The sequence below is a fragment of the Sporosarcina sp. SAFN-015 genome (assembly GCF_051966875.1).
Taxonomy (GTDB): domain Bacteria; phylum Bacillota; class Bacilli; order Bacillales_A; family Planococcaceae; genus Sporosarcina.
Genome location: NZ_JBQCKP010000001.1, coordinates 173,014 through 230,684, shown reverse-complemented (window position 1 = coordinate 230,684; position 57,671 = coordinate 173,014). Strand labels below are relative to the sequence as shown.

Annotated in this window: 39 protein-coding genes and 1 pseudogene; 33 read left to right on the top strand and 7 right to left on the bottom strand. The window is 37.5% G+C overall.

The features are described from left to right. Positions 1–281: 281 nt before the first annotated feature. From ACTHPA_RS00975 to ACTHPA_RS00945, 7 genes are all read left to right on the top strand, one after another. Positions 282–1,457 carry a S41 family peptidase gene (locus tag ACTHPA_RS00975; protein WP_440498187.1) on the top strand — a complete coding sequence of 392 codons (1,176 nt, stop codon included), beginning with the start codon at positions 282–284 and terminating at the stop codon, positions 1,455–1,457. A gap of 168 nt (positions 1,458–1,625) precedes the next feature. Next, positions 1,626–2,915: a nucleotide sugar dehydrogenase gene (locus tag ACTHPA_RS00970; RefSeq protein WP_440498186.1), complete on the top strand. Its 1,290-nt coding sequence runs from the start codon at positions 1,626–1,628 to the stop codon at positions 2,913–2,915. Beyond that, positions 2,916–3,626: a WecB/TagA/CpsF family glycosyltransferase gene (locus ACTHPA_RS00965; RefSeq protein WP_440498185.1), complete on the top strand. Its 711-nt coding sequence runs from the start codon at positions 2,916–2,918 to the stop codon at positions 3,624–3,626. 731 nt (positions 3,627–4,357) lie between these two features. Then, entirely contained in the window at positions 4,358–7,885 is a 3,528-nt protein-coding gene (locus ACTHPA_RS00960) for an S-layer homology domain-containing protein (RefSeq protein WP_440498184.1), read from the top strand. Between the two features lie 79 nt (positions 7,886–7,964). Further along, positions 7,965–8,975, top strand: a complete 1,011-nt coding sequence (locus ACTHPA_RS00955) for a hypothetical protein (RefSeq protein WP_440498183.1) — start codon at positions 7,965–7,967, stop codon at positions 8,973–8,975. Positions 8,976–9,148: 173 nt separating this feature from the next. Next, positions 9,149–10,450 (top strand): S-layer homology domain-containing protein, encoded by a 1,302-nt coding sequence (locus tag ACTHPA_RS00950; protein WP_440498182.1) that lies wholly within the window; start codon positions 9,149–9,151, stop codon positions 10,448–10,450. 126 nt (positions 10,451–10,576) lie between these two features. After that, positions 10,577–13,417 (top strand): S8 family peptidase, encoded by a 2,841-nt coding sequence (locus tag ACTHPA_RS00945; protein WP_440498181.1) that lies wholly within the window; start codon positions 10,577–10,579, stop codon positions 13,415–13,417. A gap of 123 nt (positions 13,418–13,540) precedes the next feature. Here the strand turns inward: ACTHPA_RS00945 and ACTHPA_RS00940 are convergent, their stop codons facing one another. Then, positions 13,541–14,806 (bottom strand): transglycosylase SLT domain-containing protein, encoded by a 1,266-nt coding sequence (locus ACTHPA_RS00940; protein WP_440498180.1) that lies wholly within the window; start codon positions 14,804–14,806, stop codon positions 13,541–13,543. A gap of 130 nt (positions 14,807–14,936) precedes the next feature. After that, complete coding sequence (locus tag ACTHPA_RS00935) at positions 14,937–16,442, bottom strand: S8 family serine peptidase (protein ID WP_440498179.1); 1,506 nt, start codon at positions 16,440–16,442, stop codon at positions 14,937–14,939. 781 nt (positions 16,443–17,223) lie between these two features. Between ACTHPA_RS00935 and ACTHPA_RS00930 the strand changes: the two genes are divergently transcribed. From ACTHPA_RS00930 to ACTHPA_RS00920, 3 genes are all read left to right on the top strand, one after another. Beyond that, entirely contained in the window at positions 17,224–20,148 is a 2,925-nt protein-coding gene (locus ACTHPA_RS00930; protein WP_440498178.1) for a carboxypeptidase regulatory-like domain-containing protein, read from the top strand. A gap of 227 nt (positions 20,149–20,375) precedes the next feature. Then, entirely contained in the window at positions 20,376–22,412 is a 2,037-nt protein-coding gene (locus tag ACTHPA_RS00925) for a hypothetical protein (RefSeq protein WP_440498177.1), read from the top strand. A gap of 17 nt (positions 22,413–22,429) precedes the next feature. Next, positions 22,430–24,838 (top strand): RCC1 domain-containing protein, encoded by a 2,409-nt coding sequence (locus tag ACTHPA_RS00920; protein ID WP_440498176.1) that lies wholly within the window; start codon positions 22,430–22,432, stop codon positions 24,836–24,838. A 48-nt stretch (positions 24,839–24,886) separates the two neighbouring features. On the opposite strand, the gene ACTHPA_RS00915 is transcribed toward ACTHPA_RS00920, so the two are convergent. Beyond that, positions 24,887–28,723 carry an immunoglobulin-like domain-containing protein gene (locus ACTHPA_RS00915; protein ID WP_440498175.1) on the bottom strand — a complete coding sequence of 1,279 codons (3,837 nt, stop codon included), beginning with the start codon at positions 28,721–28,723 and terminating at the stop codon, positions 24,887–24,889. A gap of 13 nt (positions 28,724–28,736) precedes the next feature. After that, positions 28,737–29,348: an Ig-like domain-containing protein gene (locus ACTHPA_RS00910; protein ID WP_440498174.1), complete on the bottom strand. Its 612-nt coding sequence runs from the start codon at positions 29,346–29,348 to the stop codon at positions 28,737–28,739. A 62-nt stretch (positions 29,349–29,410) separates the two neighbouring features. Between ACTHPA_RS00910 and ACTHPA_RS00905 the strand changes: the two genes are divergently transcribed. From ACTHPA_RS00905 to ACTHPA_RS00890, 4 genes are all read left to right on the top strand, one after another. Further along, complete coding sequence (locus tag ACTHPA_RS00905) at positions 29,411–32,272, top strand: VWA domain-containing protein (RefSeq protein WP_440498173.1); 2,862 nt, start codon at positions 29,411–29,413, stop codon at positions 32,270–32,272. Between the two features lie 56 nt (positions 32,273–32,328). Further along, complete coding sequence (locus ACTHPA_RS00900) at positions 32,329–33,090, top strand: cohesin domain-containing protein (protein WP_440498172.1); 762 nt, start codon at positions 32,329–32,331, stop codon at positions 33,088–33,090. Between the two features lie 16 nt (positions 33,091–33,106). Beyond that, positions 33,107–34,513 carry a putative Ig domain-containing protein gene (locus ACTHPA_RS00895; protein ID WP_440498171.1) on the top strand — a complete coding sequence of 469 codons (1,407 nt, stop codon included), beginning with the start codon at positions 33,107–33,109 and terminating at the stop codon, positions 34,511–34,513. 127 nt (positions 34,514–34,640) lie between these two features. Continuing rightward, a complete protein-coding gene (locus ACTHPA_RS00890; RefSeq protein ID WP_440498170.1) occupies positions 34,641–35,405 on the top strand; it encodes a hypothetical protein in 765 nt (254 codons plus the stop codon). A 16-nt stretch (positions 35,406–35,421) separates the two neighbouring features. Here ACTHPA_RS00890 and ACTHPA_RS00885 read toward each other — a convergent pair whose 3' ends face one another. Further along, positions 35,422–35,910, bottom strand: a complete 489-nt coding sequence (locus ACTHPA_RS00885; protein WP_440498169.1) for a VanZ family protein — start codon at positions 35,908–35,910, stop codon at positions 35,422–35,424. A 157-nt stretch (positions 35,911–36,067) separates the two neighbouring features. Here ACTHPA_RS00885 and ACTHPA_RS00880 point away from each other — a divergent pair, with 157 nt between their 5' ends. The 3 genes from ACTHPA_RS00880 to ACTHPA_RS00870 are packed head-to-tail and all read left to right on the top strand — an operon-like array spanning position 36,068 to position 38,325. Continuing rightward, positions 36,068–36,799, top strand: coding sequence for a YveK family protein (locus ACTHPA_RS00880; protein WP_440498168.1), 732 nt, complete (start codon positions 36,068–36,070; stop codon positions 36,797–36,799). A 5-nt stretch (positions 36,800–36,804) separates the two neighbouring features. Then, positions 36,805–37,512 carry a CpsD/CapB family tyrosine-protein kinase gene (locus ACTHPA_RS00875; protein WP_440498167.1) on the top strand — a complete coding sequence of 236 codons (708 nt, stop codon included), beginning with the start codon at positions 36,805–36,807 and terminating at the stop codon, positions 37,510–37,512. A 45-nt stretch (positions 37,513–37,557) separates the two neighbouring features. Continuing rightward, complete coding sequence (locus ACTHPA_RS00870; protein ID WP_440498166.1) at positions 37,558–38,325, top strand: tyrosine-protein phosphatase; 768 nt, start codon at positions 37,558–37,560, stop codon at positions 38,323–38,325. Between the two features lie 73 nt (positions 38,326–38,398). Here the strand turns inward: ACTHPA_RS00870 and ACTHPA_RS00865 are convergent, their stop codons facing one another. Continuing rightward, positions 38,399–39,463, bottom strand: coding sequence for an S-layer homology domain-containing protein (locus tag ACTHPA_RS00865; RefSeq protein WP_440498165.1), 1,065 nt, complete (start codon positions 39,461–39,463; stop codon positions 38,399–38,401). Positions 39,464–39,892: 429 nt separating this feature from the next. On the opposite strand from ACTHPA_RS00865, the gene ACTHPA_RS00860 reads away from it, so the two are divergent. From ACTHPA_RS00860 to ACTHPA_RS00785, 16 genes and pseudogenes are all read left to right on the top strand, one after another. Continuing rightward, a complete protein-coding gene (locus ACTHPA_RS00860; RefSeq protein WP_440498579.1) occupies positions 39,893–40,807 on the top strand; it encodes a polysaccharide biosynthesis protein in 915 nt (304 codons plus the stop codon). Between the two features lie 245 nt (positions 40,808–41,052). Continuing rightward, positions 41,053–41,742, top strand: a complete 690-nt coding sequence (locus ACTHPA_RS00855; RefSeq protein ID WP_440498164.1) for a sugar transferase — start codon at positions 41,053–41,055, stop codon at positions 41,740–41,742. Between the two features lie 26 nt (positions 41,743–41,768). Beyond that, positions 41,769–42,779, top strand: coding sequence for a UDP-glucose 4-epimerase GalE (gene galE / locus ACTHPA_RS00850; RefSeq protein WP_440498163.1), 1,011 nt, complete (start codon positions 41,769–41,771; stop codon positions 42,777–42,779). Between the two features lie 23 nt (positions 42,780–42,802). Continuing rightward, positions 42,803–43,975: a glycosyltransferase family 4 protein gene (locus ACTHPA_RS00845; RefSeq protein ID WP_440498162.1), complete on the top strand. Its 1,173-nt coding sequence runs from the start codon at positions 42,803–42,805 to the stop codon at positions 43,973–43,975. Positions 43,976–44,197: 222 nt separating this feature from the next. Further along, positions 44,198–45,142, top strand: coding sequence for a glycosyltransferase family 2 protein (locus ACTHPA_RS00840; protein ID WP_440498161.1), 945 nt, complete (start codon positions 44,198–44,200; stop codon positions 45,140–45,142). Between the two features lie 8 nt (positions 45,143–45,150). After that, positions 45,151–46,290 carry a glycosyltransferase gene (locus tag ACTHPA_RS00835; RefSeq protein WP_440498160.1) on the top strand — a complete coding sequence of 380 codons (1,140 nt, stop codon included), beginning with the start codon at positions 45,151–45,153 and terminating at the stop codon, positions 46,288–46,290. Between the two features lie 13 nt (positions 46,291–46,303). Continuing rightward, a complete protein-coding gene (locus ACTHPA_RS00830; RefSeq protein WP_440498159.1) occupies positions 46,304–47,365 on the top strand; it encodes an EpsG family protein in 1,062 nt (353 codons plus the stop codon). 85 nt (positions 47,366–47,450) lie between these two features. Then, complete coding sequence (locus ACTHPA_RS00825; protein ID WP_440498158.1) at positions 47,451–48,494, top strand: glycosyltransferase; 1,044 nt, start codon at positions 47,451–47,453, stop codon at positions 48,492–48,494. 70 nt (positions 48,495–48,564) lie between these two features. Continuing rightward, complete coding sequence (locus ACTHPA_RS00820; protein WP_440498157.1) at positions 48,565–49,536, top strand: glycosyltransferase family 2 protein; 972 nt, start codon at positions 48,565–48,567, stop codon at positions 49,534–49,536. A gap of 76 nt (positions 49,537–49,612) precedes the next feature. Then, positions 49,613–51,130 carry an oligosaccharide flippase family protein gene (locus ACTHPA_RS00815; RefSeq protein WP_440498156.1) on the top strand — a complete coding sequence of 506 codons (1,518 nt, stop codon included), beginning with the start codon at positions 49,613–49,615 and terminating at the stop codon, positions 51,128–51,130. 164 nt (positions 51,131–51,294) lie between these two features. Continuing rightward, the gene (locus ACTHPA_RS00810) at positions 51,295–52,299 is read left to right on the top strand and encodes a polysialyltransferase family glycosyltransferase (RefSeq protein ID WP_440498155.1); all 1,005 of its coding nucleotides are present in this window, start codon (positions 51,295–51,297) and stop codon (positions 52,297–52,299) included. Between the two features lie 846 nt (positions 52,300–53,145). After that, on the top strand, positions 53,146–53,799 hold the full coding sequence (locus tag ACTHPA_RS00805) for an acylneuraminate cytidylyltransferase family protein (protein ID WP_440498154.1): 654 nt from the start codon (positions 53,146–53,148) through the stop codon (positions 53,797–53,799). A gap of 19 nt (positions 53,800–53,818) precedes the next feature. Further along, positions 53,819–55,414 (top strand): aldolase catalytic domain-containing protein, encoded by a 1,596-nt coding sequence (locus ACTHPA_RS00800; RefSeq protein ID WP_440498153.1) that lies wholly within the window; start codon positions 53,819–53,821, stop codon positions 55,412–55,414. Positions 55,415–55,450: 36 nt separating this feature from the next. Next, a complete protein-coding gene (locus ACTHPA_RS00795) occupies positions 55,451–56,143 on the top strand; it encodes an inositol monophosphatase family protein (protein WP_440498152.1) in 693 nt (230 codons plus the stop codon). A gap of 51 nt (positions 56,144–56,194) precedes the next feature. Next, positions 56,195–56,316: pseudogene (locus tag ACTHPA_RS00790) on the top strand (NAD-dependent epimerase/dehydratase family protein); the annotation flags it as partial. Positions 56,317–56,404: 88 nt separating this feature from the next. After that, positions 56,405–56,686 (top strand): ATP-binding protein, encoded by a 282-nt coding sequence (locus ACTHPA_RS00785; RefSeq protein ID WP_440498578.1) that lies wholly within the window; start codon positions 56,405–56,407, stop codon positions 56,684–56,686. A gap of 574 nt (positions 56,687–57,260) precedes the next feature. Here ACTHPA_RS00785 and ACTHPA_RS00780 read toward each other — a convergent pair. Next, positions 57,261–57,389 (bottom strand): hypothetical protein, encoded by a 129-nt coding sequence (locus ACTHPA_RS00780; RefSeq protein ID WP_440498151.1) that lies wholly within the window; start codon positions 57,387–57,389, stop codon positions 57,261–57,263. Positions 57,390–57,671: the final 282 nt, after the last annotated feature.

Sequence of the window (57,671 nt, the reverse complement as noted above, 5' to 3'; positions counted from 1 at the left end):
CCGCAACGAAACAAATCATCAATGCAAAGCAACCATCCTCGCTCGCAACACAACCAAATCGTCGCAACACAATCAACTAGCATCACAACACAATCAAAGCCAAACGCAACGCAACCAATTCAGCCGGCAACGCAACCAACGCCCTACGCAACACAACCAACAAACCTTCGGCTCCGAAAAGAGCACTACTCTACAAAACTATTCTCCCGTACCATGTCTTTAATCTAACAAAGTGGGTATAATAACCATAACTACCCGATAACTAGAAAGGAGTCAGCGGCATGAAAAAAATCCATTCCATCTTACTCGCATTCATAACAATCATTTTGCTCGCGCCTCACGCCTCGGCCCAAACAGCATTTACCGCAGAAGCCGAAGCCGCACGCGTCGACGATATCAAGTTCTTCGTCGAAAACTTCTACTATGGAGACATTCCGGAAAACCTTCATGCCATGACGACCATTGACGAAATCATGGGCGCGCTCGACGAATACTCGCGCTACATGTCAGCAGACGAATATATGGATTATGTTGCAGCAGTCGGTGCCGACGACGTAGCCCTACATAACCTAACAGAGCCCGCTGTCACATCCGCCATGCTCTACGGCGACATCGGCTATATAAAGATCAATACCTTCTCGAACAACATGGACAAAGCCGTCACAAAACACTACTCGAACCTAAAAAAACAAGGCGCTGACAAACTCATCATCGACCTTCGCTACAACGGCGGCGGCTACGTCGAAAGCGCCGAAGAACTCCTCGGTCACTTCGAAGGCGTCAAAACAGCGTACGAAATGAAAACGAGAGAAGGCACGACAACCGTTAAACCCGTACAATCGAAAATAAAATTCCCGAAACAAACTTATGTACTCGTCAACCGCTACTCGGCATCCGCATCTGAAATCGTGGCGGCATCCCTCCAAGACCAAAATGCCGGAATCATCGTCGGCGAAAGGACAAAAGGGAAGGGCACCATCCAATCGTTCTTCGAATTCGAAGACGGATCAGCACTCAAACTGACAATCGGCGAATTCACTGGACCAAAGAAATCCAAAATCCATAAAAAAGGTATCGCGCCTACGATCGACTGCGAACACGATCAAGAGCTTTCGATCATCCATGCGCGGTTGCTAAAAGACTCGCTCGCACAGAAAAAGTATAAACAAGTCGACGATCTACAAGGCGTTGCAGCAGACAAAACATTCCACATCCATTTCACACAAAAAATGAACCTTAATGAAGCAAACACGTCCAATAAAGTAGAACTCATTAAAGTGGGAGGTGTCGCAGTCCCGATTTCACTTAAACCAAATGGTACGGATATGCTCGACATCAAGCCGCTGAAACAAATGCAAAAAGGCGGTTCCTATTTCCTCGTCATCCATCCCGGCTTCGCAAACGACACCGGCCGGACGACAAAGCACGGCATCTTCACACCGATAACGGTGAAATGAATCCAGCAAAAGAGGAAATATGTACAACCGATTCAACTATGCTATAATCAACGAATGTAAATTCAATAAAGCAGGGGTCTGGCACCATCGGACCCCTGCGTAAGCATTTCAATTTAATCTCAAGCACTACCTAATAAAAGCACTCCCATTCAGAAAGGAACATTACCTATGAATAACAAAATGTGCGTCGTCGGTCTTGGCTACATCGGCCTCCCGACAGCAGTCATGTTCGCCAACAGTGGCCTCGAAGTCCACGGCGTCGACGTCAACGAAAAAGCAGTCAATATGATCGCCAACAAGCAACTACATATAGAAGAAAATGGACTCCAAGAACGTCTTGACCAAGCGATCGACAGCGGTAACCTTACTGTTTCCACAACTCCAGTCGAAGCAGACGTCTACATCGTCGCCGTTCCGTCGCCGATCAATCCCGACAACACGGCAAACTTGGAATACATCCGCCAAGCGACAGCATCGATCGTGCCATATTTAAAACCAGGCGCACTCGTCATTCTTGAATCGACGGTTCCACCGAAAACAGTCGAAAACGTTATGTTACCTGAGCTTCGCAAATCTGATCTAATTCTCGGCGAAAACCTCTTCGTCTCTCACTCGCCTGAACGCGTCATCCCAGGCAAAATCTTCGAAGAGCTCGTCAACAACGACCGCATCGTCGGCGGTATCACACCGGAATCCGCCGAAAAAACGAAAGCGCTCTACAAAACATTCGTTCAAGGTGAAATCCACTTGACGGACGCAACAACAGCTGAACTCGTTAAAGTAATGGAAAACACATACCGTGACGTCAACATCGCGTTCGCGAACGAACTTGCGAAAATTGCAGAAACAATCGGCGTCGACATTTGGGAAGCGATCCGCTTTGCAAACTTCCACCCGCGCGTCAACATCCATATGCCGGGACCTGGAGTGGGCGGACACTGTATCGCTGTAGATCCATGGTTCCTAGTCGAACTCAACCCGGCTAACGCTGAAATCATACACAAAGCCCGTCTCACAAACGACGGCATGCCGCAATTCGTCGCTCAAAAAGCGCAATTCCTTCTTGACGCGAAAGGCATTACAGACGGTAAAGTCGCAGTACTCGGACTCGCATTCAAAGGCGACGTCGACGACATGCGCGAAAGCCCGTCCCTTAAAGTGATTGAAGCATTGCAAGAGAAGGGGCTGGAAGTGAAATCATTCGACCCACACATTAAAGAATTGCAGCACACGACTCAACAAGCGACACTCGAAGAAGCAACACAAGACGCTGACCTGATCATCTTGACGACGGATCATACCGACTTCAAACAGCTCAGCCCGAACACACTCACAACAAAACAACCGAAACCATTCATCCTCGACACGAAAAACGCACTCTCTCGAGATAAATGGGAACAAGCCGGATTCCACTACTTCAAACTTGGAGACGGCTCACCAGTAGGAGTCATGAGCTAAATGAAAGAAACCATACTCGGCGTCGACGTCAACACAGAGAACTACGATGAACTCATCCCAAAGCTCTTTCAAAACATCGACGCCAAAAAGAAATCACTCATCGTCGCCATCAACCCTGAAAAGTTGATGAAGGCAAAAGACGACCCAGCATTGAAAGCCTTGCTGAACCGTGCGGAATTCCAAATTCCGGACGGCATTGGCGTCATTATCGCGTCCAAGATCCAAAAAGGCAACATAACATCCCGCGTAACCGGTGTAGATATGATGGACCGAATTGTGAGGGAAGCAGCCCGAACAGGAAAGTCCATTTTCCTCTACGGCGCGAAGCCGGGAGTGGCGGATCGAGCAGCTGCTAAACTGATCGACACATACCCAGATCTCAAAGTCGCCGGCACACAGGACGGCTATGAAAAGGATACGTCAAAAGTGATTGCGAAAATCAACGCCGCACAACCTGATATACTATTCGTCGCAATGGGATCCCCGAAACAGGAACTATGGATTGAAGAGCATCGCGATAACCTGCATCCGATCCTCTACCAAGGAGTCGGCGGCTCATTTGACGTTCTTGCAGGCAATATTAAACGCGCACCTGCCGCATTTCAAAAAGTTGGCGCTGAATGGCTATATCGGTTATTATTGGAACCGAGCCGCATTAAACGGCAAATGAACTTGCCAAAATTCCTTTTTGAAATAATTCGCCGAAAATAAACAATCATACTTGTAATCTAGTAAAACTGGTGATAGAATACGTAAGTGTAAGGATAATTTCCTCTGTAGCATATATTATTAAACGCCACGCAGGACGAAAACGGTTGGTTGACCGCACAAAAGGCCTTGAACAGCTCCCATCTGTTCAAGGCCTTTTGCCTTTCTAAGACTGTTGATCGCTATTCAATATGAACCTTGCTAGAAGAACAGTATTTCTTCTAGTAAGGTTCTATTTTATTCATAGGTATAATAGATTCAGTAAGCTTCACTTATATTTGCAGAATAATAGATTCAAGGGGAGTCAAAGAGGGACAATCAACCATATTTAAAACAATTTTTTCCTATTACGGTTCTATTTCTTTTATTGCGGTAGTAGATTCTAAAGCATGGCCAAGCTATAAAAAAATTACTAATATATCCAAGGAGAGAACTTCCAAGAGGTCCGTACCTCTTGGTGTACGGGACAAACAGAAACAGTAAGATAATTAGGATGATTTAAGACTTTTGTTGAAATATGATAGAAATACTTGATATATTTTTAAGATAAGGTAGAATAGTAGAAGCAGCGGAAAATTACATAGGGTTTGGGACTTGCAATCTAGCAAAATACCAATAAGTAATTGACATCCCTGCTGCTAGTATCTATACTTTATTGTGTAATGGCTTCTACTTCCATTTTGCCGTGGGGTAGATGACAAATTTTATTTCTTATTAGAGGAGGAAATTATTCAATGGCTAACCAACCAACGAAGTATCGCAAGTTTGTAGTTGGCGCTGCATCAGCTGCATTAGTAGCATCTGCAGTAGCACCAGTAGCAAGCGCGAAAGATTTCTCAGACACAAAAGGCAACACACACGAACCAGCAATCGATGCACTATCTGATGCTGGCATCATCACGGGTTACCAAGATGGAACATTCAAGCCTAACAAAACGTTGACTCGTTCTGACGTAGTTAAATTGATGGGTAAATGGCTTGTATCTGAAGGCTACGAAGTACCTTCTGACTACAAAACTAACCCACGTTTCACAGATTTGACATCTGCTTCAAACGATGAGCTTCTAAAATATGCTGCAGTTGTTAAAGACAACGGCGTATTCAACGGAAGCAACGGTCGTCTTCTAGCAGGCGACAACATCACTCGTGAAAACATGGCAGTTGTACTTGTTCGCGCGTTTGATACAGTAAACGACTTCAACCTAGTTGAATATGTTCAAGGTCAAGACTTCAAACAAGAAGTAACAGACCGTAACGCTGCTAAAGCTGAAGCTCGCACAGCGATCGATGTCCTAGACTTCTTCGACATCACAACTGTTGCAACTTTCAACCCGAAAGATACAACAACTCGCGGTCATTTCGCATCATTCCTACACCGCGCACTTAACACTGACTTCTCAAAAGTTACTGGAGTGGTAACTGGTGTTGAGTCAATTAAGGCTGTTAATGCAACAACTGTTGAAGTGAAATTTGTCGAAGGCGTAAAAGACATTAACTCACTTAAATTTGCAATTGAAGGTTTGACAGTTTCAAACGCAGTAGTGAAACAATCAGATGCTAAAACAGTTATTCTTACAACTTCTGCTCAAGAAGGCGGAAAGAAATACGATGTTACTTTGAACGGTGACAAGCTTGGATCATTTGAAGGAATCTCTGCACTAATTCCGACATCAATTAAAATGAACACTACTTCTGTCCAATCAAAAGTTGGTAACGAAGTAATTCTTAAAGCTGATATCGGTGTGAAAGAAGCTAATGTTCCTGTAACATTCAACGTAACTCCAAATGCTGCTTTGAATAAAGCTCAAGTTGAAGAAGTTTACACGGATGCAAATGGTATCGCAACATTCTCATACACTCAATATACTAACGGTGAAGATTTCGTAACTGCTTACCCAACAGGCGCACCAACGAAGCGTGATTTCGCAACAGTATACTGGGGTGTTGATACTATCCTGACTATCGAAGAAGATAAAGCAGGAGCTTCAGTTGCTAACGGAACGAAAAAAGTATACACAGTTACTTACCTTGATCCACAAACAGGACGCCCAGTGGTGAATCAAGATCTAAATGTTTCTTTCTTGGAGAACATTGATGTTGATTATTCAGCGGTCGCTAAAGCAACTGTTACTAACCCGAAAACAGGAGTGACTAAAACTCCATACCAAGCAAAGTCAGGTGCTAAAGAAGAGCTTGTAATCACAACTGACTCAACTGGTAAAGCTACATTTGTAGTTTCAGGAACTAACGTTGCTGTAACTCCATTCGTATTTGTTGATAAGAAAACATCAACTGTAAACAATAACAGAGGCAATGGCATCTTCGATAAAGAAGAGTTGATGCAAGCAGCTTCAAAAGTAACGTTTGCAGGTGCACAAGTGAACTATGCATTGACAGTTACACCAGTAGGTGACGCTGAAGCAGCTGCTGGTTCTGATAACGGTCGTGTATATAAAGTAGCAGTTACTAACCCGAACGATAGCAACAAACCATATGCTGGTGGTGTAATCAACGTATCACTTGATGAGTTGATGGAGCGCAATATGAGTACAAATTCAAAAGCGCAATTTGAAAATGTTGGTAACAGCAAAGCTGTAACTCGTACTGTTTCTAAGTACGGTGGTGACTTTGGACAACAGGCTACTATCAAGTTGGATGCTAAAGGTGAAGCTTCTTTCTTACTTTATGGCAACAACAATGATCAAGGAACTCCAGTAGTTTGGATCGACCAAAACAACTCTCTAAACACACAAAGTGGTGTGCTTGAAGATGGAGAGCCATCTACAAAAGCAGCTACAACTTACTTCCAACTTTCCCGTGTTATTGGAGCAGACTTGTATGCTCTAAACAATGCAGGTAAAGCAGTAAAAGATTTCCCACGTGGAGACAGTGCAACATTCACTTTTGATTTGACTAACCAAAGTGACAGCGCGTTTGGAAATTACACTGGTAAAGTAACATTTGAAATCCGAAATACTGGTGCAAACGCTCTTACACTACAAGAAACTGATGATGTTCTTTATGACCAAAACGGTCAAAGAATTGCAAACCCAACTACAATTGAAGTGGGCGGAGCAATCACAGTTACTACAAACGTTGTAAACGGTAAAGCTAACCTTAAGCTTTACTCAACTGATGCTACTTCAGCAACAATCTATGCTTCAGCTGTAACTGGTACAAACTGGTCTGGCGATGTTCGCAACGATAATAAATATGTTGCAGCGGAAGTCTTCACTGCTACATTCAGCGGCGAATACGTACCAGCTAACTTCACTGGAACTGTAGTAGGTGTTGACAAAACTAAGCAAGAAGTTACATTGCGTTATGGTTCAACTAACTATACATTATCCTACAAAGGTGCAGAGTACTACTACAATACTTCATCTGTACAAAGTACACTTGCATTCTTTGAAAGCCGTTTAAGCAATGGTGACCTTGTAACATTTACAAAAGGCGATGGCGATAAAATCAAGAATAAATTCGACATCATTAAAGATGAAACTCAAGTTGTCCCAGTAACTGACTTGGCATTCACTGATACAAACCCAGTAGCTGGAACAGTTGCAGGAGAAATCAAATTCACAGCAACAGAAGGTCAAATTTACACAGTTGAGTTAGGAGATACTGTGATTGCAAAAGATGCATCAGGTAAATATACTGTTGCAAACACTCCATATGTAGAAGATATGGTGATTACTGTAACTGCAGATAGCGGAGATTACTCCGAAACAACTACCCTAAAAGTTGTTGATAATAAATCAGCTTCTGAAGCTGAAGCTGCAGCTTTTACAGCAGTTACTAATGCTATCAAAACTAACACTTGGGCTGGCGTAACTCCAGATACTTTTACAGCTGCAGGTATCACGGGTGTTACTCTTGGAAACATCGCTAAAGTTAAAAGTGATTTAGTAGGAGCATATGAGTCACTTGGAAGAGATTTGACTAAAGCTGAGATTCAAGAAATTATTACTCCAGGTGAAAATTCAAATCCTGGAACACCTGAAGAGAGTGTAGTGACTGTGCAAGATTTGAATGCTGACTTGCAAGAACTAGCACCAGGAATTTTCAATGTGGTAGTAACTGAGGCTAATGCAACATCAAAACTTCAAGCCACAAATGAATCTGTATTAGTATTAGAGGTACCTAACAAAGAAACAATTGAATTAACTTATGACGCTGAAAAAGGTAACTTTGTTGAATTTGCTGTACAAGGTTATACTAAAGCGGAATTGTTAGCTGCAAAGGTAACATTGAAAAAATAATAAGCAATAAAACAAGCCGGCCATTGCCGGCTTGTTTTATAACGATTTTTATGAGCAAAACATATAGGAGGCTTGTTTAATGAAACTATCATATAAAGTACTTTCAACTGCGTTTGTCGCTGCGCTGGCTACGGCGTCAATTGTCGCACCAGCACCTTCTTCAGCGGCTGAAGCTTCAGTTGATCAGATTGTTGTTAAAATGGGTGAGAAAAACTACTCTATCTCACTAATTGATTATGCAATTGCACAATACAAAGGTCCTGGTGATCAATTGTATGATTTTATAGCTGATGGTTCGGTATCAGCAATCGCATCAGAAAGTAAATACATCTCTCTTATAGACTATGCAATTGCTGTCTATCAAAATGATGGTAATACCTCTGCAGCGATTGAAGATGCTGCAGCTATTTCTAATGAAACGTTATCGACCTTCGAACTTTTTAAAGGATTTGACGAAGAAGGTAAACCAATAACTGAAGAGATAGTGGGTGACAAAGCTTTTGAAGTTCTATCAATTTCTGCAGTAACCAAATCAAGTATTACAGTAAAGTCTGATGCCCCCCCCTCTTCTACACCAACAGCAAAACAATTTAATGTAACTGTTGGTGGGGAAAAGGTTGAAGTTGCTAAAGTTTCTGAGCAGACTGACGGTTCATTGCTTCTAGAAGTTGATTTAACTGGAAAAAGAGGTACATTAGTTGTTAATGAAGTTACATTTGAAGACTATATTGTTGATTACCTTACAAAACTATCTGTATATGTCGGAAACAATCATGTTTTAACGGTTTCCAATGGATTAAGTACCTCTTTATCTGAAGTGAAGGGCATTTATGCGGAAATACTTAAACCAGCTTTAGAATTTTTCGTCTTACAAGGACTTTCTGTAGATGCTTCATTCATTACTGACGTTGAGACAGCTGTCAAGAAAGAAATTACTGAACTTACTGGAGAGACAGTTATGTCTAACGTAAGACTAGCTGATCTAGATGGTAAAACGATTTCTATTACATTAACAGGTTATGAAGCTGAAAATCCTGAAAATGTAAAAACATATGATTTTGAAATATCCTTTCAAAGTCAATTAGATTGAAATTCTATAGTAAAATTAAGTCAATTTTTTTTGGTCGATATTTAGTGTAAAAGAACTAGCCAATTAGCTGGTTCTTTTTTAGTTCAATATTTAGTTTTTTCACGGAATGTCCACCCCTGTGTTAGAATATAACTATAGATAATATTAAGCAATATGCATTATGGGGGAAGCAAATGAAAAAACAATTTTCACGCCAACAATTATTCAGAGCCACACTTGCCGCAGCTGTCGCAACAGGAACTATTGTAGCAGTAGCACCATTGGAATCCGAAGCATCTAAGTTAGCGATGTCCGACATTACGAACAATCAACATAAAGAAGCTATCAAAAATTTACTAGAAAGAGGTATCGTGAAAGGTTTTCCGGACGGAACATTCAAACCTGGCCAACAAGTGACACGAGGACAAGCAGCTAAAATCATTGCACAAATCCTTAACCTAGATACACAAAACGTAAAAGATCCAGGCCTTATGGATGTGTCCAAGGAAAGTCAATACTATGGAGCGATTGCGGTCCTTGTCAACAAAGGTATTATTTCGGGTTATGAAGACAAAACATTCAAACCAGGAAACCCTTTGACACGCGCCCAAATGGCGAAAATCCTTGCCGTTGGTTTTGGATTCAAAGAAGAACCATTTAGAGAAACACGCCTTGTAGATGTTAAATCAACAAATTGGTATGCAGGCTATGTTCAAGCACTTCTTACACATCAAATTACTAGTGGGACGTCTGCAACAACATTTTCACCCGGTGAATATGTAACGCGTGGGCAATTGGCTTCTTTTGTTATTCGTTGCGAAAAGGAAGCTCTCGGAAAGAACGAAGTACCATCACAACCAAATGAAGAATTGCCAAAGAATGAAGAGACAAAGCCGGAATTGGAACCAAATGAAAATAAGGACACGACCGGGCAACCCAATCAACCAGGTGGTAAGGATAATCAAAACGGTAGCTCACAACCAGACAAAGATGCAGGGCAAAATGGAAGTAATCCATCGGACGGAAAGACTGACCAAAATAGCGGTTCAAAACCAGGTACTCCTGGTGACAATGGATCTGCGAAGCCGAACGGGAACGAAGGGACTTCTTCTAACGAACCTTCCAAAGATAAAGATGCAAAATTAACACAGGCAGAAATTGAACAAAAATATGCGGCATTGTTAGATGATATACAAAATAGTGCAAGCAGTAGCCTTGACAGTCTCGTAGATTCTGCGATAAATGAGTATAATGAATTGAAAAGAAAAGGAGGAGAAATTAAAATTTCTTCATTATATAATTCATATTCAAGTGCTGCCAATAACCTTGAAGCCAGTACAGATGCAGCAATGAATAGTGTTTTACAATCAATGGCTGCAGATCTTATTAGCAATGGCTATTCAACTGAATCCGTAAAGAGTATCTCGGATTCTTACAATGCATCGAAAAAAAGCATTAAAGATAGCTTGCTAAGTGGGATATTAGGGAATTTGTAATTAAATAGGGTGGCATTAGGAAGACCCGCATACGTGGGTCTTTTTTATTTGTTAAATGAATCAACAGTATAGCCGCCATTACACACGTAGTCTATAATTAATGTACTACTAAAAGAGGAGAAAAAAATGAATAGACTTCTATCTTATTTCTTGCCTATTGCTCTACTGTCAATGTTATTGCATCCGGATGGGGTTTTTGCTGAGGGCCAAAAGGTGGATGATTTCGAATATATACCTGATCCTATCGAAACTGGTGACGTTATCGTTAAAGTGATTGATAGGTTTGGAAACTATGAATATGAAGCAATACCGGAAGCTGAATATACACAATTGAAAGCTCTCGAGTCGACGAATCCATATAGGATTTCACCGTTCCCTCGGATTGAGTTTGTTCAAAAAGAATATATCCGGTACGTAGATCCATTCCAGTCGAATAATCCGCCGCTTTCGTGGGGGCCGGACCGTATCGGTTCTTCCGTTCTAGCAAATTCAATATCGGGTTCAAATGAAATTATTGTAGCTGTAGTGGACTCAGGGGTCGATTATAATCATCCTTTTTTAAAAAACAGAATGGTAAGAGGTTACGACTTTGTCTCCAATGATTCTGATCCGATGGACGTCCATGGACATGGCACGCACGTATCCGGGATTGTCGTTGACTCGACATCAGATAATGTGAAAATCATGCCGATCCGCGTTTTGGATGGACAAGGGCGGGGCAGCGATTTAAATATATCTAAAGGGATTCGATATGCTGTCGATCACGGAGCGCATGTTATTAATATGAGCCTAGGTGGTCCAGGGCCATCCCCAATGATGAAAGAAGCGATTGAATATGCGGTAAATAAAGGGGTACAAGTCGTTGTAGCAGCAGGAAACAATAAGGCTGACACAAAGCATTACTATCCTGCAAGTGACGAGAAAGCAATTGTAGTTGCTGCGACGAATCAAAACGATCAACCTGCCTATTTCAGTAATTTTGGAACGAGTATTGATATAGCCGCTCCTGGTGAATCCATAAACAGCTCGATTATCGGCGGCGGTTATGGAGTACAAAGCGGGACGTCGATGGCGGCTCCATTTGTCAGTGGGGTGACTGCATTGCTTTTATCCGTAAACTCGGAGGCTAGTAAAGAGGATATCGAGGATCTCCTTTTTATGTATACGGACGATAAATGGCAGACTGGCCGTGATATTTATTACGGTGAAGGAATAATCAATATAACGAACTACGTGACGTCTACTGAACCTCTTTCTGTCATCAGTCCAAACGCTTATTCTCAACAAGCTGAAAAAGTTGAGCTAAAGGTGATTCTTGAAAACGCTGTAGGGAAGACGTTATATGTAAAAATAGGTGGACAGCAGCTTGCTCAAAGAAAGGTTACACAAAATGGCTTTCAAGCGTTGACCGTTCCATTTGATAAGATTGAAAGTGGAAACTATACAATGGAAGTAGGTATTGATAATGGACAAATTCATAAACAGATTCCTATAACAATTACGAATCATACGAATCAGTTTTCTATAAAGGATACCGGAGGAAGCTCGGATACCTCTTTTGAAATAATCATTTATGGAATAAAAGATGGCGAGGTAGTGAATGAGAACTTACATCCGACTGCTACCCCACTCTATCATTCGGGCTCAATTGGGGATACTGCAGTTATAGACGGTATGGATGTTAACGAACTGAAAGAAAAATTAGATTATATTGTAGCGGTTGCGAAGAGTGCAAATCGGGACACCCCACTATATGTACGAGAGTTAGTTACAAATGGCAACCATATGTTTGAACCGACAACCATTCAAAAGATCGCATTCGAGAATAAGTTGTCAGCTAGTAATCCAAATGCAATGTATAAAAATAATATACAGCTATCATTTAAGGGAACGCTCTTGCCTAAAACACTGTTATTTATGACCCCGAACAGTGAACAGCTTGTTATGTACGTCGAAAGAGGCAATCATTTAGTAAACTTCTTCTCGGAGGATTTCTTCTATAGTGAGTTTACAGGTAATGAGAAAGAGCTTAACTTAGCTGTTACTGAGCAAAATACCTTTGAATATAATTTCATCAGTAATTCAGATGGAGTTGGAGCGGACGGTTTCATGGCAGGTGACTATGCTTATTTACGACTTTATATGTCACTCGATCCATTCATTGAAGTTGGGGATCAGGCACTGGAACAAGGCAGCAATACATTCCGCATTAAAAAAGGGGACTATCGCGCTTTACTATCGCATTACGTAAAAGACAAAAGGGAGCTTGTCGTCTTTCGCGATATTAATGAACAAACAGCACTGAGGAATTCTGTATTCAACTACGGCGGGACAATAAAAGGCGAATTTCTTATCAATTATTTAGCAGACGGATTAAGCGGAAAAATTTTATACAAAGATGGATTTGGAAATACTCTTTACACAAATTCAGGCTACTACGATTATCTCGGCTATGCGATGGAGCAAGGCGAATTCCAGCCAGCATTTGATACGGAGGTATGGAGCCGTGTAACGTTAACGGATGAATATGGTGAGCAGTGGCAGACAACAGTCCAGGGAGATAATGACTTTACATTTTCTCCAGCTGTTCCCGATGGAAAGTATACATTGAGCTTTAATTATGAAAATGATATTTATCCTGTTCAAAATGCAGTAGCTACAGTCTTGGTCGAGAATCGACAATTTGTCAAAGACGATTACTTCCACTTCGAATCAAAGATTGACATCCCTGTCGATAAAGTCTGGACTGTCACAGTTAATCGGGAATTTAAACCTGAAGAGGTTGTCAAAGCTGTCGTCAAAAAAGGAACGACCGTCCATGATACTTGGATAGAACAGAAGAATGAAGCTAAGCAATTGTTAATTCACCCGCTCACTCCTTATGAGTATGGGGAGCACTACGTAATTGAAATTCAGCTTTACAATGGAAAGAAATATAGAATGCGTTTTAATACTGTAACAAAATAGTTTTAATCACATTACTGTGTCAATGCTATTTGTTGTATCTGCTCCATAGGAAACCAACCATATGAAAGCCCATCGCTCGGAAACCCGAGCGATGGGCTTTTTAGCACTGGTGCCTTGGAACGATTAATCTTTAATCGTAAATTTCATTTTAATCGGCTGCTTCAATTCTTGTCCATTCCTTGATCTCACTGATTTATTAATGTATAGAAAATAGGTTTCTCCATTTAAATATCCACCTTCAGGAGCTTCTACTTTCAAGGATTTTTGATCGGCAAGAAGTGATACCTTTAGTGAATCTATTTTTTGCAAATCATACTGTACATAAATATTCGTATCGTTAACAGTCGTTTCATCAAGTTCATGCGTGAAGTGAATTGTCCAATTATGATGAGGATCGATATTCGTTTTTTCCTCCCAATTGTTATAATGTAACCCCTCATCTAACTTTGTTAGGTAAGCTGATGAAATATAATAATCATTTACTTTTCCATCGGTTGTTTTCACCGGATACCATACGAACTGGTTTACGCTATTTGTATTTAGATCATATGTAAAATCTCCTGTGATAATGAGTACCGTATCTTTTGGAAGCATTATACCTGGTTTAGCAGTACTGGGCTCCGGCCGGATATTCACATTAGTCGTCACCATAACTTTGTCTCCACGTTTCAAAGAATACGCTGAAAGATGGGGAGTATCTGGCAAAATATACGACTTCTTTAAGAAATCTATATTTTTATTGCTGTTTGGATCGTATTGAAAATCATCTGGGCTAAATGGAAACTGGGCCAGCTTAATGCTGCTTAGAAAGCTGGATTTTTCAATCAGAGCGAAAACTTTTTCCTGATAAGCATCTATATTTCTTGCACCGGTTAGTTGAATGATTGGACTGTTGACAGGTTTAGTGCCATTGTAAGCCATTACAGGAAAGTACCAATTTTCAATGACTTGTCTACCGGCGCCTTTTATGCTCGGAAGATCTGTTGCTGTGCGGTCATACATGTCGTTCAATATTTGAATGCCGGCGTTGATATTGTAGTATATATCGTTTTTCAACCTTTCTTGATTGAAGGATGGCTGATTGGTAATTTGCATTAAACCAATGCCGTTGTCTGCGGAGATAATTGGTTCACCGTTCTCGGTGAAGTGTTTCCAGCCACCGCTTTCTTTTGCCGCCACCGCTTTCACAACTTCAGGAGGAATTTCCGCATCCAAAGCCGCGTTTGTAAGTAAGCAGTTCATATGTTGATACGAGGGATTTGTATTAGGTTCTATATCCCCATATTTTTCACACTTTGCTGTCCATGTGAACTCCGCATGTGCTTGTCCAGAAAATAAACCGATTACCAAACAAGTGAACACAACAACCCTAAACAAGTGTAGTTTCAATTCTATCAAACTCCCATCGCTTTATTAAACAACTTTGATTATCATACTACTATATTGGTACAAGCGTTGCTAGGAGCTCAGTAATCCAGGAAAAACTATGAAAGTCATATAGTCCCTAGAAATATATTTGTTACTGAACAGTAAATTGAAGTTTGTAGTTTGAATTCAAAAAATCACCAGCCTCATTAGTGATTTTATTTGATAGTACTAAATAGTAATCGCCATATTCCCATGTAGTGCGTGGCTCAACTGTTAGTTTACTATTGTCAGTTAAGTTTAAAGAAACGCTATAAGTTTCGTTTGGAACAATATTGAAGTTTTTATTAAAAATAATAATAGACTCTTCAAAGTTATTATTGCTAGAAAGTGTATCGTTAAATGTAACCGTGAATACTTTATCATTTCCTACAATCATTTTCTTGAACTCGACAGGATTCGTTATAGAGAGTCGTCCAAATATGGTTTTATATCCTAAATGACTACTAACTTGGTTTGCTGCCATTTCCAGATTAATTAATCCCTCTCCGTAATATACATCTTTACCTGCATCGCCGAGATCGACGGTGGATAATTTTAGAAGTTCTTCTCGTTCGGCACTGGTGCTATGTGGAAGAAGTGCTTTAATCATTGCGAGAGAACTAGCAACCATTGGCGCAGAAAAGGAAGTACCGGAGACTGTAGTATAAAGATTATTCAAATCAATTGTAGTAATCATATGGCCAGGTGCTACAAAATCTACTCCTTTATTATATGTTGAAAAGTTAGCAATTTCGTTCTGCTCATTAATCGCTCCCACAGAAATTACATTCAAATAATTCGCAGGATAAATTGGTTCATTCGTACCCAGCGCCGTGTTTCCAGAAGATGCAACGACATTTATATTTGCTTTTACGGCTTTTTGGATGGACATATTTTCTAACATCGAATAACCTGTTCCTCCAAAGCTTAAATTCAATACATCTGCACCATTTTCAATTGCATAGTCAATTGCCCTAATCGAATCATATACGGTGATTGACCCACTGAAGTTTGAAGCTTTGATAGGTAACAGCTTTACATCAAATGGACCAGTTACCCCATCAATCCCAATATTATTATTGTAAGTTGCTCCAATAATGCCGGCAATCATAGTCCCGTGTCCATTGTTATCAGAAACGTCGTTATTATAGTTGATAACATTAAAGCTTGGCAAAATAATTTGTTCCGACAAATCTTCATGTCTTTTTGTTATGCCAGAATCTATAATGGCAATCGTTGGCGTATATACTTGTAGCTTAGATAAAGGCCAGAAAGTCGCGGCTTGTAAGTTTTCAAGCCACCAATGTGAATTGCTTTCCTTATATGGATCGATATCATCTGAATCAAAATAACGATAATAATTATATTCAACGTAAATATTATCCTTTGTTAGCTGTTCCTTTATATTCTCAATATCCACTGATGGTGGAAATGTTAATAATTCCACATTAGTCGTTAAAGTTTCGGTAGTATAGTACGAACTAATATTGAGATTTGAGGCAGTTTCGTCAGTAAAGACTAGTAATTGGTTGGGTGTATAATTTAAATTTTTTTCTGCACTGATTGTATTAAAGGGAATTATTAATAACAATAAACTTATCATTAATATTTTTTTCAATAGCATCCTCTTCTTTCAAAATAGTAATGAAATGACAAAAAGTATACAGAGAAGTAGGATGAAAAAAGGGATCGTTCTACTCTTCATCCTTTTGATGTCAATATTCTCTTTAGGTGAAAAATGTTTAACACGGTCATGAAATAAGGGTTTTGGATCAATATTGCAATGTATTAAGTTCTCTAGAAATTGATAGAATTCCTCGGGTGATTGCAAAAAAACTGAATCAATATAAATATGTGGGGCTTTCATTTTTAGTAAATAGCCAATTTGATAAGCATCTTTTGCAAAAGCTGTATAAGGGATGTCGATTTTTTGACCTTCTTTTGTATAAAGTACGAATGATAAATGTCTCCTTGTTTTACTAGTCTCAGACTTATAAGGAGCACCAACCTTTATTACGAATGCATCTAAATCTTTATAAAAATAATGTTCTGATTGTAGTCTTTTGAGGGTAACTTTATTATCTTCAAAAGAGATAGACCTTAAATTCCCTTTTACGATTAACTGAACAAAAAAGAAATAAATAATCAAAAAAAGAAATATTTTAGATAATAAATCAATCTCTATTAGTTCTCCTAATAGAATTATCATTATAATGGGGCTTATTAATGATAGTAAGACCAGGTGTAATATTTTATCCTTACTGTAAAATAGAGTATTCGTAATAATCCTCTCCTCCTATTAATTTTCCGGAAATAACCACACAAATGAAACTTTTCGTTCAAAACCGACTGTTCAAAAGCTATTCTTTATTATACTATATACCTAGGGGGGGGTAAAATTGGGAAAAAAGATTTTTATCAAATTAGGTGCATTCTTTTTATTCATCACTTTATTCTTGTTTTTAGCTCCATCATTTAGCCAAGCTACTGCGAATGATTGGAAAGAACATCCAGAACAACAAAATGTCTCACTGAATAAGCAATGGACCATTAAGTTCAGAGACAACGTTGATATTTCTTCAATAAAAGAAAGCAGTGTTTACGTTGAGGATAAAAATGGGAACAAGGTGCAAACAGAAGTTTACAGAGTGAACAATGGCGATACACTTATCGTAAATGCGCCTAAGGAAGGGTATGCTCCTAGTGAAAAATATACATTGTATATAAGTGAAGATGTATATTCGGCAAACCAAGTAATGTTAAAACAAAAAACAAAAATGGATTTCTATACTTCTACATCTACTGAAAACAGCGATGAGTTTATAATAAGGCAAGAGAGTAATAATGATGTAGTTTATACAGAAGGTACCGTGGTTATAGATACTCAAGCCTTAGACTCACTAGTACCTACTCCATATGAAGAAAATGAATTTACATTTGTAAATCCATCTTCGAACTTATTAAACATTGGAGTTAATCAAGTTATTATCCTGCCTGCAACAGTAGAATATCCAAACGGCTGGGCGAAAAAAGTAGTGAATATCTCCAGAAATAACAATCAAATTACTATTTCGACAGTCGAGCCTTCTATTGAGGAAGTCTTAGTCGATGTAGATTTTTCTCAAACAATTGATATTACTCAAGAAGATTTAGTTTTAGATCAATCTGTTCATCAAAATATTTTAGGTATGTCAACAACAACGGATGGCAGAGAAATTTATTCACTTCGAAACTTACAAAGCAATACTATAGGTACAATTGAATTTGGTGGTGGTTCGAATCCATACATTTCATTTAGCGATGTTGAAATTTCGATGCCCGATTCAGATAAGACAGTCATAATAGGTGGTAAAATTCAATTAACGGCGCCTAAAATTCATTATGATACAAAATGGTTATCAGTTAATCGTTTAGAATTAACAAGCGGAATTGCGACTAATTTAACAGCTAAATTCCAAACTTCATCTCAGGATTTTATCGATAAAAAAATTCCGTTAGGTCCTTCTATTCCAGTAACAGCGGGTGGTAAAATTGCGGGAGCAAGTGTACAATTCTTCCTTGCTGTCAGTGCTTCCGGTGAAGTATACCTTGAATATGAAGTTTCTAACAGTGCACATTATAATGTCGGTGTTAAAAAAACGGACGGTAAATGGAGCGCTTTCAATAAATCGGTACTTCAAGCTTCATCTAACCTGAGTGCGTTAACAGGTTCTTTAGAAGGCTCAATCGGACCTGGTATTAATCTTGATGCAGAAGTTCTACAATTTACACTAGGCGGTATTGATGTAATTGCTGCTTACAAAATTGGCTTAGAGGGGGAAGTTTCTGCAACGAAGTTCTGTTATCGAATCAGCCATGATATCTCATTGTGGGGAGAAGCCCGAATAGGTGATGAAGACGATGGTTTGTGGAATGTTAATCTTCCATTACTCACAAAAAATCTTGGGTTAGTTTCCAAGTGTGGTTTAAAAGATTTATTAATCAACTCAATTACAGTAGAAGCAGGTCAAGAAAAAACGTTAGCGGTTAAAGGTATCGATCACGGTCAACGTATTAAAACAATTGAATTACCAAGCGACAATATTACATTCGAATCAGAAGATCCAAGCATTGCAGATGTTACTATTTTTGGTAAAGTGATTGCAAAGTCAACGGCAAATGGGAATGATACTACTTACATTAAAGTAACTTATGATAATGGTGAGGATGAAGTCATCACAAAACGTGTAAAAGTAGTTGTAACTGCAGATGAAGATGGAATTCCAACAGCGCTTAAAGGTAAAGTGTTAGAAAGTAAAACTTCAACACCTTTAAATAATGTAAAAATTATTGTCACCGATGAGAATGGTAATTATGTAGCCGACACCTTTACTTCAGCTGAAGGTGACTACAATTTAAGCTTAACACCAGGACAATATAAATTAGCTTTCGTTAAGGATAATTTTAAAAGATTAGTTGTAAATGTTGAAGTTCATGAAGGTTCTGATCAACAAACCATTTCTATTAACACAGTGTACTTAACAGGCTCAAATGAGTTGGACGTAGGTACTGTATCTGGTGTAATTATTGATTCGGTTGACGGCAGCAAAATCGCCGATGCGGATATTTTCTTTAGGGAAGGCAGCAACGATATAGTAGGAGAAATTAGCTTTTCAACTTCAACGGATGCAAATGGCGAATACTTTGCAACATTACCAGCAGGCACTTACACAGCACAAGTATTCAAAGAAGGCTATGTATCTGGACAATTTACAGTAGTGGTTGTTGAGCGTGAAGATAAAACTAATCAAAACTACACAATTAGTAAATTATTAAATGCTTCAGAAATTCGTGTCATACTCACATGGGATCAGTATCCTCGAGACCTAGACTTACATTTATGGGGTCCAGGTAGCAATGACGAAACGTTCCATCTTTATTGGAATAAAATAAATAATGATAGCTTTATTCGGGAAAACGGCGCTTCATTAGACCGAGACGATAGAAGTAGCTATGGCCCAGAAACAATTACAATTAGCGAAATTAAAGATGGAATTTATACGTTCCAAATTCATGATTATTCAAATATGGACTATGGAAATAGTAAAGCCCTATCATTGTCCGGTGCAAAAGTAGCTGTATACTTTGGTGATTCAACAGTACCGGTTCGCGAGTTTTCCGTACCTTATGACGTGCAAGGTACTTATTGGAAAGTGTTTAATCTGATTGGTTTAACAGGTGAAATCATCCCCGTTAACGAAATCACAAATTCACCAGGCTTTTTAAACGAAGTAAAGCATGATAGTTTAAATGAAGTAGAAATAGGCTTCTCAATGCACAGGTAGTTTACCCTTCAAAAATAGACCGTAGACAATCCGCCAAAATCGGAATTTGTCTACGGTCTTTTTATTGATGAAGTTCATAAGTTATAGCTTAATAATCACATAATCCTACCGATAAAATAAAGAGGTACATTACAAAATTCATAAGTAAATAAAGAATCTAGTATACAGGAAGGATGGGAAGTCATGCAGATCGACTCGACTACAAAGAATAATGGAGGTACACAAACGTGAAGAAAAAGAATAGATTGAACATCTTTTCAGTTTTCGCAGTGATTGTTGCGATCGGACTCGTGACATTCGTTTTTAATGCAAAAGCAGCACTGACTTCCGATAGAAAGCCATATGAATATGACTTTAAGGAAAGCGCATCCGTCTACAATAGTTTTACAGGTGCGAAAGAATTAGAGATTACATTCGACAAAAACATTGCGGACGGCGATTTAACAACTCAATACGCTGGGAAAATAGACGTTTTCCAATTGGTCGATGGGGCTCCACAATCCTTGCCGATTATTAGAACAGCAGTCGCATCTGGCAATAAATTAACGATTACTTTTAAAAACCTTGAATACGTCGATTACTCCAAAGGGATGCAATTTAAAGTAGTCATCTCAAGAGGGGCACTCTATTTTGACCAACTAACGGATTATGAATTCCCATTTGAGTTTCATGACCTGCTTCCAGGCTTCAAATCGGTATTTGCTACGCCTGGAAAAACAGAGCTGATTAACACAAATATTTTCAAAAACAATGCACCACGCGATGTCATCCTGTACTTGCCGAAACTACATATTAATAAAATTGAAACGATCCACCGTCGTAATGGCGTGACAGAGGAAGAAACAAACAACCCTGCATTGACAAATATTGACGTTTTGACGGATCCTGCAGCAACAAGGTTAAAGGTAAAGTTTGATGGTTCCTCTCAACACGATCGTGACTTAGATCGCCGAACTGATTTGCAAGGATTTTCTATGGGACAAGCTGGGATTGATGCAATGATCTGTACGGACAGCAAAGAAGGAAAAGTGTGTAATTCTGCCGGTAGGGAATTTGCATTATCTGCATTTGATCAATTTGGCAGAAAGCTGACAGAGCGCTCTTTCAAAGTGAAAGTGAAGCCGACAGCAGAAGGAAGCACCCCTTCGAAAAATGAGTTTACAATGAATGACTATATCAAAACACCGGATAAAGCTTTTGGGCAACAAAAAACTCTCTATGATGTAATGTCAGACGCAAAGCTGTCAAAATCCGTTTTTGAACAGCTGCCGGTTAGTGAGTATAACAAGATTGGGGTCATCTATTCATTAGGAGATACAATCTCCGTCTACAATGAGGAACAGTTGATCATGGCACTCGAACATCCTGGCTTTAAGACAATTAAAATTGAAGGCAGCATGGATCTGAATGGATTGCCAAACGACACACTTACAATCGATCGAAGCATCACCCTGGAAGGTAAGGGACAAGTCGCTAATACATTCATCGGCAATGTCGTTCTAGGGAAAGGACAAGACATTGAAGTACGCCTTCGCAATATGAAAATCGACGGGAACTTGACGGTGGATGTCGGTGACAACGGAACGGCCATTTTGGAAGATACGACGGTTACTGGCACGACAACAATAACAAGTGGCGGCTCCAATTCAATCTATCTGTATGGCTTTACTTCTCCATATGGACTAGCTCTTGAAAACCGTAACCCTGTCCGAATCGTGAACTCGGATACAGTGAAAAAACTCGATGTTCAGCTCAGTGGAACTGGCGAAGTGACATTGGAAGGTGAATATCGTGAAGTCACATTATTCCAAGGAGCACACTTGAACTTTAAAGGAACAACCAAAATTGGTGTATTAAAAACCGCTCCGGGTGTCGCAGCAACAGATATCATATTTACAGGTTCAGGTGGGTCAGTTGAAATCAATGAAACCGGAAAGGAATTGCCTTCAAGCGCACCTGGGGAAATGGAAGTTGTCGAATTGTTATACCCAAGTGCATTGATTAGCAATGCTAGCGACTGGAGTACTCTAGGCGTTCAACTTTACTTTGACACACTGATGGATAGTGCTACGGTTTCTTCCATCACAAATTGGCAGCTAGTAGGAAATGAATTTGCGTCTGAAATCAATGTACGGATTGACACCATCGGCAATCTATTCATTGAAGGATTGCCGCTAGAAGAAGCGACAAAGAATATTGTCATCGAGGGCTCAGTGGCTAACAAAACATACAGAATCACTATGCCGATCACGGTTGAGAATTGATATAGGGGGCAATCCGATTGTTGAATCGATTGAAAGAAAAATACATTGTCATCACGATGATACTGATCCTCCCCTTGCTTTTGCCTTTTGCGCAGCAAGTAGATGCTTATGGGATTATCAATCACGAAAATGTCGTGGATGCAGGAAAGAATCATTTTATCGTTTTGAAGGAAGATGGCAGCGTATGGAGCTGGGGCAATCATACGTATGGCCAATTAGGTGCAAAAGTAAGTGAGGACTCTGTTAACCCGTTACCTGTACAGAAATCAGACGGGAATCGATTGTCGAATATCGTTGCAATTGCAGCTGGAGGAAATCACTCTGTCGCCCTAGATGCATCGGGTAAAGTTTGGACATGGGGAAGCAACTCCTTTGGGCAGTTGGGTCATAGTCCAGCAAATATAAAGAACGCTGCCCCGACTATCGTCATGGATTTGCCTAAAATTGTTGCAATTGCCGCAGGGGATAATCATACATTGGCGGTAGATGAAAGCGGAGTTGTCTGGTCATGGGGCAGGAATGCTTACGGTCAGCTTGGCTATTCAACTAGTGCAATGTCTTCGATTACTCCGAAAGCCATTGCAAATTCGAATGGTTTTTCGGATATCGTAGCAATTGAGGCGGGGGCAGAGCATTCGGTTGCCTTGAAACGGGACGGTACTGTTTTTGCATGGGGTCGCAATACAGTTGGTCAACTAGGAAATGGAGAAACAACTGATGTCAATACGACTCCAATGAAAGTTTCCGGATTGGTCGACATTGCGGAAATTGCCGCAGGCGATAATCATACGCTTGCTTTAAAGCAGGACCGTACGACAGTGTGGGCATGGGGCTCCAACTCTTATGGCCAACTTGGAGACGGAGGACGCGAAACGAAACTTCGACCGATCCAAGTGCAAGGTATCCAAAACGTGACAGCAATCACGGCAGGTGATAACCATACCATCGTCATCAAAGAGGATGGCACTGTCTGGACATGGGGCAGAAACACGTCTGGTTCAGGATCCTATCGGACAACTCCTATCCAAATAAACGGCCTGAATAATGCAGTAGCGATCGGTGGAGGGGGAGAAGCAGACAGCTTCACCCTCGCGGTAGCGGCGGATGGCTCCGTATGGAAATGGAATAAAGCATCATCTGACAGTACGACAAAGCTACCGATCTTCCAGAAAGTATCCGGTATTGATGATGTCATGAAATTGGACGAATTTCCATTCGTCCAAGGCAATCAAGTGTTGTTCCGCTATATCGGGAATTCGGGAACTGGAGATGTCAAAGTAAATGGCAGTTTCAACGACAATATTGACCTTCCGATGATCAATAAAGGCGGGAATGTATGGGAGCTTCAAGTTGAGCTACAGCCGGGCGAATTCCTTTATGGATTCAAAGTAAATGGAACTTGGACAGTCGATCCGTTGAACCGGGACAAGATGATTGATGATTTCGGAAGAACGTTCAGCGTGCTAAAGGTGGACCCGTATGCATCAGTAGGGCCAATCATTGATAATAAAGAAGTGACCTTCACGTATAGCAGCTTCGATGCGATCAATTGGTTAGAATTAGACGCGAAAACGGCATCCGTTTCAGTAGCAGGGAACTTCGGTGAAAATTATCATTGGATTGAAATACCGTTAATCAAACAAAAGAATAATATTTGGAAACTGACTAGAACTCTTGCACCGGGCGATTACTATTATTCCTTCTTTGTAAGAGATTCTCTTACAGGAGCTGTTCCTGAGAAACGAAATGATCCGTTGAATAGCGGACTTCAAACAGATTCACTTACCGGTATATCGCGAAATACATTTACTGTCTCAGAAGAAGTTCTAACTAAAATTCCAGTGTCGGGCATCAGTTTGAACAAAGGTCCTGATCTTGACTTGATGGTAGGGGAACAAGAAACTGTTGCTGCATACATTAGCCCTGCAAATGCGACGAATAAAAACGTAAATTGGGTGTCAAGCAAACCTTCTATTGTAAGTGTGGAAGCAGGCAAATTGACAGCTCACTCCAAAGGGACAGCAGTCATTACGGCATCCGCAGTCGATGGAGGAAAAATGGCCACCTTGACTGTCACTGTTCATCAACAGCCTAACGCAGTTTCATTCCCCCGTGTCGGATTTAAAGAATTTAAAGCAAAAACGGGGGTGGCACCGACGAAGACATGGTATGTAAAGTTTGGCAAAGAGCCGGAAATGAGTTCTATCAATGAAAAAAATGTTTATATTCTAGATGAAGCAGGCAACAAGTTCCCGATCGGTTATCAGTTAGGTGCTAACAGTACGCTTGAAATCCATCCGCTTAGTTCATACACATATAAACGCGGGGCAACGTATTACTTGTTCATCGAACCGACAGTGAAAGCGAAGTATACGAATGAGAACATAAAAGAACCTGTACAAATGAAATTCCAAATCGAACTATAACAAAACAGCCTTTCAATTGGGACATCCAACTGAAAGGCTGTTTATTATTTATCTTACTGAGAATATGAGCTTCGTCGGTTGCTTCAGGAACTCTCTCTTTTTCGTATCGCCTTTTAACTCCTTATCAACCCATAAGGTGTATTGCTTACCCGATTGATACAGTTTGTCTGGCACGACAAAAACGGATTTGCCATCTTCGCTTCGGGAAAGTGAAATCTTGACTTGTTTGCCGGTAGCATCATCTGTCAGTCGGATTGAGTTCGAGTGAAGGGTTTTCGGGTCCACTTTCGCATTGAAAGTAATCTCCCAGATCTTATGGCGCTCCACTTTCTGAATCTCTTTCTTCCAAAGGGTTGCAGGCTCCTGTTCAATTCCTCGAACTAGACTAACCATCTGGTCTTGAACTACGAATGTATACAACTCCTTCGAATCTGTTGTCACCGGAACATTTTCATATTCGCTCCACTCAGATAGTCCAGACAATGCCCCATCAAGTACATAACCACCGGAGGAACTATCGACATTGCTGCTTTGGTCAAAGCGTACGTTCCGGCTGCTAGTAGTATAATAGACAGTTCCAGTGGACATATCAGGTTGAATACTATAAGCAACAGTGCCATTTTGATATACTTCCGAGAAATATGGGCTGTTCAATGATTTCACTAATGCATATGTTCCAGGTTCTGAAATCATGCCAATCATATTATCTTCGCCGTATCTTGTTGGTTGAATAAAAGCGTAAAGTTTTCCGTTAATCCGGCTAATCTTTGCAAAGCTCATCAATTCGACTGCTGGCAATTCGATTTCAATCGGTTGCATAAAGCGTTCCTTTTCCCCGCCCCAGCCGATTTCAATCGCGTATGGCATTTTCTTCGACCATTCGGGATCGTTGAATTTTGATAAAGAGCTAGGATCGACTTTTCGAATAGTAAGGTTTGTCGTCGGGCTTTCCTTCATATTGATGGAGGAAATATGAATAATTTCATCATCCGCCATATAACTGATCCCTTTTTCAACAGCAATCGACTTTTCTGCTGAAGTTAAAATAATTTGTTGGGATTCGCCTGTCAGATGAATATTTTTAATTTGGGTTCCTTTCCAAAATGAAGATCCGTTTCTCGCAACAACAACTTTTACCGTATACGTTTTTGCTTTCTCACTTCCAGTTATAGAAAGCGAATAACGGATAGGGTCAGTGAAATCTTGTGCGCTCACACCGCTAATTTGCTCCTTGTCATCGACTGTAAAGATGGCATTCGAATTTTCGTCCTTCTCAATCTCAAATGAAGCTTGTAAATCGGTAACATCTGTACCTGTAGGAACAGTTACAAGGACTTCGCCAGTAGATTGATTAATGACTCCAAAAGTATTCAAGGACGGGAAACCGAAATTTTTTAGTAAAGCAATTTCTGCCGCATCCCCATAAAGACTGACATTCACAGGGTTGGAAGGTGCGCTTTCGATGCCATTAACAGTTTGTGTCACATAGTAAGCTAAGCCAGCACGCACATCTGTAAATTCTACCGCAGTTTCGTCAGCGGCTTTTTTCGATGCCATTAATTGATCATAAGCGTTGTACAAGTTGACGACAGTAGATGGATGCTTAAAGATTCCTACTTCAGTGTCGGATCCAATCGTTATCGTATTTGTACCGACCTTGCTCATCGGTTGCAAAGGTTTTGGCGGTGAGACGGTAACTGTCCGAATCTTATCATCGGCTGCTGAATTACGGTTTTGTGCTTTTACACTATACGTAATTGTATACGTACCTGGTGAAGGGAATGCGTTTATGCAATCGGGATCAGTGCATATATCCGGATCGATAGTCCGTTCGATTTTCCCTGTCAAATCCCCTTCCAAGTAATCCGATGCAGTCGCGCCTGGATCTTTGAATAAATATAGATCCAAAGTTTTTTCGTATTGATAATAAGGAAGTTGTTCCTCATTCCATACAAATGACAATTTGTCAGGACCTTCTAATGTGATGTGTGGGCGATCGGTATCAATGACTTCTACGATATTTGACGGTCCACTTTCGAACGTATTGACCGTTTGTGTCACGTAGTAGGTACCTGGCTTGACGTTTTTAAAAGTAAACGTCGTTTCGAGAGGTGTCACAAAGGCGGATTCTATTTCCTTTGTATTCTCGGTAACACCAGCAGTAGACAGTTCATACAAAGTCACTTTTGTCCGATTGTTCGCAGTTCCGGGAAAAATGTTTTTCACGCCCACTTCTCCCATATCAGCTGTACTTCCGATTGCGGTCACACTTTTTGGTGACACGATGACCGTACGCTTGTACAATTCTTTTACGACATCCGGATCATTTTCCGTCCAAGCGAAGTTGCCTGCTTGATCTCGTGTATTATAACTAACAACATACAGTCCCGGCTTTGATGTATCGATCACATCTCCGCCGATTAAGATGGGCAAATCTCCAGATGTGTCTACATTATCCGTCGCAGTCGCACCCTCTTCTTTGTATGTGTCACCAACGACTAATTTAATTGTTTTCTCTCCGTTTACCTTCAAACGTGGTGGAGTCGTATCTTTTACTTCATATCGAAGGGAAGGCTTACTCTTCACGTTATTTAATTCTTGGATGACATAATAATTCCGTCCGACGGGCACACCTGAAATCGTATAGATGGCTTCATTCGAATCTGTGATTGTTTTAATTAGAGTATCAGGTTCTTGATAAAGATATAGAGTCGCTTTAGGTATGGCGTTCTTTACAATGATATCTCCTGTTGATCGTTGATTTGGCACAGGAGAGTTTTCTGGTGTCGTATGCACAGCCTGCATTTCAATGACGTTTGGCAGAACAGTGACAATCCGCTCTGCTGTTGATGTATTGCCTTTAGAATCAGTTGCGGTATACGTGATGATATATACACCGGGTGGATTATAATGCTTTCCATCTGCACCCACTTCAGCCGGAATCGTCGTTGCTGCACAAGTGAGATTCTGATCCTCATTATCAGTTACAATACAGCCGGGTTCTACATACAAATTTGGATACGTCACTTCATGATTCGTAGAACCGACGAGCGTAATTGCTGGGGCTTCCTGATCAGCAATTTCAATTACTTCGTCTTGATAATCACTTTCGAGTCCGTTTTCAACTTGCTTAATATAATATTTGCCGGAACTCAATCCTGTAAAAATGTATCGATTCAGATCGGTTACTTTTCCTTCTTTCACTAATGTCGTTCCTTTATATAGAAGTAACGTATTCCCGGCTTTCGTTCCGGTCACTTCCAACTCTCCATCCGTGTTGAAAGGGCCACTATGTTTCAAAACCTTCACAGTCACCTTATTCGGATAGATTGCAAGGCTTTCAGAGAATGCGCTTTCTGCCCCTCTGACAGATTGTTTCAATTGATACCCTTTTGCTACAGGAAGGTCATGGAATACTGCCTGACCAGAATTATTGATTTCTACAGATTGCGGGAATTGCTTCACTGTAGGATTGTAGAGTGTTACTGTAGCACCGACAATCCCTTTTTTAACAGTAATAGAGTTGATGCCTTTAATCGTTTCAATATCTACTGGTGCAGGTGGTAGAATTGTATAATCGGCAGATGTCTTTGCTTCGCCATCTTTTTCAGCTTTTACAAAGTATACTCCTGGTGTCAAATCTGTAAATTCAAAACGTTGATTTGCACTGTCGCTCGTTTTCCTGCTTCCTACTTGTTCACCGTTATCCCGATAATGAAGGGATATATCCAAATTTGCTTCATTGACCGTGACGGCTATAGTTCCATTTGTGGAATCAAGTGAAATGCTGCCAGGGAAGCTTTCGGCTGCCATTATGATAGGGGATGGTTGTATCGTGAACAAAGTTAAAAATAGAATCATCAATATATGAATCGTCTTTTTCATTAGGTGAACCTCCTCATTCTGTCACTTCAAAAACTTGTTCTTCTAATAATTTACCGTTCTTGTCATATGCTTTGATGAAAAGCTCGTCCCCTGCAGCCAATCCTTGGATACCTCTAGAGAAACTAGTCTTCCCAGATCCAATCATCGGCTGTTCAACACCGCCATTCACAGATATTGTTAGCGATGTAACGGTTGCTTCTGTCTGCACCTTTACGTTTGTTGCGAGTGGATTAAGTTCCGCTTGAATGACATGAATATAAATCCCTGTATATATAAAGTCTTTAACAACATCTTCCTTCAAGGGCTTCCCTTCAGCTGAAGTGACTGATTTCGAAACGGTCAACCGATAATTCGTTCCAATGGCATATCTTTTCTCAGGTTTCACTATAATCTTTTCCAAATCGTCCGATATAGTTAAAGAGACAGGATGATTTTCTCCGGAAGGAGTCGTTATGTATACATGATCAGGTCCCATAGATTCTGAATCGATTTTTTGACTGAAACTAATGGTCCAAGGTTTTTCTGGATCATGTGTCGATTCCGATGTAAAACTTACTGCGTGTGAAGAGGCGGTAATCGTAAAGGCGAAAAGTATAGATAGCACTACAATAGTTATTTTTTTCAAGATAGTAGACTCCTTTAAATAGTGTAAATACCTAAATATAAATTTTCAGGGGAGAGGGACGTATGAAAAAGAACAAGGGACTGTACATCTTAATGATGAGCTTACTGTTTATCATATCGGCATTATTCCAGCCAAGTTTAGCTCATATCAATGCGCAAGAGATGAATTCTGATAAGGCATGCAGTCCGAACAGAGGACTCGATATTGTGTTCGTCATCGACAATTCTGGCAGCATGTTGGAGACGGATCCTTCCGATATAAGAATTCAAGCGGCGAAGAATATGGTGAATGAATTACATGAATACGACAGAGTATCGGTCGTCAGCTTTAACGATGCTGCAACTATTCACCAGTCGTTGACGAATAATCGATTCGCAATCGACGCGGCTCTTGACAGTCTTACACCAACCGGTGGCACGGATATTAGTGCGGGATTGGACCTAGCTTTACAAGAACTAAAGATGCAAAGCAGAGACAACCATAAAATCATAGTTCTGCTTTCGGATGGCCATTCCATAAATAATACAATTTCATTGCAATTAGCTGAAAAAGCAAGAAATGAAAACGTACGTACATATACGATTGGATTAGGTGAATCGAGCAAAATTCCAGTATCGTTGTTAACGAGTATCGCAGAAAAGACAGGTGGACAATACTTCCACGCCATTAACGCCAATCAACTGACGACAGTTTTTCAAAAGATCCGTTTAATGATTGAAGATTTACGGGAGCCGAAAATCCCGAGCAATTGGACGTTAACGAAAGACTTGCATATGACAGGTGACCTTGTACTTCAAGAAAATATGAAGCTTGACTTGAATGGATATAATTTGTCAGTTGACGGCAGCCTTGTTCAATTGTCTTGCTCGGAGCTTCGTGCAGTGAGTGGACAAGTGACAGCTGCTAATCTTGAACAAAATGCAGGGGCAAGCATTCAATTGAATAATAGCCAACTACTTGTAAAAAAATCGTTTACGCAAGATGGAATTGTGCGCGTGAACGGAGATTACGATGGAAAGGCTGCTCCAGAAATTCTTATTGAAGGGGCATATAATCAGACTGTCCGTGGATCTCTTGACTTGAACGGATACGCATTAAAGGTCAATGGCGTATTAAATCAAGAAGGAAAAGTTGAAATGGGCGGCGGTGCAATCCATGTAACTGGGAATGTCACACAAAAAGGCCGATTCAATGTACAACAGGGAGAGTTGCTCATTGATGGCAACTTGACGCTTGCAGGCGGCCCGTTGCTTGACGAAGAATTTCTGACAAATAGGTCATTGGATGTCGGTGGCGGAGTTGTGCAAGTCGGGTCTGCCGGCCAAATGCTTGAAACGACAAAGAACGGAAATGTGCTTCAAAAAAGTGGACAACTTTTCGTTAACCACGGCACAGTCCGCATCTTCGGCGACTACACGGTTAAAGACGGTTGGTTGACGATGATCAAAGGGTCGATGGATACGAATGTGGCGGATTATGGCGAAGGTGACGGAGATTATGTATATGTGCACCGTAACTTCAGTATGGAAAGCCCTCGCAATCATGCGGGACGTGTTTATAGTCATCTCGGCACACCGATGAACGATCAAGCTCATTTGACAGACGGTGTTCTACGTGTCGACGGCAATTTCAGCCAGTTAGGTGACAAGCAATTTCATGCGCAATATAGCGATCTCTCGCAAAACTATATGCAAGACTATAGCCGATACAATTTCGGGGCGAAAAACAGACATAAAGTGCTGTTAACCGGCAAAACGCCGATACGTGTTCAAGGGTCTGGTTTCACATTCAACACATTAGAAGTTGGAGGAAGAATAGTAGAGTACCAACCATGGTCCGGTTCAGTGAAATGGAACACCCTTATTGAACAAGACGTTTCTTCAGAGGCGGATTTGAACTATTTGGCGATCAATGATATTCCGGTCAGAGCATTCTCACCATCGGTGCTAAATTATTACAATCATGCAATTCCTTCGGAAACGATAGTAGGTCCTCTTAGGGAATTGAAGGTCGATGCTCGAGCAAAAGATCATTTACACGCAAAAGTAACAGTTATGGGAAATATGCTGAGGGATGATGGAACGGCACAAGTGAAGATCCTTGTCACGGCAAGTGATGGAATTACTAGCAAGTTGTATACCGTGAACGTATTTGCGGGTGGGGCTTCTCCGGATGCTGTTGCCTCATTGGAAGTTGACCAGACAAACCTAGTATTCATCCAGAAGAGCGCAGCGTTCAATCCTGAAAAAGCGACGATCGGCTATCGTGTATTGCCGACAACCGCTCAAAACCAGCAAGTGAACTGGAGAACGCTTGACCCGGCTGTAGCTATCGTCACGAATGGGATTGTAACGCCAATCGGCATCGGTACTACATCGATTATTGCAGAAACTGCAGAAGGTGGTTTCGTCAAGACGATCAACGTAGAAGTGAAGAAAGAAAATGAATTGGTACAAGGCGTTAAGACATTGGCCGATTTTGTGGAAAACAACGACCGCTACAATGAAATTATGGCGTTATATGATCCTGCAAACATCGGTATTGTTGTACCAGGAAAATATATTGGGAAGTTGACCTTTACGACATCCGGTTCGTTAATGAGCGGGAAAATCGAAACGGATTCCGCTGTAAAAAGGGTCAATGTGAGCGTCAATGGCAAAATGTTGCCTGCGACTGCTGTAGAAAACTCTTTCCTTGTAAGTCGCATGGGCATCGAAGTCGGCGATTACGTAGAGGTTATTGCCTATAATGCAACAGGCGATGAACTTGAGCGAATCTATACGTCTTATCCATTAGATTACACGCCGATGAATGATATTCCACCAGGTTTCTATTCCGTGAAACGGTTAATGGAAAGCCCGGCACTGTTCTCGGAAATTCTCAACAAATATGCACCGGAGCATCTGATTTTCGAAGCACATTAAACGACTGAGGAGGTGGAGGGGGAGGAGCAAGAAGTTTCTCCCTCCGAGAGACAGCTATGTTAAAAAAACTAAAGATTTTTCTAGTACTAAGTTTACTACTTATGATACTGCCACCAAAAACGACAAATGCCGAAAGTAAGACGCTTGTCGGAATATCGACAGTATACGAAACGAGAGTGACGACTGTGGAGCTGGCAGTTTTCATTAACAGCAAAGAGAGCATTGCGAGTGGATCCTTCGATGTTGAGTACGATCCTGAATTGCTGAGAATCACGGAGACAAATCTTACAAAAGGATCAATCCTTTCAAATGATCTCACATCAATCGAGGGTGCTACGCCAGGCAACGCATCCCTTGCATTTGCAAATGCAGAAGGTAGACAGTTGGATGGCACGTTGTTATCAATAAAAGCCACAGTACGTAAGTCGAATACTCCGATCGATGTAAAATTGAAAAACGTCCAATTATACAAAGAAGACGGTACGGAAGTAAAAGCGCAATTGGTGGATGGTAGTATAAAGGATTTCAAAGGTAGAATAGAAGCGCATAAAGAAAAAGTGAAGCGCGACAAGCAATGGACAATCACACTAAATGAAGCGTATGATCCTGCTACATTAAACGAACATGCGGTGAACGTAAAGCGCGGTTCAGTAAAAGTGGATGTTATCATTAAACCGTTGAATGCCAAATCGTTTACAGTTACTCCTAAGAACGGCTATTTAAGTGGGGCACATACGATCGAAATAACCGAATTGCTTCATTCAGCCAATGGAACAAAATTGAACAAACCGATCCGAAAAACATTCTCGGTAGAATAAAGGAAGGAAAAATCAAATGAAAAAATATAGAACAACTTTTAAACTTGTTTTCTTCACTGGGCTTTTCTTCTTTTTCTCGGGAATCTTCATGCAAGAAGCATCTGCAGAAATACTAGAAATCGGGGAAGTTCGTTCGCTTGGCACTGAAGTGAAAGTTCCTGTTACACTATACGACTTTACGTATTTGAAGAACCTTAACGTGGAAATTGATATCGAAACCGGTCAAGAAGGTGTATCACTTATAGGTTTTGAAACAGCGAACCCATTCGAAAGTTCTCAATTCCGAACAGTAAAGAATGTAGAGGGAAGTAAATTGAAAATAGACGTTATTTCCCGAACAGGTTCTGAAGTGAAAGTTGAAAAAAGAATGATACTTGGTTATATTACTTACCGTTTAACCTCTTCATTCGAAGACGGGACCGCTATCAAATTGCCGATCGGGAATATTGTAGCGAATGGACGCTATGGCAATGACATCATTGTTTCTCCGCTCGGTGGTAAGATCGAGCGAAAAATGCCGGTTGGTGATGTCGTTGGGAAAAACAAGCCGACAGCTGCTGCTGCAATGCGAATTCTACAACATGTAAGAGGAAATCTAATTACAAACAAAGAAGAGTTCCTATCAGCAGATGTGGATGGTGATAATGTAATCACGCAAAATGATGCCCAACAAATCCTTGATTATGTATCAGGAAAAAGGGTCTCCTTCCTTGCTATCCAAGCGAAAGAACTGGATACAGCAGTCTTGAAAAGTGAATATGTCGACAAAGTCACAGCCGTCCATGGAAGAGCCCCTTACAAATATACTCGGTCTGGCACGCTTCCAAGTGGAATTACATTAGATGCTACAACCGGTGAATTATCTGGTACTCCAAAAATTGCGGGTTCCTATTCATTTACAGTAAAAGTGACAGACGCGGTCGGGAATGAAGCAGAGCGCATATTCAAAATGGAAGTTATCGATTCAAATATCAGTTCAGTAGAAAAATTATTGCCGATCACCGTACAGCTGAATGCTCAGCCTGCTTTACCATCAGAAGTGACAGTTACGTACAGTGATAAGAAAACTGGTAAGGAAAAGGTGAGCTGGGAACCGGTTGATACATCCGTGATAGGAACTACTGTCGCTAAAGGAAAACTAGCAGGCGGCTTCACGGTAACTGTCGACATTAACGTTGTCCATGCTGATTATGTAAAAGATATTCAGATTGATTACATGGAGTTCGTTAACCTCCATACAATTTATATTAACGCATCAGCAGAAGTGTACAGCATTACTGTCGATAATATACCGATGCACTATGAGGGCAATGAACTGTTTAGCTTAGGGACGAATGATCTTTTGCATGGCAAAACAGTCGTCATCCAGTTGAATGATAAGTTCGGAAATGTGCTTGAGTTAAAACAGATTGCATTGCAATAGTGAATAACTTGGACTGTAGACAAATCCAAAGTCTACAGTCCTTTTTGAATCTACTCATTATTACTACACCAATATCTTAAAATCTGTTACACTGTAAAAAAGAATACGAGCATCAAAGGAGAAGACAATGAAGAAATGGAAAATAGCGTTACTTGTTGTAGTTGTTCTCGTTGTAGCAGTCGCAAGTTATCTATTATACATATTTAAATTCAAAGAATACGACGTAGCTGACGATGAAGTTTCACAAATTGTCGAGGATCCATATGAAGTGGAACTGCCGGACGGATCGAAACTAATCATTGGAGAAGATGGATCTGTAACGACAGTAGGCGGCGGAGAGTCAGATAATACTCCTACTGAAACAGAGAACCCTGACACGGAAGAAGGCAGCGAAGATTCCGGAACGACTGGAAATTCAACAGCTGGCGTGACGCCTCCAAGTAATAATAGTTCAAAACCATCTACATCTAACAAGGAAGATTCCTCAACTGAGGAAAACTCTTCAGAAGGAAACAATGAATCTAGTAATACAACAAAAAAACCTACTGTAGCGACTATTAAAGCAAAGTATGAGCCGGTCTTCGCAAAATTGGAAGGACAAGCAGACCAAAAGATCAATGCTTTGATTGGTCGTGCGAAAAAGGAATACTCCGATAAAAAGGCGAACGGTGAAAAAATCAGCTACGGGTATTTCTACAATAAATATATGGGGGCAGCAACAAGCTTAGAGGCAAGCACTGACTCTGTATTCCATGGAGTGGTAAAGGCGGTTGAGGCTGAACTAGAGGCGAATGGCTATAGCAAATCATATGCACAAACCTTTGTCGATCAATACGAAGCGACAAAGAAAGCGCGTCGGGATAGTATCATTAGCAAAGCAACAGGAAACTAAAAAACGATCCAGTAGACTAGATGCTGCTGGATCGCTTTTTATGTACAGTGAATCGCATGATGATAACGAGAAATAGCAAGCAGATGACAGCGCCTGACATATCAAGGATGACATCGTGGTATGTCGCCGTCCTTCCTCCAGTTAGCGATTGATGGTACTCATCAGCTGCCGCAAACAGAAAAGTAACGAACAGAGCAGTCAGTTTCCGGAACGAATGCTTAGGCAGCAATAAATAAATGACGCAAGCTAAAGCCCCGAAAACAAAGAAATGAGCACTTTTTCGAAGCAGAAACTCGATAAAATGATAATAGCCTCTTTCCTCGATGGAGATCATTCGTCCCCAATAAGGGATTTCTAGATGGGCTAGCCATGCTTCAAATGGTTTTCCAGGAAGCCATTGTTGTAATGTAGGAATGAGTGATTGCTGTTCGTACGTTTGTGCAGAGGAAATAAACAATCCGACAACAAAACAGAGAAATAGACAAAATAAGAGTAAGTTTTTCATACCCATGAGTATAGCATAACTTGAAATTGAGTAAAAAAGGAAACTGTTTATAGTGTAATTATGCCTAAAGGAACATTAAAAGTTTATGCAAAATAGTAATGTTGTATGGTATACTAATTTAGGTTAAGAATGCGCAGCAAAGGGGCAACTAGCACTCATGGAAGAGACTATTAGTTTACAAGATTTGTTCAAAACATTGAGAAGACGTATGGGGCTTATTATTAGTACAACGATCCTTGCAGTTATTATTGCGGGAGTCGTTAGTTACTTTTTCCTTACTCCGATTTACCAAGCTTCGACACAAATCTTGGTAAATCAACAAAAAGCAGAACAACAGCAACAATTCAATTCACAAGATATTCAGATGAATCTCCAGCTTATCAATACATATAACGTCATTATTACGAGTCCTGCTATTTTAGCGAAAGTGATTGAGAACTTAGACTTGGACATAACGCCAGCAGCGTTGAAAAATCAAATTACAGTCAATAGCGCACAAAACTCCCAAGTCGTAAACGTCAGTGTACAAGATCCTGAGCCGCATAAAGCGGTTGACATCGCCAATACAACGGCAGAGGTATTCCAAGAGGAAGTACAAAAGTTAATGAATGTTGACAACGTCAATATCCTTTCACCTGCTGTGCATGTGGAGAACCCATCGCCGATCAAACCGAATAAAATGTTGAACATGGCCATTGCGGCAGTAATCGGTTTAATGATCGGAGTTGGTTTGGCATTTTTACTAGAATACTTGGATACGACAGTGAAAACCGAACAGGATGTTGAGGAACTGCTTGAATTGCCAATTCTCGGTCTTGTAAGTACGATTGCAGACAAGGACATGTTTGCGAGCAAAGACGCTGGACAAATGGGCCAGAATAAGGGGTAAAGACTATGTTTAAAAAGAAAAAAAAGAAATCACTTCAGTCGGTTGCCAGAAAACTGATAACAGTTGCCAACCCGAAAGCGATTGTTTCAGAACAATTTCGTACAGTCCGTACGAATATCAATTTTTCTGTGACAGACGAGGAATTAAAAACATTGTTGGTCACTTCTTCAGCGCCAAGTGAAGGGAAATCGACAAGCGCTGCCAATATTGCTGTAGTGTTTGCGCAAGCTAAAAAGAAGGTTGTCCTCATTGACGCCGATTTACGAAAGCCGACAATCCATCATACGTTTCATAAGACGAATGGCATTGGGTTATCCAATCTATTGACACGTCAAGCTGTGTTAACGGAAGTCATTCAACCAACAGAAGTAGAAGGATTACATATTATGACAAGCGGACCGATTCCGCCAAACCCTGCAGAGTTATTAGGATCAAAGACAATGGATGCTCTTATTGAAGAATTGAAGGAAACGTTCGATATGATCATTTTTGACGTCCCCCCAGTATTATCGGTGGCGGATGCTCAGATCCTAGCAAATAAATGCGACGGAACAATTCTCGTATTAAGCTCAGGCTCTACGGAGAAGGATAGTGCACTGAAGGCGAAGGAAGCACTTGAAACTTCAAAAGCCCGGATCCTAGGAACAATCTTAAATAACTTTGTAATGGGGAAAGACCATTACTATTATCAATATTACGGAGAACAAGAGTGAAGACAATCATTTGTCTTTCGCTCTTTTTTGTAGGAGGGAATAAACATGCTAGATATGCATAGCCATATTTTATTCGGAGTAGATGATGGACCTAAAACAATGGATGAGACGATGATGATGCTTGAAAAAGCTGTAGGGGAGGGCGTAACGCATATAATCGCAACATCACATTCTTTCCATCCCCAATTCCATGTGAGCCAAGAAACAATCCAGTCTCAACTCTATGAACTTCAAGAAGAGATTCAATCTCGCAACATCCCTATTTCAATCCTCCCAGGCCAGGAAGTGCGTTTGCATGAAAACATTCTCGAGTCAATCGAAAAGAATGAAGTGCTGACACTTGCGAACTCCAGGTATCTCTTGTTGGAATTGCCATCTCAAACTGTCCCGGCTTATACGGTCAACATCATCCAATCACTACTTGCTGAAAACATTATCCCAATCATTGCACATCCTGAGCGGAACAAAGCGATAGCGGAGAAGCCGGAGCGTTTGGAAAGGCTAATTCGGCATGGGGCGTTAGCACAAATAACAGCCGGAAGTGTCGCAGGATATTTCGGCAAGCACATACAAAAACTGTCCATACAGCTGATCGAGTCGAATTTAATACACACATATGGGTCGGATATGCACAATCCGACTACACGACCGATGTTATTCAAAGAGGGGCTACAATACTTGGAAAAGAAGAAGTTAGATGAATATATGAGTATCCTTTTGCAAAATAACATGAGCATCTTAAAAGATGATAATCTATTTATTTTAGAGCCTGATATGCAGAAAAAGAAAAAATGGTGGAATTTCATCGGGTAAGGGGGTCGTCGTATTAAATAGTTGGCGAAAAAATAGCCCCCACATTCCGAGAGAAGTGGAGGCTTACAAGTTATTATTCCGCTGGGATGAATACGCGTAGATTTACATTTACATCTTCAGAGAATTGAAGACCGTCTTTTTCACCATAAATAGTGACAGTAATATTGTCAGCGACTAAATCGCCCTTCGCTTGATCAGTGGATGGAGCTAACAAAGAGGCAAGTTGCTTTTGCAATTGCTCTTTCGCGGCAGCACGATCGCTGTTCACAGTTACGATAGGACCGTCAGCGATACGAACGCCTGTAACGCCAGCATCAAGAATTTTCTCGGAGAAGAGGCCAGTGGAACCTTGAACCGCCTTAATTCCTTCATCCATGTCGTATGCTGTCAAAGTTAAAGTGTTCGTTGTCGGATCAAAAGAAGCTTCCGCCAATTTTTTACCGTCTTTTTCAACAACTCCATGCTCTTGTACAATCGCACGCAATTTTGCTTTTGCCTCTGCAACCGCGTCTACTACTTTAACGGCAGTTTCAGTGCGGATGACGAAAGATGCCATTTGAGCACGTGTCACGTTCGCATTAGGTTCGAAAGTAGTTGGAGTCTTTCCTTTAGTAATATTGTTCTCGACTAAAGAGAGGACATGTCCGATATACCAAGAATCGCTTCTCACATCCGTAAATGGATTGGAAGCATCCCCTTCAGGCAAACCATAGCTCAAGTCAAGAATCTTAGCAGTGTGCGCGCGAGTCATCGGATCGTTCGGACGGAAAGTGCCGTCTTCAAATCCTTGAATGTAACCCGCATTCGCAAGTGCAGCTACATATTCATAATGCCATTGATTCGGATTGAGGTCTTTAAAACCAGGATCCTTTACATTTTTCGTATCGAGTCCAAGTGACAAAGCTAAAACTTTGGAAGCGTGAGCGCGAGTTAACTTCGCGTCCGGTCTGAACGTGCCATCTTCGTAGCCTTTTACGATGCCTCTTTCAGCTAAATTCATGATTGCATCATAATGATCCAAAGTGGGTTTTACATCTTTGAACGAACTGACTGCTGCATCTGCGTGTGTTGGTGCTCCGACAACAATTGCGCCTGCTGCCAAGGATAAAGAGAGTGCGGATAAGTAAGTTTTTCTCATGGGGTTCCTCCAATATCATAATTGTCCCACCTACTATACCACAAAAGATTAAAAGACTAACACTAATTTAGCTGAAATATGGTGAAATATTACAAAATTTTATCAAAATCGCGTTTCTCAACAATATGAAAGGGGAAATCGTTACAATAGTATGTGAGAAAAATGGAAGGAAGAAGATATGCTAATAAATATAAAATTTTTGACGAAAATGGTATCTATCGTCGAATTATGCTATTTTAGGAAAAAGGATGTGGAAAGTCCTCTTGTTAATAAGTAGGAAAAGGTAGAAGTGTGTAAAAAGTTGTAGTTTTTTCTGTTGTTACTGCTATAATGAAAGATATAAAAGTTAAACAGTTTACTAGAATAATTTTATGTGGAAAGGTAGTGAGTCACATTACTGTTAAAAAGAGAATGACATTATTGTTTCTAGTGGACTCTACTATAGTATTATTCTCGCTTTACATAGGTTATTTCATGCTTGCACCAAATTCCAATCTATTAACGAATAAAGTGCTGCTCGTAAGCGCAGTAACGATCCAAGTAGCACATCATCTCTTCGCATGGCATTACGGCCTGTACAGAAAGGCTTGGACGTATGCATCCATCGGAGAGCTAAAGTCAATTTTTAAGGCTGTGACACTGACGATTATTGTAGTAGCGCTTGTCCAGCTTGCTGTAGTCCAAGATATTTACTTCCGCGCATTAACAATCGCATGGATGCTTCATATATTGCTCATTGGAGGCTCACGTCTCTCTTGGAGAATCATGCGTGATTCGTTCTTGCAAAATAAGGACGATAAAGCGAAGCGTACGATGATCATCGGTGCAGGACAGGCCGGCAGCATGATTGTTAGGCAGATCCTTCAAAATCCAGACTGTGGCATGAAGCCAATCTTGTTCCTTGACGATGATAAGAAAAGGCAAGGGCTTGAAATGTACGGAGTAAAAATCGCTGGGGGTACGGAGAATATCCCGGCATTCGTTGAAGATAATGATATAGAAAAAATCATCATTACAATTCCCTCGATGGGGCGCCAGCAAATGGCTGAACTTTTAAAGGTATGCGTCGATACGGGAGTGCGTACACAAACGATTCCTAAAATCGAAGATCTTATGACCGGTAAGGTATCCGTAACCGATATGCAGGACGTTAAAATTGAAGACTTGCTCGGTCGCGATGAAGTACAACTTGATATGGAAGCCATCGCAAACAAGCTGACAGGCAAGACGATCCTGATCACCGGCGCAGGGGGATCAATCGGATCGGAAATTTGCCGTCAAGTGAATCGGTTCACACCGAAAAAGCTAGTATTGCTTGACAATGTAAAAAAACTTTATCTCTAAGTAGAACGCTAACCTGTGGTAAAAAGTTTCAACCAAATCAAGATTTGTTTATGTTTTGTTAGTTGTATATCTAAACTTATTAAGAGTTTATTCTATCGATTTCTTGATGCATAACATCTATAAGTTAATCTATAAAATAAACTGGTTCGGCAGTTTTTTTGTTGTTAACTGTTATTTATAAAAAAATGATAGTTATATAGAGTTTAAAGTGTTCCAATTGAATATTAATTTTTGGAGGGAGTATGTTGCGGAGTAACACAAGCCCGAATAACTTTTATGAAGAATATGCTTCGACCTTAAAAGATGAAGAAACTGCTTCGACATTAGAAGTTAGAGTAACAGACTCTTTAAGTGGAGATTATTGTTTACTCTGGAAAAGATTATTAGACCTGGGATTTGCTTTTTTACTTTTACCATTCGCAATTATATTGATTTTTACTTTTTTAATAATAATCAAACTCGAATCACGTGGTCCTGCTTTTTATTTTCAACAAAGAGTAGGTTTGAACGGTCAATACTTTAAAGTTATCAAATTAAGATCCATGAGAAATGATGCAGAAAAAAATGGAGCTGTTTGGGCTGAAAATAATGATCCACGGATTACAAGGGTTGGAAAGTTCATAAGAAAAACGAGAATTGATGAACTTCCTCAGCTGATTAATGTGATAAAGGGTGACATGAGTGTTGTCGGACCAAGACCAGAACGCCCAATGTTTACAGCGGAGTTTGAAAAGGAACACCCCGGCTTTACTAGAAGACTATCAGTCAAACCGGGTCTAACTGGTTGGGCGCAAGTGAACGGTGGATATGAGATAACACCTCTAGAAAAGGTAGAACTAGACGTGCATTATATAAATAATATGAACTTAAAAACAGACATAATGATATTGTTACTGACAATAAAAATTGTACTAACAGGTCACGGAGCAAGATAGATTAAGTGAGAATAGGGGAGATCTGGATGAGTATTCTGGTAACTGGTGGTACGGGATATATAGGCAGTCACACTATAGTTGAATTACTTGAAGCCGGGTTTGATGTTATCGTCGTTGATAATCTAAGCAATAGTTCAGAAGATGTAATTGATCGTATTGAAAAAATAACTGGTAAAGATTTATCTTTTTATAACATAGACTTGTTAAATAAAAAGGCATTGGATTTAATTTTTCATGAAAACTCAATTGAAGCAGTTATACATTTTGCTGGATATAAAGCAGTTGGTGAGTCTGTACAACTACCTTTGAAATATTATCAAAATAACATAATAAGTACTTTAAACATGTGTGAAGTAATGGAAAAATACGGTGTGTATAATCTGATTTTCAGTTCATCAGCTACTGTTTATGGATATCCTGAAAGATTGCCTTTAGATGAAACTTGTTCTACCAGCGCATTAAATCCCTATGGAAGAACAAAGTTAATGATTGAGGAAATTCTAACAGATTTATCTAACTCAAATCGAAAATGGAGAATAGCTCTTCTGAGGTATTTCAACCCAGTAGGGGCACACAATAGTGGTTTGATAGGGGAAAAACCTAATGGTACTCCCAATAACCTGATGCCCTATATCACACAAGTTGCTTCTGGAAAATTGGAAAAGCTATATGTCTTTGGTGGAGATTATCCCTCAAAGGATGGTACTGGGGTTAGGGATTATATTCATGTTGTTGATTTAGCTTTGGGACATTTAAAAGCCTTGAAGAAAATCGATATATTAAGTGGAATAGAAGCTTTTAATTTAGGAACTGGAATAGGATATAGTGTTTTAGAGGTAATTGAAACATTCGAGGAAGCATCCAAGGTAAAAATACCTTACGAAATAGTTAGCAGAAGATTTGGGGATACGGGTATTTGTTATGCAAATCCTGTTAAAGCCAATAAACACTTAAATTGGTATGCAGAGAGAGATTTGTTTGAAATGTGTAAATCGGCGTGGGATTGGGAGAACACGCGAGAATTTATTTCAATTTAAAGTTTTATAGAAAGGACAATTAAATGAAAAAGGTATTATTTGTAGCAACTGTTGTAAAAAAACATATTATGGTGTTTCATCTTCCGTATTTGAAATGGTTTAAAGAAAATGGATATGAAGTACATGTTTGCGCTCATAATGACTATGAAGATAAAGAGGATTGTAAAATTCCTTTCTGCGATAAATATTATAATTTACCCTTTAGTAGATCTCCTTCAAACCTTTCAAATATAAGGTCTTATAAGTTATTAAAGGATATTATTGAAGATAATTGTTATTCTATAATCCATTGTCACACTCCAGTTGGAGGTGCCTTGGCAAGGCTAGCTGCAAGAAAATCACGAAGAAAAGAAACTAAAGTAGTTTATACGGCGCACGGCTTTCATTTTTATAAAGGAGCCCCTATTAAGCATTGGATACTATTTTATCCTGTTGAACTTTTTTTATCTAAATTTACAGACATTATTATTACAATTAACAATGAAGACTACTTGATAGCAGATAAATTTAAAAAAAATACAAGGGTTGAGTATATTCCAGGTGTCGGTATAAATACAAAAAAATTCAGACCTGATTTAAAGGATAGAAAAGATCTGGTAGAAGACTTAAATATCCCTGTAGGATCAGTAGTAATTTTGTCTGTTGGAGAGTTAAATCGTAATAAAAATCACCAAGTAATGATTAGAGCTTTAAAAAGCATAAATAAAGAAAATGTTTATTACCTTATTTCTGGTGTTGGAGAAGAATTAGAAAATCTAAGGAGTTTAGCAATAAAGTTAGGGGTTCATAATAGAGTGAAATTTTTAGGCTATAGACATGACCTAGCAGATATATATAGTCAAGTGGATATTTTTGTGTTTCCGTCATATAGAGAAGGACTATCACTTTCATTAATGGAAGCAATGTCTTCAGGATTACCGATTATTTGTTCCAATATTCGAGGCAATAATGAACTAATTATAGATGGGATAGGTGGTTACTTGTTAAATCCAAACGATGTAAATGGATTTAAAAGTAAGTTAATCAAACTAGTTGATGATTCGACATTACGCAAAAAAATGGGGCAGTACAATATTAATAAGATTAAAGAATATGACATAAATAATGTTAGGGGCCAGTTGATTAACCTTTATCAATCACTTATAACGTCAAAAAAAATTAAATCAGGACAAACAGAACAATGGACAGATGAATAAAAATAATAGAAGAGAGGAAATTTTTTTTATTATCAACAGATTGATTTCCAAATAGTAAGAATTCGAAAGTTTTTTTACCTGTAATAAAAATATCATGGGGAAATATTATAGAGCATGTATTTATTGAAAATAAGCTGTTTGGAAATATTGTTTATAAGTAATTTGCTTATCCATGTGAGAAATGAAACTTATAACACGACTGGTTATCTTTAAGGAGTACGTATGGACAAAAAAATTACTATTATTATACCCGTATATAATAAAGAAAAATTTCTATCAAAAACAATAGAGAGTGTCTTAAGCCAAAGTTATAAAAATTTTGAATTAATAATCATTGATGATGGTTCTACTGATTTAAGTTTAAAAGTAATTAATGAGTTTGCTAGAAGAGATACTAGAATCCATGTTTACACCCAACGAAATTCTGGAGTGTCAGCAGCCAGAAATAATGGAATAATGAAAGCTACTGGTACTTATATAACGTTTTTGGATGCCGACGATTTTTATGATGAGCATTTTTTACAAAAAATGCTTTTAGCTGTACAAGGGTATTATGCAGCCTTTTGTGGACATGTTTATCATTATCCTAATGGGAAAAAAATAAAAGCAAACATGAATTGGAAAGGTGAATTACTAAAGAATTATATAAATAATAAATGTACGCCTAATACTAATTCATGGATCATCGATAAGAAGTGGCTTATTGACAATCAATTATTTTTTAGTGAAGATTTAAATTGGGGAGAAGATATGCTTTTTTTTGGTACAATATTTACCAAAACTAAAAACATTAATTATTGTAAAGAATATTTAAGTAATTATAGGCTAGAAATTAGTAATTCATTAAGTGAAAATGATTTCTCAAAGATTAATAAAGAAAAAGTTTGGATTAATAGATTAGTAAAGATAATTGAAAATGAACCCCCAAGAACCAAAACAACTCAGCGGAATATTAACCTCTTATTAGAATATAGACTTCCAGCTTTAATTATATATAGATTATATAATCATAAAACATTAACAAATAAAGACGAGTTCCTATCTCTTTTCGAGGAAAACATAGAGATAATTAAAAAAGTTTCATATATAAATGGTATTAGAAGTATAAAATTAATTGTTTATCAAAGAAAATTATTTAAGTTCTATGAAAAACTTAAAGGAGAATAAACATAAGAATGTATATTTTTATAAGAAGTAATGATGTTAGTCCCGATCCTAGATTACAGAAATATATTGATTATGCTCGTGAATATAAATTGAAATATAAAATAATTGCTTGGAATAGATTGGGGCTGAATATACATAAGGAACATACAGTTTATTATAATCGAAAAGCACCTTTTGGCAGGGGCATAAAAAATATCCCATCAAAACTTGCTTGGTTTATATTTATTGTGTTCAGTTTAATTAAACATAAAAACGAATATAGTATAATACATGCTTGTGATTTAGACACAGCAATCCCTTCGTATTTTTGCAAAAAATTACTTAGAAAAAAAATGAATTTTGATGTTTTTGATTGGACAAGCTCAGATAAGAAAAAGGGCATTAATCAACTTTTAGTTTTGATTGAAAATTTTATATTTAAAAACTCTGATAACGTTATAATCTGTGAAAAATTCCGTATAAATCAAGTGCAGCAAAATAATAGACGAGATTATATGGTTTTACCGAATATACCAAGTATCAATTTTATTGAAGATAACACTTATAAATACTATGTAAATAATCTGAAGAAAGATTATAAGCTAGTCCTTAGTTATGTAGGCGTATTTGATAAAAATAGAGGTATTGAAGATCTATTAGATTTTATTAGTGAAAAACCAAAAATTTTTCTTAATATAGCTGGATTTGGATTGCTTCAACAACTGGTTGCGGAATATTCCGATAAGTATCCAAATATAAATTATGTTGGTAAAGTAGATTATAATACGGGGCTAAATATTATGTCTAATTCCGATATGATTATTGGTTTATATTATATGACAAATAAAGTACATAAATATGCTGCCCCAAATAAATATTATGAGAGTCTTTATTTAGGTGTCCCTTTAGTAACAAATGAAGGACCAGATTTTGCGAAAAAGATTATTGAAGAAGAAACGGGTTTCGTTATTAAGGAAGGTAAAGATGGATTCAAAGAAATATCAATGATCAGTAATGAGGAACGTTTAAAAAAATCACAGAAGGCTAGGAGTTGTTGGGAAAGTAAGTACTCGGACTATACAGAGAACTTTATGAAAGAGTATTTTGAAATCAAAAAGAGAACTGATTTAAATTTCAATTTTAACAAAGTATCGTATAAAACCAAATAGGAATGGTCTATGAATGTATAATTTATTTTTCTTTTTACTCTTATATATAATCTTGTTTATTTTTATTATTAGAAGTCAAAATAATATAGTGTTTAAAATATTTAATATATTACTTTTGATATTTTTAACTATTATGTCTGGCTTTAGATATAATGTTGGCACAGATTATGAAACATATAATACATGGTATTATAATTGGAATCAAATAAATATTGAGTGGGTTTACACAGGCTTAAGTTCTTTCTTTTTAAATACTAATCTCGAATTCTTTCATTTTACTTTTTTTATAGCTGCTTTTTCTAATCTAATTTTATACATAGCACTTAAAAAGTGGGATCTAACAGATAAACAAATTTCTTTAGCATTGATTCTATATAGCACAATATATATATTTTTATTTATGAATGCGATTAGGCAAGGCGTTGCTATTATATTATTATTATTAGCATTAGCTTATTTCACTCAAAAAAAACCCTTTAAATTTGGAGTGACAATGGTAATTGCAATGGGGTTTCATACTTCTGTGTTGCTTGTTCTCCCATTTATCTATCTTCTAAGAAGAAAAACAATATCATTTACTACTTTTATTATAGGAATAATTACAAGTTATTTAGTTATTATTTTTGGATTTGGGCACCAAATTATAATAACCTTATTAAATTTAACATTTTATGAAAGTAAATATCAAAATTCAGATCTTTTATTCAATACAAGTTCTAGCATATTTAGTTTAGGAGTTACATTTAAAACATTATTAGCAATTGCAGTAATTTACTATGTAAAAGAAATAAAATTCGAAAGAAAATTTGTCATTGCAATTAATTTTTACGCTATTGGTGCCATTTTCAGAATTTTTGCACTATCGACCTATTTGGTCAATAGGGTAGGATTATATTTTCAGTTTTTAGAGCTAATAGTTATTTGCTTAGTTATTAAGAAATTAAAAAACAAAAAAACTAAATACTTACTACTTTTTGTAATTATTTCAGTTAATATATTTTTATTGTATAAATCAATAGTAATTGATTCTATTAAAAATGACTACAAATATTATTGGGTGTTTGATTTTATGTAATAGAATGGCATTGACCCATTCTGAAAAGCACATATCTAATAGATTCGATAGAACCTGTAAAAATAAGTATTAAGTAGGGGGAACAATGGTAAAAGTAAGTATTATAGTGCCTATTTATAATGTAGAAAAATATCTTAAACGCTGTTTAATAAGTATTCAAAATCAAAGACTTAAAGATATACAAATCATTTTAGTGAATGATGGTTCCAAGGATAACAGTCTGGAAATTTGTAGGGAATTTGAAGCTATAGATGATAGAGTTGTGTTAATTGATAAACCAAATGGTGGTGTATCATCTGCTAGAAATGCAGGTATTATGGTTGCTGAAGGTGAATATATCGGTTTTATTGATCCAGATGACTGGATAGAACCCGAAATGTTTGAAGCTCTTTATCAACAAGGTTTGAAAAATAATGCTGATATTTGTATTTGTAACTATGTGATTGAGCAAAATGAAAAATCTATTCCTGTTATAATGGATATTGAGAAGGAGATTCTCGAAGGTAAAGAAATTATTGAAAACATTGTTGTCAATATGATTGGAAGTTCTAATTTGAACAGCGGAAGTCAAACTGTTATGGGGAGCGCGTGTAGATTAATTATTAAAAAAGATTTAATTGAAAAATATAGTTTGAGTTTTAATGTTAATATTCCACTCATGGAAGATTTGCTTTTTTGTGTAGCTGCATTTTCAAAAGCGCGAAGAGTTCAAATAATTAATGGGACATATTATCATTATTTTCAAAAAGCCAGTTCTGCGATAAGAATATATAGAAAAAATATGTTTGAGATACAATCTAATGTATTTCAAGAATTGGAAAAAATAATAAAAGATAATGGGAATACTATTATGTATAAGGAGAGATTAGATATTAGATACGTAAATTTGGTATTAGATTCTATATCAAATGAGGTTAAAAAAGGAAATCGTAAGCGAATAAAAGAAAGAATTATAACTATAAAAAGACTATGTGAAAATCAAAAACTAAAAATCATTATAAATAAAATTAATAGTAAAGGATATACAATAAGAAAAAAGATTGTATTAAATGCAATTAAAAAAGAATACGCTTTATTTTTATATTTTTATTACAGCGCTTTATTAAAAATTACTGATATAAAGAATTAAAGATATAAGATTTATTTCGTATCTAGTATTAAAAGTATCTTGTCCTTAATTATAGACCATGGAGGATTATATGAGTGAACTTGTTTCAATAATAATACCTATATATAATGTTGAAGATTATCTACATCGATGTGTTAATTCTATATTAGATCAAACATATAAGAACCTTGAAGTTATCTTAGTTAATGATGGTTCTCCTGACCGGTGCGGGGAAATCTGTGAAGAATACGCAAAATTAGATAAAAGAGTGAAAGTATTACATAAAAAAAATGGTGGGCTATCAGATGCTCGGAATGCAGGGATTGAAATTGCTCAGGGTGAATATATCTCGTTTGTCGATAGCGATGATTGGGTCCATAAGGAATATATTGAGAAGCTATATCAGTTACTAAAAACAACAGACTCAGATATTTCAGTATCCAACTTCATCAGAACTTCAACAGAAAATACTCAAGGTGAAATTTCGAAAGAAATAATTTATGAGTATTCTAATAATGAAGCACTAGAGCAATTTTTAGATAAATTCTATGTTCAGATGGTTATAGCATGTGGGAAATTATATAAAAGAAAATTATTTGAAGATGTACGCTTTCCTGTAGGAAGGATACATGAAGATGAATTTACAACGCACAAATTGATTCATAAGGCAAAAAAAATCATACTCACTTCAGCTCAATTATTATACTACTGGCAAAGAAACGATAGTATTATGGGAAGTGGTTTTAATATTAAAAACAGACTTCATGCTATAGATGCCTTTAGGGAAAGAGCGGAGTTCTTTGAAAAGGTAGGGCTTACGGACTTAAGTAATAAAACTTATAAAGAGTTATTTTTTATTTATATGGATGTTAATAAACGAAAAAACCTATTTGAAGATAAAATAATGAAAGAAAATTTTAACAGAAATTTCATCGATTTTAAAAAAAAACTTCGAAATATCAATCAGAATGTGAAATTCAAATTATTTTATGAGTCTTATTTTATAGTGCCAAAAACAATGGAATTGATCTATAGATTATACGTTAAATTAAGACTCCGGTGAGTATTCCGGTAAGTTATTTGTCAATTAACCACAATGAAATAGATAATTATTATCTAAAAAGAAGGTATCTTTTTTTATGTTTAAGAAGCAACTTAGTATTAATTTAATAGCAAATGCTATGTCTTTTTCTATAAGCGTTGGTATTAGTTTTGTACTGACTCCTTTTTTAATTAAATATATTGGAAAAGAAGCATTTGGATTCTTTCCACTGGCTAATAACTTTGTAACATATATTAATTTATTAGTAATTGCATTAAATTCGATGGCTGCAAGATTTATTATGTTAGAAATTATGAAGAAAGATAAGCATCGAGCAAACATATATTTCAACTCGGTTTTATATTCAAATATCGTCATGGTAATAGTGTTGATCATACCACTTTCTTTAATTATTATTTTCATAGACCACATTTTAAATACTCCGATTGATTTGGTTAATGAAATCCGAATTCTTTTTGGATTAATATTTTTAACATTTTTGATATCTGTATTAGGGTCTGTGTTTAATGTCGCTACTTTAGCAACAAATCGAATTGATTTGCGGTCATATCAAGAAATTATTCAAAATGGATTAAAGGCCTCATTATTTATTATCCTATTTACATTATTAACTCCTTCTATTATTTATGTGGGGGTTGTCAGTCTGAGTGTTAGTATTATAGGTATTGCTATTTCATTGTACTTTACTAAAAGACTTCTACCTGAGATAAAGTTTTCAACGTCTTATTTTGATTTAAAAGCAGTTAAAGAACTTTTAAGTTCTGGAATTTGGGGTTCTTTTAATCAGCTAAGTGTTATTTTATTGACTGGGTTAGATCTTTTATTAGCAAATATCTTTTTTGGAGCTGCAAAAGGGGGAGAGTTTTCAATTTCTCAGACCGTTCCCTTATTTATTAGTTCTTTAATAGGAATGCTAGTAGGTGTGTTCATTCCCCCTATAGCAGCTCATTACGCTAAAGAAGACACTAATGGAATGCTAAAAGAGATTGATTTTTCAGGGAAAGTCTTGCTCATATTAATAAGTGTTCCAATTGCCGGTTTCATTGTTTTTGGTGAGGAATTTTACCAACTTTGGGTTCCGAGTGAAAACTCCAGTTTTCTTCATTTTTTGTCGATTATTATAATCTCACCATTTTTTATCAGCGGGGCAATCAATGTATTATTTAATGTAAATACGATCTTAAATAAAGTGAAGATCCCTTCAATTATTTTATTTTGTACGGGAGTTTTGAATATATTATTAGTACTTATTCTAATAAATTTTACAGATTTAGGTCTTTTAGCAATTCCAATTTCAAGTGTAATACTAAGTTGTATTCGAAACCTAACTTTTACACCAATTTATACAGCGAAATGTTTAAAAGTAAAATGGTATACTTTTTACGGATTAATAGCAAGGAATCTTATAACAATTATCATTTTGGTAGTAGTTTTTTACTCAATTAAACAGTTATTAGCTATAGATACGTGGATGAAATTAATTACTACAGCAGTGATTTGTGGCTGTCTAGGGATTATAATCAGCTTGGTTTTAGTGCTTAATAAATCACATTTTAAAATGCTGTTAAATTTAGTGAATAGTAAATTAAGATGAAGTGAAAGGTGTATGTTTGGTAGTCTTAAATTGTTTTTTAATTCCTACTACTGAGTTTTTGATTATCAGACCTTATAAATGATGTGCAGATGATGTGGTTCTTATGTTTGAGTTACAATAATATTTAACATTTCTATTGCTTTCAAATAGCGAAGGGAGAAAAAATGAAAAATAATCGTGTTTATATTTGTTTTACTTACTACCATGTACTAGTCACTCTAGTCAAAGAAATTTCTAATATCGGTGAGGCGGATATTGTGATTTGTGATACCATTCCCGGATATATGAAGTTATTTCATTCCCTTAAAGGAACGCGGAGTTTTAAAAATGTGTACACATTTAGTGAGAAAAAATATAGAAAAAGTAATGTAGAGAAAAGAAGATTTAGTAAAATAGAGTTAGTATTTACAAATTATAAATATAAAAAAATGATTAAACCTAATTTTGAATTAAAAAAGAATACCTATAAAGAAGTTAATATATATAATGATTGGACATACTTAGGCTATTATCTAAGAGCAAATAGAATATATTATAATTTATTAGAAGATGCAATGGATTCTTACAAGGTTTTAAAAAATTATATAGAAATTGATTATAAAAAATCTTTAAGAAATAGAATATTTGGTTTTGTATATGAAACTTTATATTTTCACGGTAAATCTAAATACTCTAAAATTGTAGAAGTTAATAATGAAAAAGATCTCGAAATACCTAGAGAAAAGATTAGGGTAAAAGATAAAAAAGAAATGTTTAGCAAATTGACAGAGGAACAAAAAAAACAAATATATATGATTTTTACAATGGACGATGATGAAGAGTCATCATTGCATGGAGACAGTGTTCTCATTCTGAGTCAACCCTTGTTTGAGGATGGAATTGTCCAAACTAAAGAGATTCAAAGAAAAGTTTATCAAGATATAATTGACGCCTACTGCGATGATCTAAATATTTTTATAAAACCGCATCCCAGAGATAATTTTAATTATCGAGATAATTTCATTAACGTTCGTGTAATGAATAAAGATTTACCTTCGGAAATTTTAAACTTCAATCCAAATATTAAATATAAAAAAGCAATTACTGTTACTTCTACGTCATTAAATAGTATTGATTTTGTGGATGATAAGGTTTATTTTGGATTTGAATGGCTTAGAAAATATCAATAGAAATAATTCATATTCATAGAAGTTTACCTGTTAAGAATATGTGGATCTATGCTATGTCAATATCCTGGACATAAAAATGATTAGTTCTTGTCAGAAGCTACATCTATATATGGAGAATCGTTCTGTAGCGAAACTACCAATAACTAATTGATCGTGGTGGCTTAGCATTCTTGTTACAGAGGTTGTCACGCGCTTCTATTTTGGTAGCCGTAAAGCAGGACCATATTTCTTTGTGGTTGTGGATTGATCTCTTCTGCTTTCATGATGCGCTGAACATGTATTTAGCTAACAGAAAAACCATACTTTTTGAGAATGTGATGAATTTTAGGTAAGCTCTAGCACCTTTACTCTCCTCATGAATGTGTTTTTATCCTCTCTAAAATAACTTCGTATATACGAAGCTATTACTTTTATGGAAGGATTGATAATAAGTAATTCTGTACACTTCGAGTTCTTCACATAAAACTTGAACAGGATAGTATTCCTTCTCCTGTTTAATATGGACGATAATCTTTTGGCAGATCAATTTTTAGTGAATATAATTATAGGCTATTTTAAGATGTCTACCTCCTGATGAAAGCGAATATCCCTTTGAATTTCGGATGTTTCAGCCGGTTAAAATCAGCCTCTAATTTCAATGGGAAAGTGATCCATATTCCAAATTTTTGTTTCATACTGGCCACACAATTCTCTATTTATTAGAATGAGACTTAACTAACTTGGTCCTTTCATTTACTAGTCCACTGAGTTATCTTTAGAATGCATTTACCTATTGAATGAGATGAAATATTTAATGTCGAGCAATGCTGGTAAAATAAAATAAAAGAAAGAGAAAGAGGATGTTTTATGAAAACTGTAGCTTTTGTACCTATAAAGCTTAATAATGAGCGTTTACCTAACAAGAATATTAAACCTTTCGAAAATGGGGAGCCTCTATTAAATTATATCTTAAAAACTTTAGTGAATATAACAGATATCGACGAGGTTTATGTTTATTGTAGTAATGAAAAGGTATGTGACTTTTTACCACCGGGGGTTAATTTCCTTAAAAGAAGTGAAAATCTTGACAGATCAGAAACAAAAATAAATGAAGTTATCAGTTCATTTATTAATGATGTGGATGCGGATATATATATATTATCACATGTCACAGCTCCCTTCGTAAAAGAAGAAAGTATAAAAATTGGAATACAAAAAGTCTTAAATGAGGGTTATGATTCAGCCTTTGCAGTTCAGAAGATACAAGAATTTTTGTGGAAAGATAATAAACCCTTAAATTATAATCCTAGTAGTATTGCTAGAACACAAGACTTAGAACCATACTATTCCGAAACATGTGGATTTTATGTTTTTGAAAAAGAAATTTTTGAAAATCACAACAGAAGAATAGGGTTTAACCCTTATTTAGTAGAGGTTAGCAAAATTGAAAGTATAGATATTGATGTTAAAGAAGACTTTGATATAGCAAACGCTATTCACAACTTTTTCTTAAGAAGATAAATTATGGAGGGTTTACATAATGGCGAAAATTAAAATTCTTGATTGTACTCTTCGTGACGGAGGATATATTAACGATTGGAATTTCGGTGAAAAAACAATAAAAAAGATTATTTCGAAATTATCACAGTCAAATATTGATATTATTGAATGTGGTTTCATAACTAGCGTGGAATTCGATCAGAATAAATCGTTATTCGACAGTATAGAAAGAATACGTAATTATATTGAACCAAAAAATGAAGATATTTCTTATGTTGGAATGATAGCACAACCTTACCCACCAATCGAATCAATTTCAATTTGTGATGGTAATTCAATTGATGGTATACGTGTTACTTTCCATGAAGATGAAATAGAAGAAGCACTAATTTACGGTAAACATTTAATGCAAAAAGGGTATAAAGTGTATATTCAACCAGTAGGGACAACCAGTTACTCTGATTCAGCCCTATTGGAATTAATACACAAAGTGAATGATTTGAAGCCATATGCTTTCTATTTAGTAGATACACTTGGTATTATGTATAAGAATGATCTGTTAAGAATGTTTCATCTTCTTGATAATAATCTGGAGGAATCAATATCTATAGGTTTTCATTCTCATAATAATTTACAATTATCTTTTTCTAATGCACAAGAACTTTTAATGTTGCTTACAAAGAGAAATATAATAATAGACTCTTCTGTTTTTGGTATGGGTAGAGGAGCAGGTAATTTATGTACAGAGTTAATAACTCACTACGTAAATAAAAATATAGAGGAAAAATATAATACAATTCCGTTATTGGAAATTTACGATGAACACCTAAGCAAAATATCAACTGATATACAATGGGGCTATTCCATGCCATATTATATTGCAGCGGTGAATAATTGTCATCCTAATTATGCATCACATTTGTTAAATAAGCAGACGATTTCAATAAAGTTAATAAACACTATTCTAAAACAACTTCCAGATGAGAAAAGGGATTTGTTCGACAAAAATTATATTGAAGATTTGTATATTAGTAATCAAATTCATTTTGTAAACGATTCACATAGTCTGGAAACTATTAAGAACTTAGTTGACAAAAAGAAAATACTTATCCTTGCACCCGGAAGGTCTATTGAAACGCACATGGATAAAATAAATAATTTTATAAAGGAACACAATCCTTTTGTTATCAGTGTTAATTTTATTCCTGATTCTTATAAATGTGATGCTCTATTCATTAGCAACTTAAAACGATTTGAAAATATGTCTGACACGATTAATGAAAGGTCTAGTAAGACTACAATTATTACAACTTCAAATATCATTACTTCTGATAAATATTCATCATTAGTAGTGAATTATTCTGATTTACTTGTTGATAACTCAGCAATATCAGACAACGCAGGTTTAATGTTAATAAACCTATTGCAAAATATCTCCATTAATAGTATAAATCTAGCTGGGTTTGATGGTTTCAGTCTGGATAAATCATCCAATTATTATTCTGCAGAAATAGTTAATAACGCAGAATCAGAAAATCTTGTAAAGAAAAACGAAGCTATTACCAATTATTTAATTAATATTAACAAAAATATGGAAGTTTGTTTTTTGACAGATTCAGTATATACAAATATTTAAAAGGTCCAAATAAGGAATATTTTTGAGGTGAAGTTTATGACAGAAAATGAAGTCCGTATTTTTTTAAACGGAGTTTGTGATTTAATTACGACCAACCTAAATCAAATTGAAAAAACTAGATATGACATTACATTCAAATCAGATGATACACCTGTTACTAAGTCAGATATTTTTATTGAAGAATTAGTACATAATTATGTACGAAAAAAAATACCTAATGTAGTATTTATTGGAGAAGAATCATTTAATAATGAAACTGTATTAACTGATGGGTATGTAGTTTTATTGGATCCGATTGACGGTACGGAGAATTTTTGTTCCGGCATGAAGGAGTGGGGAGTATCCTTTGGGTTATGGAAAGGAGATTCTTTTCTAGGAAGTTTCTTATTATTGCCTGAGTTGGGAGTTAAACTTTTGTCCGGTGATAAGGTGGAACCAATTCAGTCTCGTATAACTGGCTTATCATCATCAATTTCTGATTCAGTTAGAAATATTATGAATGAGCCTGGTGAATATCGAATTATGGGGTGTGCAGTATATAATCTTTATAATGTTATTCGTGGTTCTTACTGTAGATTTATTAATCCTGAAGGTGCATATGCTTGGGATCTTTTGCCGGGAATTATGCTTGCTTTAGAACAGGGGTGTCGTGTTATTCTTGATGGTGAAGCGTATAATGGTGAATTTCTTGATCCCAAAAACAAATATATAGTTGATATACAGCGTTAATGTTATACCATTTAGTTTTGTTTCAAATGAAATAAAACGGAACAAATTTTAATGATTATCTTAGTAACTGGCGGTGCTGGGTACATAGGTTCACATACGTGTGTTACATTGCTTGCACTGGACATACGGTGATTGTAACTGATAATCCTTGCAATAGTAAGGCAAATCAATTGATAATATACACTTCCCTCTAAAAAAATTTCAAATCAACGGTTTAATCGGTAAATTTTGCTATCCACTGTGTAACCGAATTGTCGGTAAATAGAATATTCAATTAGGTCAGGTGCGCTACGCAGTCACCGCTGGAACCTGGTCATCATTGATGACATTATGTATATGGCCATGGATCAGCGAGAAGCCACTCTCTTCTTTCAATTGATCCATCAACTCAATGAGCAGAGCTCTTTGATCTTGATGTCCAATCGAAGCCCTGACGAGTGGACGGAAGTTGTTGGTAACCAAGGAATGATGACTGCAATTTTAGACCGCTTATTACTTGGTGTTGAGGCCATTCACATGAACAATGAAAGCCATCGATTATAATATCAACAAAGTATCTTTAAAGATTAAAAAGTGATCCAGAGTTAATAAGCAAAAAGTGTCCAATGGGGATTGACGATTACAGTTGTCAGTTGACATAGAACCCCGGCGAGCATTGCATCTTAGTTGTTATACTGCACGGAGATAACGGTAGTGAAGCTATAAACAATATATTGATGAAACACACTAACCAACCATCTGCGTACATCAGTCCATAATTATTACATTTGCAATTCCATCAAATGAATACTTTTTTGGGGAATTAATAATATCCATGTACGCTGCTTTTAATTATAAGAGGCAGAGAGGTCAAAGTGGGTACTGGACGGCGAAATGGTGTTATAGGATGTCTAATTGTCCAATTCCCTTCAAATCTTACATAACTTTCCCAATTTGTAATCGTGATGATCCGCATCCCATTCATGAATTCTTCTGTTAAAAACACTAGCAAGGCAAACTTTTTTATAATTAACCGGAGTTTTGCGACCAGCATATGTGTCCCTAACACTTGGACAAGTGAGTGAAAAGAAATCACCATTTGTCCAGGCCGTATCGTATACAATTTACCATCGTACTCCTACTGGTTTTCTTCGGTATTTGCCAACAGTAGCAATTTCACCAAGATTTCTCTCTCCTCAACTGTTGCCTCTGGCCAAATCTTCTCTTGTTGTAGTGCTGAAATTAATTCTACCCATTCCTTAATCATTGTTATTCCCCTTTCTATTATGAACAGTCCCTTCACTCTTTATATAGAGTGAAGTTTTGAAAAGGGATACTTTCGGGGAAAGGAAAAATGATCAATGCAAACTGACTGATTGGAAAGTATTGTAATTGGGGCTGACGTTAGTGGTATAATAGTAATTAATAAAACTGGAGGTAAATAAATCTGGGGAGTTGCTATGAAGATATTCCGTACCAATGGTAAGGGGAACAACCAAATTGGCGGTGGAATTGCCAAGGAAGGCGTACATATCGCTAGTTCGATTGT

Excerpts from the sequence above, each read along its gene's own strand:
- ACTHPA_RS00950 (WP_440498182.1), top strand. The coding sequence starts at position 9,149 with ATGAAAAAACAATTTTCACGCCAACAATTATTCAGAGCCACACTTGCC.
- ACTHPA_RS00865 (WP_440498165.1), bottom strand. The coding sequence starts at position 39,463 with ATGAGAAAAACTTACTTATCCGCACTCTCTTTATCCTTGGCAGCAGGC.
- ACTHPA_RS00835 (WP_440498160.1), top strand. The coding sequence starts at position 45,151 with ATGTATATTTTTATAAGAAGTAATGATGTTAGTCCCGATCCTAGATTA.
- ACTHPA_RS00805 (WP_440498154.1), top strand. The coding sequence starts at position 53,146 with ATGAAAACTGTAGCTTTTGTACCTATAAAGCTTAATAATGAGCGTTTA.
- ACTHPA_RS00900 (WP_440498172.1), top strand. The coding sequence starts at position 32,329 with ATGTTAAAAAAACTAAAGATTTTTCTAGTACTAAGTTTACTACTTATG.
- ACTHPA_RS00820 (WP_440498157.1), top strand. The coding sequence starts at position 48,565 with ATGAGTGAACTTGTTTCAATAATAATACCTATATATAATGTTGAAGAT.
- ACTHPA_RS00800 (WP_440498153.1), top strand. The coding sequence starts at position 53,819 with ATGGCGAAAATTAAAATTCTTGATTGTACTCTTCGTGACGGAGGATAT.
- ACTHPA_RS00815 (WP_440498156.1), top strand. The coding sequence starts at position 49,613 with ATGTTTAAGAAGCAACTTAGTATTAATTTAATAGCAAATGCTATGTCT.
- galE (WP_440498163.1), top strand. The coding sequence starts at position 41,769 with ATGAGTATTCTGGTAACTGGTGGTACGGGATATATAGGCAGTCACACT.
- ACTHPA_RS00970 (WP_440498186.1), top strand. The coding sequence starts at position 1,626 with ATGAATAACAAAATGTGCGTCGTCGGTCTTGGCTACATCGGCCTCCCG.
- ACTHPA_RS00955 (WP_440498183.1), top strand. The coding sequence starts at position 7,965 with ATGAAACTATCATATAAAGTACTTTCAACTGCGTTTGTCGCTGCGCTG.
- ACTHPA_RS00960 (WP_440498184.1), top strand. The coding sequence starts at position 4,358 with ATGGCTAACCAACCAACGAAGTATCGCAAGTTTGTAGTTGGCGCTGCA.
- ACTHPA_RS00825 (WP_440498158.1), top strand. The coding sequence starts at position 47,451 with ATGGTAAAAGTAAGTATTATAGTGCCTATTTATAATGTAGAAAAATAT.
- ACTHPA_RS00875 (WP_440498167.1), top strand. The coding sequence starts at position 36,805 with ATGTTTAAAAAGAAAAAAAAGAAATCACTTCAGTCGGTTGCCAGAAAA.
- ACTHPA_RS00810 (WP_440498155.1), top strand. The coding sequence starts at position 51,295 with ATGAAAAATAATCGTGTTTATATTTGTTTTACTTACTACCATGTACTA.
- ACTHPA_RS00880 (WP_440498168.1), top strand. The coding sequence starts at position 36,068 with ATGGAAGAGACTATTAGTTTACAAGATTTGTTCAAAACATTGAGAAGA.
- ACTHPA_RS00890 (WP_440498170.1), top strand. The coding sequence starts at position 34,641 with ATGAAGAAATGGAAAATAGCGTTACTTGTTGTAGTTGTTCTCGTTGTA.
- ACTHPA_RS00780 (WP_440498151.1), bottom strand. The coding sequence starts at position 57,389 with ATGATTAAGGAATGGGTAGAATTAATTTCAGCACTACAACAAGAGAAG.
- ACTHPA_RS00965 (WP_440498185.1), top strand. The coding sequence starts at position 2,916 with ATGAAAGAAACCATACTCGGCGTCGACGTCAACACAGAGAACTACGAT.
- ACTHPA_RS00915 (WP_440498175.1), bottom strand. The coding sequence starts at position 28,723 with ATGAAAAAGACGATTCATATATTGATGATTCTATTTTTAACTTTGTTC.
- ACTHPA_RS00795 (WP_440498152.1), top strand. The coding sequence starts at position 55,451 with ATGACAGAAAATGAAGTCCGTATTTTTTTAAACGGAGTTTGTGATTTA.
- ACTHPA_RS00870 (WP_440498166.1), top strand. The coding sequence starts at position 37,558 with ATGCTAGATATGCATAGCCATATTTTATTCGGAGTAGATGATGGACCT.
- ACTHPA_RS00845 (WP_440498162.1), top strand. The coding sequence starts at position 42,803 with ATGAAAAAGGTATTATTTGTAGCAACTGTTGTAAAAAAACATATTATG.
- ACTHPA_RS00945 (WP_440498181.1), top strand. The coding sequence starts at position 10,577 with ATGAATAGACTTCTATCTTATTTCTTGCCTATTGCTCTACTGTCAATG.
- ACTHPA_RS00905 (WP_440498173.1), top strand. The coding sequence starts at position 29,411 with ATGAAAAAGAACAAGGGACTGTACATCTTAATGATGAGCTTACTGTTT.
- ACTHPA_RS00840 (WP_440498161.1), top strand. The coding sequence starts at position 44,198 with ATGGACAAAAAAATTACTATTATTATACCCGTATATAATAAAGAAAAA.
- ACTHPA_RS00895 (WP_440498171.1), top strand. The coding sequence starts at position 33,107 with ATGAAAAAATATAGAACAACTTTTAAACTTGTTTTCTTCACTGGGCTT.
- ACTHPA_RS00975 (WP_440498187.1), top strand. The coding sequence starts at position 282 with ATGAAAAAAATCCATTCCATCTTACTCGCATTCATAACAATCATTTTG.
- ACTHPA_RS00830 (WP_440498159.1), top strand. The coding sequence starts at position 46,304 with ATGTATAATTTATTTTTCTTTTTACTCTTATATATAATCTTGTTTATT.
- ACTHPA_RS00885 (WP_440498169.1), bottom strand. The coding sequence starts at position 35,910 with ATGAAAAACTTACTCTTATTTTGTCTATTTCTCTGTTTTGTTGTCGGA.